At 61.6% G+C, this 48,181-nt stretch carries 46 protein-coding genes, 3 tRNA genes and 1 pseudogene; 36 read left to right on the top strand and 14 right to left on the bottom strand.

Annotated features, from left to right (window positions below; translation table 11 throughout):
* From ACY3GB_RS08585 to xseA, 3 genes are all read right to left on the bottom strand, one after another.
* Positions 1-431 (bottom strand): hypothetical protein (locus ACY3GB_RS08585; protein ID WP_463088371.1); only part of this gene is annotated, 431 nt, incomplete at its 3' end.
* Positions 432-494: 63 nt separating this feature from the next.
* The gene (locus ACY3GB_RS08580) at positions 495-671 is read right to left on the bottom strand and encodes a hypothetical protein (protein ID WP_463088370.1); all 177 of its coding nucleotides are present in this window, start codon (positions 669-671) and stop codon (positions 495-497) included.
* Positions 672-1,273: 602 nt separating this feature from the next.
* A complete protein-coding gene (xseA, locus tag ACY3GB_RS08575; RefSeq protein ID WP_463090927.1) occupies positions 1,274-2,575 on the bottom strand; it encodes an exodeoxyribonuclease VII large subunit in 1,302 nt (433 codons plus the stop codon).
* A gap of 507 nt (positions 2,576-3,082) precedes the next feature.
* On the opposite strand from xseA, the pseudogene ACY3GB_RS08570 reads away from it, so the two are divergent.
* The 5 genes and pseudogenes from ACY3GB_RS08570 to ACY3GB_RS08550 all read left to right on the top strand — a co-directional run.
* Positions 3,083-3,436 (top strand): annotated as a pseudogene (locus tag ACY3GB_RS08570) (macro domain-containing protein); the annotation flags it as partial.
* A gap of 125 nt (positions 3,437-3,561) precedes the next feature.
* Positions 3,562-5,580, top strand: coding sequence for a hypothetical protein (locus ACY3GB_RS08565; RefSeq protein ID WP_463088369.1), 2,019 nt, complete (start codon positions 3,562-3,564; stop codon positions 5,578-5,580).
* Positions 5,570-7,777, top strand: coding sequence for a hypothetical protein (locus ACY3GB_RS08560; protein ID WP_463088368.1), 2,208 nt, complete (start codon positions 5,570-5,572; stop codon positions 7,775-7,777). The genes ACY3GB_RS08565 and ACY3GB_RS08560 overlap by 11 nt, the downstream gene beginning before the upstream one ends.
* Positions 7,774-8,295 (top strand): hypothetical protein, encoded by a 522-nt coding sequence (locus ACY3GB_RS08555; RefSeq protein WP_463088367.1) that lies wholly within the window; start codon positions 7,774-7,776, stop codon positions 8,293-8,295. The genes ACY3GB_RS08560 and ACY3GB_RS08555 overlap by 4 nt, the downstream gene beginning before the upstream one ends.
* Positions 8,292-9,779 (top strand): tyrosine-type recombinase/integrase, encoded by a 1,488-nt coding sequence (locus ACY3GB_RS08550; RefSeq protein WP_463088366.1) that lies wholly within the window; start codon positions 8,292-8,294, stop codon positions 9,777-9,779. Before ACY3GB_RS08555 ends, ACY3GB_RS08550 begins: the two co-directional genes overlap by 4 nt.
* Positions 9,780-9,810: 31 nt before the next feature.
* On the opposite strand, the gene ACY3GB_RS08545 is transcribed toward ACY3GB_RS08550, so the two are convergent.
* Positions 9,811-10,749 carry a WYL domain-containing protein gene (locus tag ACY3GB_RS08545; protein WP_463088365.1) on the bottom strand — a complete coding sequence of 313 codons (939 nt, stop codon included), beginning with the start codon at positions 10,747-10,749 and terminating at the stop codon, positions 9,811-9,813.
* Positions 10,750-10,959: 210 nt separating this feature from the next.
* Between ACY3GB_RS08545 and ACY3GB_RS08540 the strand changes: the two genes are divergently transcribed.
* The 3 genes from ACY3GB_RS08540 to ACY3GB_RS08530 all read left to right on the top strand — a co-directional run bounded on the left by ACY3GB_RS08540 (position 10,960) and on the right by ACY3GB_RS08530 (position 14,609).
* The gene (locus ACY3GB_RS08540) at positions 10,960-12,216 is read left to right on the top strand and encodes a nucleotidyltransferase domain-containing protein (protein WP_463088364.1); all 1,257 of its coding nucleotides are present in this window, start codon (positions 10,960-10,962) and stop codon (positions 12,214-12,216) included.
* 760 nt (positions 12,217-12,976) lie between these two features.
* The gene (locus ACY3GB_RS08535; protein WP_463088363.1) at positions 12,977-13,840 is read left to right on the top strand and encodes an SMODS domain-containing nucleotidyltransferase; all 864 of its coding nucleotides are present in this window, start codon (positions 12,977-12,979) and stop codon (positions 13,838-13,840) included.
* Between the two features lie 4 nt (positions 13,841-13,844).
* A complete protein-coding gene (locus tag ACY3GB_RS08530) occupies positions 13,845-14,609 on the top strand; it encodes a hypothetical protein (RefSeq protein ID WP_463088362.1) in 765 nt (254 codons plus the stop codon).
* A gap of 32 nt (positions 14,610-14,641) precedes the next feature.
* Here ACY3GB_RS08530 and ACY3GB_RS08525 read toward each other — a convergent pair whose 3' ends face one another.
* Positions 14,642-14,908 (bottom strand): antitoxin PaaA2 family protein, encoded by a 267-nt coding sequence (locus ACY3GB_RS08525; protein ID WP_463088361.1) that lies wholly within the window; start codon positions 14,906-14,908, stop codon positions 14,642-14,644.
* Positions 14,909-15,022: 114 nt separating this feature from the next.
* Here ACY3GB_RS08525 and ACY3GB_RS08520 point away from each other — a divergent pair, with 114 nt between their 5' ends.
* Positions 15,023-15,208 (top strand): hypothetical protein, encoded by a 186-nt coding sequence (locus ACY3GB_RS08520; protein WP_463088360.1) that lies wholly within the window; start codon positions 15,023-15,025, stop codon positions 15,206-15,208.
* Here the strand turns inward: ACY3GB_RS08520 and ACY3GB_RS08515 are convergent.
* Positions 15,205-16,074, bottom strand: a complete 870-nt coding sequence (locus ACY3GB_RS08515; RefSeq protein ID WP_221668154.1) for an ion transporter — start codon at positions 16,072-16,074, stop codon at positions 15,205-15,207. The genes ACY3GB_RS08520 and ACY3GB_RS08515 overlap by 4 nt on opposite strands.
* Positions 16,075-16,316: 242 nt before the next feature.
* Here ACY3GB_RS08515 and cysK point away from each other — a divergent pair, with 242 nt between their 5' ends.
* The 5 genes from cysK to ACY3GB_RS08490 all read left to right on the top strand — a co-directional run bounded on the left by cysK (position 16,317) and on the right by ACY3GB_RS08490 (position 19,905).
* Complete coding sequence (gene cysK, locus ACY3GB_RS08510; RefSeq protein WP_346194713.1) at positions 16,317-17,249, top strand: cysteine synthase A; 933 nt, start codon at positions 16,317-16,319, stop codon at positions 17,247-17,249.
* A gap of 90 nt (positions 17,250-17,339) precedes the next feature.
* Complete coding sequence (locus ACY3GB_RS08505; RefSeq protein WP_463088359.1) at positions 17,340-17,813, top strand: hypothetical protein; 474 nt, start codon at positions 17,340-17,342, stop codon at positions 17,811-17,813.
* Positions 17,813-18,220 carry a YchJ family protein gene (locus ACY3GB_RS08500; protein ID WP_463088358.1) on the top strand — a complete coding sequence of 136 codons (408 nt, stop codon included), beginning with the start codon at positions 17,813-17,815 and terminating at the stop codon, positions 18,218-18,220. The genes ACY3GB_RS08505 and ACY3GB_RS08500 overlap by 1 nt, the downstream gene beginning before the upstream one ends.
* A gap of 94 nt (positions 18,221-18,314) precedes the next feature.
* The gene (locus tag ACY3GB_RS08495; RefSeq protein WP_463088357.1) at positions 18,315-19,346 is read left to right on the top strand and encodes a histone deacetylase family protein; all 1,032 of its coding nucleotides are present in this window, start codon (positions 18,315-18,317) and stop codon (positions 19,344-19,346) included.
* 271 nt (positions 19,347-19,617) lie between these two features.
* Positions 19,618-19,905, top strand: coding sequence for a hypothetical protein (locus ACY3GB_RS08490; protein WP_463088356.1), 288 nt, complete (start codon positions 19,618-19,620; stop codon positions 19,903-19,905).
* Between the two features lie 62 nt (positions 19,906-19,967).
* Here ACY3GB_RS08490 and ACY3GB_RS08485 read toward each other — a convergent pair whose 3' ends face one another.
* Together ACY3GB_RS08485 and dcd are read right to left on the bottom strand one after the other, a co-directional pair.
* On the bottom strand, positions 19,968-20,444 hold the full coding sequence (locus ACY3GB_RS08485) for a glutathione peroxidase (RefSeq protein ID WP_463088355.1): 477 nt from the start codon (positions 20,442-20,444) through the stop codon (positions 19,968-19,970).
* Between the two features lie 272 nt (positions 20,445-20,716).
* Positions 20,717-21,289 carry a dCTP deaminase gene (dcd, locus tag ACY3GB_RS08480; RefSeq protein WP_463088354.1) on the bottom strand — a complete coding sequence of 191 codons (573 nt, stop codon included), beginning with the start codon at positions 21,287-21,289 and terminating at the stop codon, positions 20,717-20,719.
* 224 nt (positions 21,290-21,513) lie between these two features.
* On the opposite strand from dcd, the gene ACY3GB_RS08475 reads away from it, so the two are divergent.
* The 4 genes from ACY3GB_RS08475 (at position 21,514) to ACY3GB_RS08460 (ending at position 25,117) form a co-directional block, all read left to right on the top strand.
* Complete coding sequence (locus tag ACY3GB_RS08475) at positions 21,514-21,744, top strand: FeoA family protein (protein ID WP_463088353.1); 231 nt, start codon at positions 21,514-21,516, stop codon at positions 21,742-21,744.
* Positions 21,741-23,510 carry a ferrous iron transport protein B gene (gene feoB / locus ACY3GB_RS08470; RefSeq protein ID WP_463088352.1) on the top strand — a complete coding sequence of 590 codons (1,770 nt, stop codon included), beginning with the start codon at positions 21,741-21,743 and terminating at the stop codon, positions 23,508-23,510. The genes ACY3GB_RS08475 and feoB overlap by 4 nt, the downstream gene beginning before the upstream one ends.
* A 47-nt stretch (positions 23,511-23,557) precedes the next feature.
* Positions 23,558-24,025, top strand: coding sequence for a bacterioferritin (gene bfr, locus ACY3GB_RS08465; protein ID WP_046158145.1), 468 nt, complete (start codon positions 23,558-23,560; stop codon positions 24,023-24,025).
* Between the two features lie 141 nt (positions 24,026-24,166).
* On the top strand, positions 24,167-25,117 hold the full coding sequence (locus ACY3GB_RS08460; protein WP_463088351.1) for a dihydroorotate oxidase: 951 nt from the start codon (positions 24,167-24,169) through the stop codon (positions 25,115-25,117).
* Positions 25,118-25,127: 10 nt separating this feature from the next.
* On the opposite strand, the gene ACY3GB_RS08455 is transcribed toward ACY3GB_RS08460, so the two are convergent.
* The 3 genes from ACY3GB_RS08455 to ACY3GB_RS08445 form a co-directional block, all read right to left on the bottom strand.
* Positions 25,128-25,907, bottom strand: coding sequence for a DODA-type extradiol aromatic ring-opening family dioxygenase (locus ACY3GB_RS08455; protein WP_463088350.1), 780 nt, complete (start codon positions 25,905-25,907; stop codon positions 25,128-25,130).
* A gap of 396 nt (positions 25,908-26,303) precedes the next feature.
* Positions 26,304-27,749, bottom strand: a complete 1,446-nt coding sequence (locus ACY3GB_RS08450; protein ID WP_463088349.1) for a catalase — start codon at positions 27,747-27,749, stop codon at positions 26,304-26,306.
* A 270-nt stretch (positions 27,750-28,019) separates the two neighbouring features.
* Entirely contained in the window at positions 28,020-29,015 is a 996-nt protein-coding gene (locus ACY3GB_RS08445) for a recombination-associated protein RdgC (RefSeq protein WP_463088348.1), read from the bottom strand.
* A gap of 96 nt (positions 29,016-29,111) precedes the next feature.
* Here ACY3GB_RS08445 and ACY3GB_RS08440 point away from each other — a divergent pair.
* The 3 genes from ACY3GB_RS08440 to ACY3GB_RS08430 all read left to right on the top strand — a co-directional run bounded on the left by ACY3GB_RS08440 (position 29,112) and on the right by ACY3GB_RS08430 (position 29,480).
* Positions 29,112-29,188: transfer RNA gene (locus tag ACY3GB_RS08440), tRNA-Pro, on the top strand.
* A 77-nt stretch (positions 29,189-29,265) separates the two neighbouring features.
* A tRNA-Pro gene (locus ACY3GB_RS08435) sits at positions 29,266-29,342 on the top strand.
* Between the two features lie 62 nt (positions 29,343-29,404).
* Positions 29,405-29,480 (top strand) — tRNA-Thr (locus ACY3GB_RS08430).
* Positions 29,481-29,602: 122 nt separating this feature from the next.
* Here ACY3GB_RS08430 and ACY3GB_RS08425 read toward each other — a convergent pair.
* A protein-coding gene (locus ACY3GB_RS08425; RefSeq protein WP_463088347.1) for an IS3 family transposase occupies positions 29,603-30,738 on the bottom strand; the annotation gives its coding sequence in 2 pieces (ribosomal slippage) (positions 29,603-30,486 and positions 30,486-30,738; 1,137 coding nt in all).
* A gap of 284 nt (positions 30,739-31,022) precedes the next feature.
* Here ACY3GB_RS08425 and ACY3GB_RS08420 point away from each other — a divergent pair.
* The 3 genes from ACY3GB_RS08420 to ACY3GB_RS08410 all read left to right on the top strand — a co-directional run bounded on the left by ACY3GB_RS08420 (position 31,023) and on the right by ACY3GB_RS08410 (position 33,934).
* A complete protein-coding gene (locus ACY3GB_RS08420; protein ID WP_463088346.1) occupies positions 31,023-31,760 on the top strand; it encodes a hypothetical protein in 738 nt (245 codons plus the stop codon).
* A gap of 66 nt (positions 31,761-31,826) precedes the next feature.
* Entirely contained in the window at positions 31,827-32,144 is a 318-nt protein-coding gene (locus ACY3GB_RS08415; protein WP_463088345.1) for a hypothetical protein, read from the top strand.
* A gap of 590 nt (positions 32,145-32,734) precedes the next feature.
* Positions 32,735-33,934, top strand: coding sequence for a cyanate transporter (locus ACY3GB_RS08410; RefSeq protein ID WP_463088344.1), 1,200 nt, complete (start codon positions 32,735-32,737; stop codon positions 33,932-33,934).
* Positions 33,935-33,941: 7 nt separating this feature from the next.
* On the opposite strand, the gene ACY3GB_RS08405 is transcribed toward ACY3GB_RS08410, so the two are convergent.
* Both ACY3GB_RS08405 and ACY3GB_RS08400 read right to left on the bottom strand, forming a co-directional pair.
* Entirely contained in the window at positions 33,942-34,865 is a 924-nt protein-coding gene (locus ACY3GB_RS08405; RefSeq protein WP_463088343.1) for a LysR family transcriptional regulator, read from the bottom strand.
* Positions 34,866-35,421: 556 nt separating this feature from the next.
* The gene (locus tag ACY3GB_RS08400) at positions 35,422-36,216 is read right to left on the bottom strand and encodes an SPOR domain-containing protein (protein WP_463088342.1); all 795 of its coding nucleotides are present in this window, start codon (positions 36,214-36,216) and stop codon (positions 35,422-35,424) included.
* A 132-nt stretch (positions 36,217-36,348) separates the two neighbouring features.
* On the opposite strand from ACY3GB_RS08400, the gene ndk reads away from it, so the two are divergent.
* The 12 genes from ndk to hflK all read left to right on the top strand — a co-directional run.
* Complete coding sequence (gene ndk, locus ACY3GB_RS08395) at positions 36,349-36,774, top strand: nucleoside-diphosphate kinase (RefSeq protein ID WP_011137089.1); 426 nt, start codon at positions 36,349-36,351, stop codon at positions 36,772-36,774.
* Between the two features lie 66 nt (positions 36,775-36,840).
* On the top strand, positions 36,841-37,935 hold the full coding sequence (rlmN, locus tag ACY3GB_RS08390) for a dual-specificity RNA methyltransferase RlmN (RefSeq protein WP_463088341.1): 1,095 nt from the start codon (positions 36,841-36,843) through the stop codon (positions 37,933-37,935).
* Between the two features lie 32 nt (positions 37,936-37,967).
* Complete coding sequence (gene pilW, locus ACY3GB_RS08385; RefSeq protein ID WP_463088340.1) at positions 37,968-38,681, top strand: type IV pilus biogenesis/stability protein PilW; 714 nt, start codon at positions 37,968-37,970, stop codon at positions 38,679-38,681.
* Between the two features lie 2 nt (positions 38,682-38,683).
* Positions 38,684-39,622, top strand: coding sequence for a helix-turn-helix domain-containing protein (locus tag ACY3GB_RS08380; RefSeq protein WP_463088339.1), 939 nt, complete (start codon positions 38,684-38,686; stop codon positions 39,620-39,622).
* A 13-nt stretch (positions 39,623-39,635) separates the two neighbouring features.
* Positions 39,636-40,919 carry a flavodoxin-dependent (E)-4-hydroxy-3-methylbut-2-enyl-diphosphate synthase gene (gene ispG, locus ACY3GB_RS08375; RefSeq protein ID WP_463088338.1) on the top strand — a complete coding sequence of 428 codons (1,284 nt, stop codon included), beginning with the start codon at positions 39,636-39,638 and terminating at the stop codon, positions 40,917-40,919.
* Positions 40,920-40,954: 35 nt separating this feature from the next.
* Positions 40,955-42,226, top strand: coding sequence for a histidine--tRNA ligase (gene hisS / locus ACY3GB_RS08370; protein WP_070979509.1), 1,272 nt, complete (start codon positions 40,955-40,957; stop codon positions 42,224-42,226).
* 17 nt (positions 42,227-42,243) lie between these two features.
* Positions 42,244-42,873, top strand: coding sequence for a YfgM family protein (locus tag ACY3GB_RS08365; RefSeq protein ID WP_463088337.1), 630 nt, complete (start codon positions 42,244-42,246; stop codon positions 42,871-42,873).
* 4 nt (positions 42,874-42,877) lie between these two features.
* On the top strand, positions 42,878-44,017 hold the full coding sequence (gene bamB / locus ACY3GB_RS08360; RefSeq protein ID WP_463088336.1) for an outer membrane protein assembly factor BamB: 1,140 nt from the start codon (positions 42,878-42,880) through the stop codon (positions 44,015-44,017).
* 10 nt (positions 44,018-44,027) lie between these two features.
* Positions 44,028-45,437: a ribosome biogenesis GTPase Der gene (gene der / locus ACY3GB_RS08355; RefSeq protein ID WP_046158348.1), complete on the top strand. Its 1,410-nt coding sequence runs from the start codon at positions 44,028-44,030 to the stop codon at positions 45,435-45,437.
* Between the two features lie 91 nt (positions 45,438-45,528).
* Positions 45,529-45,789: an RNA chaperone Hfq gene (gene hfq, locus ACY3GB_RS08350; RefSeq protein WP_011137080.1), complete on the top strand. Its 261-nt coding sequence runs from the start codon at positions 45,529-45,531 to the stop codon at positions 45,787-45,789.
* A gap of 99 nt (positions 45,790-45,888) precedes the next feature.
* Positions 45,889-47,019, top strand: a complete 1,131-nt coding sequence (gene hflX, locus ACY3GB_RS08345; protein ID WP_463088335.1) for a ribosome rescue GTPase HflX — start codon at positions 45,889-45,891, stop codon at positions 47,017-47,019.
* A partial coding sequence (gene hflK, locus ACY3GB_RS08340; RefSeq protein WP_463088334.1) for an FtsH protease activity modulator HflK occupies positions 47,006-48,181 on the top strand: 1,176 nt, incomplete at its 3' end. The genes hflX and hflK, both read left to right, overlap by 14 nt.

The raw sequence follows: 48,181 nt of genomic DNA, 5'->3' as shown, positions 1-48,181 counted from the left end.
GGCCGGGGCGGGATTCGGGCCTGGGCGATGGCTGCATCCGGCAGGCGGTCGATGGATACCACCTGCGGGCAGCGCGCGCAGGCGTCGCGGCCATGCTGGCTCCACCACATGCAGCGGGGCCGTATCGCGCAGTAGGCCAGCCGGTCCACCACTTCGTCCGCCGCGGCCACCACGCGCTCGGCCAGCGTGCAGCGCGAGGCGGCATTGTCGTGATGGGCGCAATGGGTCTGGGCGCAAGGGCCGGCGGTGCGGAACACTTCCTCCGGCGCGATGTCGTCCAGTCGGGAACGGTCGATCCCGGCGGCCGGCAGCATCTGCTTCAGATAGATCACGCGGCGCTGATGCGCGCTGCCGCCGACGATGCCGAACACCATATTGCCATCGCCTTCGAAGGTGGAGCTGGGGCAGAGCCGGGTTTGGTCGTTGTTCATATTGGTTCGCGAAGCGCCTGAATGAATGTTCGCCCGCCGCTTGGGCGGAATGGAAGGCCGCTTTTATTGCTTGGCCGATGGCTGGACGATTTTTCCCGTCATGCGCGGCGGATTTTCCTGAGTGCCGCCGCTGATCATTTCTATTTCCTCGGCGTTCAAGCGCACTATTCTGGTAAGTTCCAGGCTTTGCTGGATTTGGTTTTCAAATTCGGCGGCGTTATTGATTTGTTTCGGTTTCATGTTTAATGCCTCGTGTTGATGGATTTCATGCGGTTATGGATACGCATCGTTTCAATTTGCCAGTATGTTTTGCGTCATTTTTATATGGCCAATAATAACCATTCAGTTGCGGACATTCATTAAAATCAATGCGATGCATGGTTGAATATCTTGGTTGCGGCGCATGATCGCAAAGTAAAATGACGTCGTCAATATGGGGGAATTAATCTGGATCAGCAAATGCGTGATTTGATAAGAATATGGCGCGCAAAAATAAAATAACCGGCAAGTATTTTAAGTTGCGCCTGAATAAATAATCGGCAAATTATTTCTGTGGAAATAAATCGTTCTGAAAGTGTGGGGCGGGAGAGGAAATGCAGAAAGACGCCGGCGGCGTCTTTCTCGAGATGGGATTTTCAGCAGCAGGAGCCGGCGTGGCGCCAGAGGCGTGGCCTGGCGCGGTTGGTGACGCGTCCGGCTCCGCGCCGCGAGGTTTTCGCCGGCAGGAATGTTCAGATCCGCCAAGCCAATCTCGCAGAGAACCCGAGCCAAGGCGCGCCGCCGCAGGCCGCACCCGTCGCACGGGAGGCGCGGCGCTGGATCAGGGGCTTGCTTGGCGGGTCTTAAAACGGCAGCTGGGCTTGCGCGCCTTCGGAATGCTCGATGCGGGCCTCGGTGCTGCCTTCGGCCAGCCGCAGCGTCACCTTTTCGTGGTTGAGCAGCTCGGCCGGGTTCTTGACCGCGCGGCCATCCTGTTTCTGCACGATGGCGTAGCCGCGCGCCAGCACGGCGTCGGGATTGAGCGCGGTCAGCGTGGCAGCCAGCTGCGCGAGCCGCTGGGCGCGGCGTTCCAGCAGCCGGTCGCGCGCGCGGAGCAGCGCGGCCTGCCGCTGCTGCAGCGCTTGCCTGCCCGCGTCCAGATCCGACTGGTGGCGGGAGAGGCGGGTGCCGGCAAGTTGCAGCCGCCAGCGGCCCTGCTCGAAGGCGGCGTGCACGCGTTGCTTCAGCGTTTGCGACAGCGCGCTCAACCGTTCGCACTGGGTTTGCAATTTGGCGCCGGGGTGGGTCAGGCGGCGGCCGAGGAAATCCAGCTGCTGGGCCTTGTCGGTCAGCAGCCGGCCCAGCGCCCGCTCCAGCGCGCGGCGGGTCTGCTCCAGCTGAATGGCCAGGTGTTCGCGGTTGGGCGACACCAGTTCCGCCGCGGCGGTGGGCGTCGGGGCGCGGCGGTCGGCGACGAAGTCGCAGATGGTGAAGTCGGTTTCGTGGCCGACGCCGCTGACGGTGGGAATCGGGCAGGCGGCGACGGCGCGGGCGACGATTTCCTCGTTGAACGACCACAAGTCCTCGATGCTGCCGCCGCCGCGGCAGACGATCAGCACGTCCACCTCGCGGCGTTCTCCGGCCTGGCGGATGGCGTCGGCGATCTGTCGGGCCGAGCTCTCTCCCTGCACCTGGGCCGGGTAGAGGATCAGCGGAATGCCCGGCATGCGGCGGCGCAGCGTGCTGACCACGTCGCGCAGCGCGGCGGCGGCGGGGGAGGTGACGATGCCGATGGCCGCCGGGTGGGAGGGCAGCTCGCGCTTGCGGGCGTTGTCGAACAGGCCCTCGGCCTGCAGCCGCGCCTTCAGCCGCTCGAAAGCCTCGTACAGCCTGCCGAGGCCGGCGGCGCGCATCTCGCCGACGTTGATCTGGAATTCGCCCCTGGCCTCGTACAGCGTCACCTGGCCGCGCAGTTCCACCTGCATGCCTTCTTGCGGCCGGAACGGCAGCATGGACAGCTTGTGGCGGAACATCACGCAGCGCAGCTGGGCGCCTCCGTCCTTCAGCGAGAAGTAGGCGTGGCCGGAGGCGGCCAGCGTCAGGTTGGAAATTTCCCCGCCTATCCACACGGGCGGAATGCCCGCTTCCAGCAGGTCCCGCGCCATGCGGTTGAGGGAGGAGACGCTGATCACGTCCTGGCTCTGATCAGGGAAATGGTATCTTGTCAAGTGATCCACAATGCTTCACTGGAGTAAATATTCAAGGGACGCGGGCGGCCTCCCACCTGCGTAGCGTTTGATATCTGATTCAAAATGCAATCAAATCAATATCTTACAAAAATCAATCCCCGGCGTGAAAAACCTGTGGAAGCCGCGCTTGGCAAGGGTTTAGCCCAACTGTGCACCGGCTTATCAACAAAGTTATCCACAGTTGGCCGCAAAGCTCGGCGCAGCCTTGCTGCCTGCCCGGCGCAGCGATCGGGCTTGCCAATGGCATGTTGCGTCAGCGCCGCAGCCAGAGTAAACGCTTGCTATTTGCCGACGGCGATTTGTCTCTGTTGTGTCGAATGAATGACAATCGCGTGAATTGAAACCCGCCATCGCGGCAGCGGTCATGATACCACCCGGCGGCTTCAGGCGGCCGGAGATCGGGCGCGGGGCGAAGGAGGAGAGATGGAAGACTTGCTGCGATGCGTTCAGGGCGACATCACCGGCATGGCGGTGGACGCCATCGTCAACGCCGCCAACAACAGCCTGCTGGGCGGCGGCGGAGTGGACGGCGCCATCCATCGGGCGGCGGGTCCGGGCCTGCTGGCAGCCTGCCGCCTGCTGGGCGGCTGCCCGACCGGCGAGGCGCGGCTGACCGATGGCTATCTGCTGCCCGCCCGCTACGTGATCCACACGGTGGGGCCGGTATGGCAGGGAGGGGGCGAGGGCGAGCCGGAGCTGCTGGCGGCCTGCTACCGCAACAGCCTGGCGCTGGCCGCGCGCTATGGCGTGGCCAGTATCGCGTTTCCGGCGATCACGGTCGTTTTCTGGAATATCATTTTATCAAAATAAGTACTAGTCCCTGGTTAACCGGTTGTCTATACATGGTATTTTTCGGCATGAAGGCATGTTGTCTGACGAAGTGATACTGACAAGAGGTCGTCATGGTAACTATCGAATCTAAAGATGGTTGCATCAAAGCACGGGTTCGACACGAAAACGGGCGAAGCTATGGCGTCGATATCTCTAAGCTCGCGCGGTGCGATCCTTCTGGTCACCTACTCACTTGTCTGGTGCAGATTGTCAACACGCTGAAGCCGTACAGCCAGATCATGATGTTCCGGGACGCTAACGCCGTTCTGGGTGGTGCGCTGACCGCCTGGGATGAGTATCTGCCGCAAGGCGCAGGGGCTTGGCAGGGGCTGGTTTCCAGGTTGTATGAATACCATTTTACCCGGACGGACACTAGGATGAGCCTCAAATCCGCGGCAGTCGTCTGGAATTCGTTTGCACATTGCCTCGAGAGAATGCGGGACCATTGTGGCTACATTCCGCAAAACGTGGTCATCCCCCATGTGCCAACGCGACTGGAAGCGTTCGAGGCGACCAGCTACGAGCATCTCTTGCTCGGCCAGGATACGGCGCCACAAGAGGTATCATTTGTAGATAAGTTGTTGCTACCGCTCGATCTGTCGCGGACCGATGCCGCCTATCTGGAAGAGGTCCGGGATGGATTGATCTGCCGTAGCAAGCTGCTGGAACGGTGTCTGGTCGCTTGGTGGGAGCAAATCAAGGCACACTACGTGTATGGGCAAGCCTTGCTTCATACCGTCGACTGGCCCGCACTACGCCAATCGCTGATCGCACACGCGAATGATCGCGGTGTAAAGCGGCGAACGAATGGCGCGACAATGGAGACATTGGCGAACCAATTGGCCGTGATCGTGCATGAGCATGATGGCCTGCATTCGGACAAAGTACGAGCATCGTCGCCGTTTCTCCAGACCTATGCGGGCTACTTATATTTACCTGCCGACGCACCACCAGCATTCAATGGTGTCCCCCGTTCCCTACGTGTGGACTGGATGCTGGGTAGGCTGTCGTCTATCGATTACACAGCACTCGCTACACTGTTAATCCTGCGCAATCCGAACTTCACGCCCTTTGCCATGCTGAATGCCCGGATTGAGGATCGGGATGGCAAGCGCTACCTTGAACTGGATGATCGGGGATTACGCTTTCGCGTGGATAAACCGAGGGCCAGGGCAATGAAGGAGGCGATGCTCGACGAGGCCAGTGCTGAGATCGTGAGTACGCTATACGAAATGGGTGCCGCGGCACGGCAGCGTCTACAGGATGTTCAATCCCCCGCAGCGAATTACCTGCTGCTGGTACGTAGTGCCAACGGTGCCTACGCCACGGTGTGTCCGAACCATGTCGAGGACAAATTGCGGGGAAGTGGATCGTTGCTCTACAAAGCCTTTCCTGAACTGATGGAGGCGCTGCCGCCTGGCACGATCACGCTGAGCAGGGTTCGCACGACGCAGGGCGTCATCGAGTGGTTCCGGACCGGCTCCGTTGTGGCCATGCGCAAACGGCTCGGCAACTCGACCACGGTCGTGTTGCAGCACTATCTGCCGCCATGCCTGCTTGCCGCCTGGAATACCCGACTCATCCGCCGCTTCCAGAACCTCTGGATCACCGTGGCAGCAGCGGCAGATGACTTCCTACTCGAGATTACCGATTTCAACACGCGTGGCGAGTTGGACGCTTTTGTCGCCGATATGCTACGTCTGCATACCAAGGGTTCCTCCCCTCTGGCTGATGCGCTGCAGGAGCGTTTCGGCGACCGTTCGCCGTCACGGTCAGGCAGCGCCGGCGATATGGCTGATCAGTTGGCCATTAGCGTGTCTAAAAATGCGCTGCTAGCGCTATATCTGTACCAAGAGGCAGCCATCGCGGAAGGGTTGTCGCCCAGGCTCATGGATTTTGTAGATGAAACCACAGGTATCTGCCCAAGACAGTTTATCAATCTTGCCGAACTGCTACGGCATGAAATCCCTGAGCATTGCGACGGTTCTTTACGGCAAGCGCATGCGCAGGCACTGGCCGAACTGGCGGGTCACCCCGTCAAAGCGAAGTGGGGTGCCTTGATTGCTCAGGGGAGGTGCCATGTCGACTAGCCGCCGGCAGGCCTGGCACGGTGAGACCCGGAGTGTTGATTTACGGGTTATTCTTGAGCATGGGCAGCGTTGCGTCGATCTCTACGCTGGCGACTGGACAGCGCCGTGGCTGCTGTCCGATTTCTCGGCAAACCAATGGCAGATCAGAAGCAAGGATACCCGGCGCGTGGGTGCAAGCTGGAAAGGCCATATCGTGCTGGACTGGGAGGTGCCATTGGCCGACGGGCTGCATCTCACCGACTCGCCGCATCGCACCATGTGCATGCTGGCCAAGAAGGTCATTTTCCTGATGCGGTTCTTGCCGCCCTGCGGCGTTTCCTCCAGTATTACCCATCGCCACCTGTTCTTGCATGCCAAAGTTATTTTGCAGTGGATGTATCTGCACACTGAACGCTTCCAGCCCGACCAATGCCTGTTTCAGCGCATTGATCAGCAAGCGGTCGAAGACTATCTGCGCGAGTTGAGGCAGGGCGGCGTCTCCTGGGTGCTGCAGGCCCCCCACCGCACCTTGATCTGGCTGTACAAGGAAGCGTTGGGACGAAGGCCGCCGGCGGATATGGAGAGACAGTATTTTCTGGTGCCACGGCCGGATGGCGAGGCCATCATCCAATGGTTGCAGGCGCATCACTATTACGTCCAGGAAAAACAGGACTGGACCGGCGAGACGATACGAGCAGTCGACCGCAAGAAACTGGCGCAAGCCCTGCACGTGGACGTGGAAACGCTCCGTTCCAGCCCGAAATTTGCCGCCTTCATTCGCCAGTTTGAACCGGACTTGCTGACACTGAGTCCACATCTGCTCCTGCCGGCACGCGGCGTCAGGGGGGCGGAAGCCCCCTTGCACACGACACCCACGCTTGATGAGATACGGCGCGCGCCATATGGGGCGATTGCCATGCGCCACCACGTGAACGTCTGGAGCCGGTTACAGGATTTGACGCGGCAGTTCTCCGGTAGCATGAAGCTAGCCAGTGCCTTGGATATTCCTGCCTTGTATCGCATCGCCAATGCCGGAGACAAGGGCCAGCACACGCCCTGGGTGCCGATGGCGACCGCGCTGGCGTATACGCGTGAAGCCCTGCGCTGGGCCGCGCAATATACCGACGTGGTCGTGGCATTCTACCTCGAGGCAATTGGCGTATTTCAGAGCAAGGGATGGTTCAGCTATCAGGCCGACTCAGTCGATTGCGATATAGCCCTGTCGGTAAAGCGGGATCGTTGGGTAGTGGAGCATTGTCCCGCGCCGCTCAGGCCACTTGGTATCTGCGGCTGGACGTGCTGGTTCTCGAAAAACCAGCCGGAACCGTTCCGGAAGCTGCGCGAGCAGCCTGGCCTGAATGACGTGATGCAGGTCATGGTGGGGGCCGCCATCGTGTTGGTGGGCATGACCAAGCCGATTCGCGAGTCGGAGATACTGGGCCTGCGCAAGGACGCTGTGCGCTTCGTGCCAGGCGATGGATACTGGCTAGAGCAGATGCTTGCCAAAACGGTCGTAGCGGACCGCCATGGCCAGACAGCCAAGCCCATCCCGGCCATCACGGCCCGGGTGTTGAGCGCCTTGATCCGATTGTCTGATGGTGTCGACGCGCTGTTGCGCTCTCAGGATCCTTATGCTCGGGAGCGCATTTTCTACCTGCCGTCGTTTGTGCGCGATGCTTCGCTAAAGGCCAAGCTCTATGAACCCACCGATCTGTCGCGGTTGCTGAATCGGTTTTGCGATTATGTCGCGCTCAGCCCGGACGAATATGGGCGGCGCTGGTACGTGCGTGTGCACGAGCTGCGCAAGTCTTTCCTGATTACCTTCTTCTGGTGCTTCCGCTATGCCTCGTTGGATGCGGCACGGTGGATCGCTGGGCACACTAACGGCGCCGACCTGTATGCCTATATTGAAGCAAACTTTCCCGGCGACGAGTTACCCCATTTGGAAGCTGAATACGCGGCAATGCAGCTATGGCACTTTCAGGCCGAGGGATATGGTGAAGCGACGAATACCGTAGAACTGTACCAAGCCGTCTGCACCCACTTTGCAGTTAGGGAAATCAGTCTTATCCCGACACGAGAACTAAACGACTGGCTGGAACTGGCTTTCCTGCAAGGCATCTATCGCATCGAGCCGTACTCGATCACCGGGGCCGAAGACATGGCGGTACAGATTGCATTCCGAATCGGCCGGCGTAGCGAGGGGGAGTCGTCATGACGAGGCATCGGGGACGGGACACGGGCAGCACCCCTGGCATCGAAGGCCGCCTCAGGCTGCTGACCAAATGGGCCAAGTCACCAGGCAAGGCACCGGGCTTTGTGAAGGCAGCGTGTGCCAACCAGGCGGCACTGGCCGCGCTGCAGCGCCCAGACCTGGGCATCCTGCCGATCAGCCTCAATACGCTCAAAGCGCACGCCGCGCGTACGCCATGGGGAGGCAGCGACGGCTGGACCGCCATGGAGGCACTGCGCCGTGCCATACAGCTGCGGCCAGGTGAAAGAGGGGTTTCACCAGCTCCCCGGCCTGGTAACAAGGATGCGCTGCAGTGCCAGGTGGGTGAACTGGAACGGCAGCTGGATCAGGTGCATCGCAGCCGTGCCCTGCTGATGCGCGCGTATATGGATCTGCTGGGTCTGGCCCAGCAGGCCAGCCGTGACGATGCCGAGCTGGTGCGCAAGATACAGCGCCATCAGGTCGCCTTTGTCGAGCTAGGTATCCGGCCGGTCGCGTCATGAAGCCTGGCGCAAAGCTGTTCAGTCTGCTGCGAGATGTGGTGCTGCCAGGCTACACCGTCATCGACCCCGTACTGGGCATCGCGCAGGTGTGCGAACAAGTGCTGCCCGCCGTGTTCATCCTGAGCTGGCCGGACGGGACTCCGTGTCTCTATGCGGAGATGTTCCTGCTCGATAAGTCGTACCGACTGACCACGCGACGCAATGATGGTGGCTCGCTCAAGGTCGCCGCCGCTGATCTCAGCCACCTGCTGCGCTTTTGCTGGCAATACGAGCACAACTTATGGGAACTCGGGGACAACGAACTGCGCGAGATGATAGCCTGGTTGCAGCAGCCAAGGTCCATCAACAATCCAACTGCACCGCAGCGAAACCGCAATACGATCAACCGGGTCATCGCTCAGACGATCGAATTCCTGCTTTGGCTGCAACGCACGATCATGCCTGAACGGCAGATCGTCGGGACGCGCGAGCAGCGGCCACAGATCACCTGTGTGGAAACGACGGGCCGACGGCATGGTCAACCGTGGGCGGGACGACTGGCGTTTGCGTTTCGTTTGACCGCCGACTCGCCGGACCCAAAGGGTCCCATCTCGCGCGGGCTGCGTCAGCAGCTGTGGGAAGGGGTAGCCAGGATGGCAGAAGGGGCGACAGAAAATGCCCGCTATATGGCGCGATTTCCATCACGTGCTGAATGGCTTGCCGAACGCGACTATCTGCGTGCAAGGCGCGAACTCATGCTGTCCCTGTTGGATGCAACTGGCTGTCGGCCAGGGGAGCTGGCTCGGCTGTCGCTGGCCAAGAATCTGGCCTGTGTGGCAACCGGAAAAATTATCCTAACCACGCTGAAGCGGCGGCGGGCGGAGGATCCGGAACGGGTCATCCCGCTGGCACGTGTCGTGTGTGTGCGGTTGGAACTGTTCATCCACAAGTACCGCGCCGACCTGATGACTGCTCTGCAGCAACGCGACCGGGATGTTGTGCCGAACGACGCCGTATTTATCACTTGCCGCACGGGGGCTCCCATGCTGGAGTCAACCCTGACCAAGGACTTCCAGCGTATTACTTGGTGCGCTGGCATTACGCAGCGCACTTGCATGAGCATGTTCCGGCATCGTTTCATCACGAACATGGTGGCGCTCCATCTGGACGCCTTCGTGCGGGAGAGCCCGGGAAAGGACCGCCAGTACCTGATCGAAGCGGACTACCGGTCCATTCTGAAGCGGGTGGCGGTGTTTACCGGGCACGGCTCGGTGGATAGCTTATTTGTCTACATCGACTGGGCATGGGAAGAGCTGGGCACCTTCGACCGAGTGGCCGAAGCCCATGCGCTGACCTGCGCGATCGATGAGTCCTTGCAGCGCTTGGGCACCTTGGCCAGCGAGCTGGAGAGAGAGCCGCCGTTGACGGTGGCGGCTATCAAAGCCGTCAGCGCCGAACTGGATACAATTCGTGTGCGCGTCCGCGATGCGGGCAAGCGGACCTAGCAGACAACAACCATAGGTAGCAATTTCATTACTACATGGCTGTGATTGGCGTGATTTTAGCATCGCGCCTAGGATCCTTATATCCAGGAGCTAAATAGGCGCTGCTTGCGCCATAGAGCGATAGCGGATCCCTTAGCCATAGCGCAAATTCAATGCCTTCCAAGCTATGGTCGGGCGAGCAGTCGATCATCCAGCGACGCAGCATGTATCCCGCGTTGGCTGCACGCACCTTTACTCGCAGAACGCCGTCGGGCATCCAGTAGTCCATCATCACAACCTCTTGTCGTGGGTAGCAGGGATGGGGGACGAGCTCCAGCTCGATAATACGGTTCCACTGAACGTCTTGGTCAACCTTTTCTTCGTCCAATATTGGGCTGTTCTCTAGAAGGACGGGATTTTCCATCCGAGTAAGGACGAAGTCGCGAAATCCATTGCGTCGACGGTCGTAAGCTCGCACGTGCCAGCGACTACCATTGTTCACAAGTGCGATAGGTACGATCTCCCGCTCAGTACGCCCGCTTTCAATCGACGTATATGTCGTGCGCAAGGCCTTTCCTCGGTGAATGGCTCGCGTAATGGGGGCGAGCGTTGACATCTGGGGTGTGGTTAGGGCAATCGGAAATTCACATCGCACCATGGGTCCTAGTTCTTCGCCAATACCTTCGCCGAACCCGCTAGAGAGGGCCGTCAGCACTCGTTGCGGTACGTGGTCAAACAGCGGAACGAATTCATCTGTTGGGCGGTATGTCTTGTCTGAATTGTCTAGCTCGAGATTACTCGATGCTATATCGCGATATTGTGCGATATCCCGAGTAGCAGCTGCAGGACCTGTACCGAATCGGTCCGCAATGTCAGTTCGTCGAAGTTCGCCGAGAAAGTAGAGTCTGAAATCGATATACGCAAGCCGTTCACGCTGGGCTTGAGGTAACGCTGCGAGGGCTTGGTCTCGAGCAGTGTTTAAGGTATTCATGCGTCAATTATACTCGAAATCGCAGCGACATGGATAAAAATCAATCTCTTTACATGATCAAAATGATCATGTAAAATGATATTTATCGCGGATAAACTCTGCTGGGACGCACCCTGTCGGTGCCGACTCGTGAGGGAGGGTGGCCAGATCCGGCGAGAGATAAAGGCCTCGGCTAGATGGGTCGAGACGCCCACTTTGTAAGGAACTGCAATGATCCGCGAACCAGTTAAACTTCTCCCTCCGCGCAGGGCCTCCGCACAATCGGCGGCGCGCTTCTTTCATCTAGTCGATGCAATTGCGCAGGCGCACGAGCCCACTGCGTCACAGTTGGCGGCACTTGAGCGTTCCTATAACAGCACGGGTGACTTTCTTTCTGAATGCCCTGAATTTAGTGGGCAGCTGGTCCAAATCCATTCTCATGGTTCGCGCCGACTTGGGACGATTGTTCGGCCACGAGACGGCTCCCGCGAAGGTTTCGACATTGACCTGATCGCACGATTTGCCCCGAGTGCGCAGCGTAAGTACGAAGGTGACCGGGGGCCCGCACTTCTACTTGACCATCTGCATGGTGCTCTCTCTCGTTATGCCGCCGCGCATGGCTTGCGGTTACATCGTTGGGAGCGATGTGCCACCCTCGAATACGCGGGGGGCATGTGTGCTGACATTGCTCCGGTCATCGACGCACCGTTGCTCTCCGGTCCGCATGCGGAGACGCATGGTCTGATCCCCGACCGTGAACTGCGGCTTTTCAATTCGACGAATCCTCGCGGGTACGCAAAACACTTTGATCTTGCCGCAATGATTTCTCCGAACTTCCTTCTCTCGGAGATTTCCACTGAGGTCTTTGATTCGGCAAAACGTGCAGACGTCGTTCCACTACCCGATGCACAGGAAGTCTTCGGCAGACTGCTGTGTCGGCTGGTCCAGCTTCTGAAACTACACAGAAATGTTGCCTTTGGAAGCGTAAAAGACCAGGACCTAGCTCCGACATCGGTCTTTCTAACGACTCTGGCTGCAATAGCCTATACAGTTGAGGCGCCCTTGCCACACTCCAGCCCGCTAGAACTGCTTTTCGACATCGTTGAACGCATGCCATCGCTCTTCGTACGCCGAAGATTGCCAAGTGGATCCGAGGAGTGGGAGTTGCCCAATCCGTCAGCCCCGACTGACAATCTTGCTGCTGGTATGAATAATCCGTCGCGACAAGTTGCGTTCATCGAGTGGCACCGTCGTTTATTGATGGATCTCAAACGCATCCTTGATGCGATAGAAAGCCACCAAGGGATGGACGTGCTGCTCAAGGCCGTTCAAACCGCGTTCGGATCTAGAGGGTTTGCTGCTGTCCAGCAAATGGAGATGGGCCGTCAAGAAAGTAGCCGACAGGCCGGGCGAGCCATCTTGCTCGCTTCGTCGACAGCTATGCCTATCAGCGTTTCAGCCCGCCCGCACACGTTTTTCGGGGGCTAATACCATGCGCACGCATCCGTTCGTTTCGATTCCAACTCTGGCCGAACGGGCGCTGGAGCTTCGTAACCTCCAACTTGGGGACGCAAGCCTGAGGTTTCTATCGGGGCGTGGGTTGCACTACAGGTTTTATTTAATACCAAGTGAGTATGGCCGGACGTACGAGTGTGAGTTGCGCATAAAACCTGGTGCAATCGCACCGGAAATGTATGTGTTGAAACCGGATTTGATTGCATTGGCGGGTGACGCGCTGATACCCCACATTTATCCGGGGAAGGGGCCTGGCATTCACCTGTGCCTCTGGCACCCAAAGAAGCGAGAGTGGTCGCCACAAATGCGATTAGCTGAAACGTATCTTGCCTGGAGCACGCAATGGCTGTGGTACTTTGAGGACTGGCTTGCAACTGGCATATGGAATGGAGGCGGGGATCACCCTGCAGCAAGAAAGAACCGCTGGGATTCGCGAGCAAGGGAGGTAAACGTTGATGGATGACTTCGAACGGGTTGACCAGTCGTGTTCACAAGATAGCTGCATAGAGCGGAGTAGAGACGAAGTCCTCCCCACCCTCGTGTTCGACTGGCTACATGGCACGCTTCGGATACGAAACGAAGACCTTGCGCAACACGCAACAGAGAAATTGGTGGCTGAAGCTCAACAAATACTGAGAACGGAGGGACTATAAAACTCCGCATCTAATCGCAATTCATCCTTCTTTGTAGCGTGGCATTCTAAATTTTCTCGATATGAGTATGGAAAATCTATATGGCTTACACCGTAGACGCCTCTTTCAACTCGTTCTATGAAAACATTAACTTGAGTGGTGATCACAGGCAAACGGCGAATGCACGTCGTGATAACATTGTGGCGGTACTGTCTAAGACGTTCGAGATAGTTGAATCTTTTTCTACTGGATCGATCCCAAAGTTCACGGGGCTCAAGGCACAGGCTGATTTAGATGTCATGGTGGTCTTGCACTATAGCAAGCACATTAAAGGTAGGACGCCAACGCAGGTTCTTCAAGACGTGCGTAATGTGTTGGCTGAATGGCGGACGGGTGCGCGTAAGAATGGGCAGGCTGTGACGTTGTACTACAAGACATGGCCCAATGTGGACATTGTCCCTGTGAGTCGGTTCATCAATAATGACAACACGGTTTCTCACTACGAAGTACCTGATAGCAATACGGACACATGGATTGCTTCACGGCCAAAGTTGCATGCTAGCAATATTGAATCGAAATCTTCTTCTTGTGGATATAATTTCAGGCGAATCATCAAAATGATCAAGCACTGGAATAAGATTCATAGTGATTATCTTCAGAGCTACCATCTCGAAGTTTTGGCGTTGAACATTTTCAACGAAAATATGGATGATACGCCGTGGGAAGTTTTCCAGTTTTTCGAAAAAGCCCGACCGCTGCTTGAAACTCCATTGTGGCATGAGCTTGGCTTTGTTGATGATTACCTGACGTATTCGGATCGTCGGGAGGTACTAAAACGCTTTGATACAGCTATTGAAAAGAGTCGACTTGCGTGGAGCAAGACTTATAACGGTAAGAGTGACCATGTGGGTGCCATAAATATCTGGAGACAGATTTTTGGCGATAAATTTCCTTCCTACGGCTGAGTCTATGTCCCGTTCTGACCCAATTCGCACCGATTATTTCACTGCTGTACAGGCAGCAGATAAGTTGTCAGACGTTCTTTTTTATATCAACGTACTACTGTCGTGTGCAACTTTATTGTTAGATCAGAAGAAACAACCTGAACTGTACAATTTTGTTTTGCTAGGCTTCAGCCTGTCGGTTATCGCCATGTTTATGATCGGTTTAGTTTTACGCTTGTATCTGGTGCCTCGTGCAGAGGATAAGCGGCGGCAAGATTTTTTCGGTCGTGTGTACAATGTCAATCTGCTGCATAAAGCAACCGATGGATACTACAACAACGAGGCTAAGGAGCCAATTCAGCGTATTGCAGCTCAGACCTTGGAGAACAGTCATTTCAGCAAAGAAATTTTGTTCCGTATGATTCGTTTGGAGCGCTGGCAGATTGGCTTGTATTTGTTAGTTTGGTTAACTCTGTTGTACTACCGTAGAACAGATTTGGGTTGGATTGTAGTTACTTCACAAGTGGTATTCAGCGAGCAAATTGTCTCGAAGTGGGCCCGTCTCGAGTGGCTACGCTGGCGGTGTGAGAAGACCTTCGACAATCTATACAGGATCATGCAGTTAAAGCAGCCGCAGGCGCAATGTGATGCTCAGGTTATGGAGCAGATGCTGGCTTATGAGGCGAGTAAGTCTAATGCGGGAATTATCATTTCATCAAAATACTTCGATGATATGAATGAGGAGCTTTCTATTGAGTGGGACAGGATTCGCGCTAATATCGGGCTGTGATAAAAATGGTTGCAGGGGAGTGCGACATGCGATCACTGTGAGTGGCTGTCTTGTAGCTTAATTGAGGGGCAATCAGCCTCCTTTTTGTCTGAATTGACGGGCTGGCAAGTCGAGTGTTTTTCGCCGGGTATTGAGCGTTGAAGCAGTGTGGCACGCTTGAAGGCAAAGTCGCGCTCAGCCTGCTCATGAGGAATGCTGGGGCGCGGATCATCCAGCGCAGCCTGAACGGCTTGGCGAACGTACTCGTCATAAGTAATCGCAGAGTTGGGAGTGATGGAGTTGGGTTTACGCTTGGGCATGGGGTCTTCTCCTGACGTTTCCCTTTGAGTGTATTCCAAATGATCTACTCCTGAAAAAATCTAGTGATGAAAAGTAGAGATTTCTGGAATGGCATAGGCATCGATAAAATTGACATGTCGGTGATATTGTTCTTGAAAAGCTGCGGCGTTTACGGCTATCCGCTGGAGGCCGCCTGCGCTTTGGCGGTCGGGGAGCTGAGGGCCTGGCTGTCCGGCCGGCCCCATGGTCTGCGCGAGGTTCGGCTGGTGGCTTTCGACGCCCGCGCGCTGGAGGCCTACCGGCGGGCGCTCCAAGCCTAGCTGACCTCGCCCTTGGCCGGGCGCGGCAGCTGGCCGCCGCAGTGCTTGCAGTGGCGGGCGTCCCAGTCGTGCCCCTCGCTGAAGCAATGCGGGCACAGCCGGGTGGCGGAGCGGTTTTCGGAAGGCTCGGGCGGGGCGCTGCGGGCGATCTCGGCGCTGACGATGCCGGTGGGCACCGCGATGATGCCGTAGCCGGTGATCATCACCAGGCTGGCCAGCGCCTGTCCCAGCGGCGTTTTCGGCGTGATGTCGCCGAAGCCGACGGTGGTCAGCGTGACGATGGCCCAGTAGATGCTGATCGGAATGCTGGTGAAACCGTGCTCGGGGCCTTCTATCACATACATCAGCGTGCCCAGCACGATCACCAGCAGCACCACGGTCACCAGGAACACGGTGATCTTGCGCTGGCTGGCCATCAGCGCCTTGCGCAGCTGCGCCGCCTCGCCCAGGTGCCGGCTGAGCTTGAGGATGCGGAACATCCTGAGCAGGCGCAGGATGCGCACGTCGGCGAGGAAGCGGCTTTCCGGGATGAACAGGCCGAGGTAGAGCGGCAGGATGGACAGCAGGTCGATCACGCCGAAGAAGCTCTTCACATAGCGCATCGGCTTGTGCACGCAGATCAGCCGCAGCGCGTATTCGATGGTGAACAGCAGGGTGAACAGCCAGTCCAGCACGGTCAGCAGCGTGCCGTAGCGCTGGCGTATCGACGACACGCTTTCCAGCATCACGCAGGCGACGGAGAGCAGGATGGCGGCGATCAGCGCCATGTCGAAAATGCGTCCGGCGCGGGTGTCGGCCTCGTAGATGACGATGTACAGCTTGCGCCGCCAGCCGGACAGCGGGATCAGGGTTTCCTGGGTGGGCATATGAACCTTGCCTGTGTTTGCATTGACTATAACAAAGCGGTTTGAGTCCGCCGGCGTTTCCTTCGCAGCGGCGCCGGGCCTGTTTCCAGGCCGGCCGCGGGCGGATGCGCGGCGGGTTAGAGAGGGTAGCCGGAGTTTGGTTTGCTGGATATAAGCAAACAATATTAGGTCGCCCGCATCGGATTGATTATGATTCTGTGGAATATCGGCATCGTCATTTTAGCAGGATGAGGAATAAGATCATGCGCATCGCCAATACCATCACCGACCTGATCGGCAACACCCCGCTGGTCAAGCTCAATCGCGTCACCGAGGGCGTCGGCGCCACCGTCGTCGCCAAGCTGGAATTCTTCAACCCGGCGCACAGCGTCAAGGACCGCATCGCGGTAGCGATGCTGGACGCGGCGGAGGCGGCCGGCAAGATCGGCCCCAACACCGTCATCATCGAGCCCACCTCGGGCAACACCGGCATCGGCCTGGCGATGGTGTGCGCGGCGCGCGGCTACAAGCTGGCGATCACCATGCCGGAGTCGATGAGCAAGGAACGCCGCCAGTTGCTGAAAGCCTACGGCGCCGAGCTGATCCTGACCCCGGGCCCCGACGGCATGGGCGGCGCCATCGCCAAGGCGAAGGCGCTGGTCGACGAATTCCCAGACACCTATTTCATGCCGCAGCAGTTCGAAAACCCGGCCAATCCGGAAATCCACCGCCACACCACCGCGGAAGAAGTATGGAACGACACCGACGGCAAGGTGGACATCTTCGTGGCCGGCGTGGGCACCGGCGGCACCATCACCGGGGTCGGCGAAGTGCTGAAGGCGCGCAAGCCCGGCGTGCAGATCGTCGCGGTGGAGCCGGACGCGTCTCCGGTGCTGTCCGGCGGCCCCAAGGGCCCGCACCCGATCCAGGGCATCGGCGCCGGTTTCGTGCCGGGCATCCTCAACACCGGCATCTACGACGAAATCATCCGCGTCAAGAACGAGGACGCGCTGCAAGTGGCGCGCGAAGTGGCCACCAAGGAAGGCATCCTGGTCGGCATCTCGTCCGGCGCGGCGGTGTGGTCAGCGCTGCAGCTGGCCAAACGGCCGGAAAACGCCGGCAAGCTGATCGTGGTGGTGATCCCGTCCTTCGGCGAGCGCTACCTGTCCACCGTGCTGTTCGAGCACCTGGGCTGAGCGGCCGCGGCGCGGCCAGCCGCGCGCGCAATCGATCGCAATAGGTTTGCCGTTGACGGCGCGCGGGCAGGCCGGGCTACAATGGCCGCCATGAAAAGACAGCTCATCGCTTTCTCCCTGCTCGGCTCGCTGACTGCTTGCAGCGCGCTGCAGCAGCTGGGCGCGCCGGTCCATTCCGGCTCCGGCGCCTCGTCCCGGCCGGCGCAATCGGCCCAGCCGCGCGCGTCCGGCAAGGTGGACCAATTGCTGGCCGAAGCCAACCGGCTGGCCGACAAGGTCAAGTCGGGCGAACTGACCCGCACCGCGGCGGCCGACCAGCTGGGCGCCGCCCGGCTGCGCATCGCCGGCGGCAATCCGGTGGACAACGACAACTTCGCCGTCTACCGCCAGCTGACGGTGGAGCGCGACGCCGGCCGCATCGACTCCGACGCCTTCCGCGCCAAGCTGGAGGCGCATCTGCGCGAATGGATGCGGCGCTGGCCCAAGTACTCGCCCAAGCCCGCCGATCCGGCGTTCTCCAATTTCCTGCTCAAGCTGTACGGCCTGCCGCCGCTGGGTTACTGATGAAGCCGAAGAAAAACGCGAACGCCGCCTGCCCCTGCGGCGGCGGCGAACTGGCGGCCTGCTGCGGCCGTTACCTTGGCCCGGACGCGCCGCCGGCCCCGACCGCGCAGGCCTTGATGCGCTCGCGCTACAGCGCCTACGCGTTGGGGCTGGAGGCCTACCTGCTGGCCACCTGGCATCCGTCCACCCGGCTGGAGGCGCTGCATCTGGACGAGGACGCCGGCGTGGTGAAGTGGATAGGCCTGGAAGTGAAGCGCTGCCAAGCCGGCCTGGAGGCCGACGCAGAGGGCGTGGTGGAGTTCGTCGCCCGCTGCAAGGTGGGCGGCAAGGCCGAGCGCATGCATGAGACCAGCCATTTCCTGCGCGAAGACGGCCGCTGGTATTACGTGTCCGGCCTGGTGGCCTGAGCGGCGCTTGTCCTGGCGCAAGTTCGCGCCTATCAGTGTTTGACCGCGCGGCGCCATGGCGAGAGCATAAGGCATTCCTTTGCGGGAAAACGCCATGCTTACCGTCTATTCCGATTCCCACCGCCTGCAGCACGGCCAGTCCGAGCTGATCGACGGCACCCTCAAACCCTGTTTTGAAACCCCGGCCCGCGCCGACATGGTGCTGGCCGCCGTCCGCGAGCGCGAGCTGGGCGACATCATCCATCCGCGCCAGCACGGCCTGGATCCCATCCTGCGGGTGCACGACGCGGACTACGCGCGTTTCCTGGAAACCGCCTGGCAGCGCTGGAGCGACATGGGGCGCGACCATGACGCGCTGCCCAAGATGTGGCAGGTCCGCCGCCTGAGGGAAGCCATCCCCGACCACGTGGAAGGCCAGCTCTGCTATTACTCGATGGATTGCGGCACGCCGATCACCGCCGGCACCTGGGCGGCGGCGACCGCCGCGGCCGATACCGCGCTGACCGGAGCCGACCGGCTGATCGGCGGCGAGCGCGCGGTGTTCGCGCTGACCCGGCCGCCCGGCCACCATGCGGCTTTCGACTACTGCGGCGGCTATTGCTTCCTCAACAACGCCGCCATCGCCGCCCAGTCGCTGCGCGACCGCGGCATGCGCAAGGTGGCGGTGCTGGACGTCGACTACCATCACGGCAACGGCACCCAGGATATCTTCTACCGGCGCGCCGACGTGCTGTTCCTGTCTATACACGGCGATCCGCGCACCGAGTACCCGTTTTTCCTCGGCTTCGCCGACGAAAAGGGCGAAGGCGAGGGGCTGGGCTACAACTTCAACTTCCCGCTGCCCGCCGGCTCCTGCGTCAGCACCTGGTTCGTCGCGCTGGACTGCGCGCTGGACCAGATCGCCCGCTTCGGCGCCGAGGCGCTGGTGGTGTCGCTGGGCGTGGACACCTATCGCGGCGATCCGATCTCGCGCTTCCAGCTCGACTCTCCCGATTTCGTCACCCTGGGCGCGCGGCTGGCGGGACTGAAACTGCCGACGCTGTTCTGCCTGGAGGGCGGCTACGCGGTGGGGCCGATCGGGACCAATGTGGTCAATGTGATGTCCGGTTTCGAGGCGCGCGGCTGAGTTTTTTGCCGGAGTTTGGCCTATGCTCAAAGAGTCTTTCGCCGCGACGACGGCGGGCGCCGCCGGCGCTCGAGTCGAGGGTTCGGGACGCCTGGACGGCCTGTTGTTGCGCGCGGCCAGGACGTGCCGGCGGCGGTGCGACGGCGGGGAGGCTAGACCCCGGCGGATGAAACGACCGGGCCCGGCTGGCGGCCGGCGGGCGCGGAGCAGCACAGGCCGCAGGGGTCGGGCAGGACCCGGCGAAGATGAACGGGAGAGCAGGGAGGACAGAATGGGACTGGCCTTGAAAACCTTGTTGGCGGAGCTGGAAGCCCAGCGCGCGGCTTGCCCGGAAGGGGCGGCCGAGATGGAGCTGACGGTGGTGCGCAGGCTGGAGGTGCCGCTGGACATCACCGCGTGCCGCGAATTGAGGGTGCTGGCCCATGTGTTCAACGGCGATCAGTCCAAATTGGCCGCGGCGGTGTTGCGCGCGGCGCTGATGGACATCCAGGAGCATCTGGACGACGATCTGGATCTGCTGGCGGAGATCGCCAAACGCCACATCGATTCATGCGCATAGGCGGGTAGACCCGCAGCGCCGCCATGCAGGCGGCAATGGAGCCGGGCAGCGCCCGGCTCTTTTCATTGCAGCAGCGCTTCGATCCTCGCGGCCAGTTTTTCCGGCCGGGTGAACGGGGAGAAGCGCGCCACCACGCGTCCTTGGCGGTCCACCAGAAACTTGCTGAAGTTCCAGCGCACCGGCCGGCCCAGCAGGCCGCGCTTCTGCCGTTTCAGGTATTGCCACAGCGGATGGGCGCGGGTGCCGTTGACCTCGATCTTGTCGGCCATCGCGAAGTCGACGCCGTAGTTCTTCTGGCAGAAGGCGCCGATCTCGGCGGCGGCGCCAGGTTCCTGCTGGCCGAACTGGTTGCAGGGAAAGCCTATCACCGTCAGTCCCTGTTCGCCGAAGCGGCGGTGCAGCGTCTCCAGGCCGGCGTACTGGGAGGTGAAGCCGCAGCGGCTGGCGGTGTTGACCAGCAGCAGCACGCGGCCGCGGTAATCGGCCATCGCCTGTTCGCCGCCGTCCAGGCGTCGGAAGCTGAAGTCGTAGATGTTCATGGATGACGAGGGGGAGAACAAACGACGATGATGGCTTCGGCGCGGCGCGCTGGCAAGCAGGCGGAACATAAAAAGGGGGCGCAGCGGCAAGGGGGAACCGCGACGCCCCAAGAAGAAACAGCTTGCTGTGCAAAGGGTCGGCACAACCGGGATGTCAGCTAACCCTTTGTTTAGCCTAGAACAGATGCCGAAAATTGCGAGCGGCTTTTGCGCGATGCGCAAACAAAAAGGATGGCCGGGGCCATCCTTTTTTCCTGCGTGTTTCTTCAGGCTCAGGGGCGCGGCAGCGTGACGCCCACCTGGCCCTGGTACTTGCCGGCGCGATCCTTGTAGGACACGTCGCAGACTTCGTCCGATTCGAAGAACAGCACCTGGGCCACGCCCTCGTTGGCGTAGATCTTGGCCGGCAGCGGCGTGGTGTTGGAGAATTCCAGCGTAACATAGCCTTCCCATTCCGGCTCGAACGGAGTGACGTTGACGATGATGCCGCAGCGGGCGTAGGTGGATTTGCCCAGGCAGACGGTCAGCACGCTGCGCGGGATGCGGAAGTATTCCACCGTGCGCGCCAGCGCGAAGCTGTTGGGCGGAATGATGCAGTAGCCCTTGCCCGACACTTCGACGAAGGAGTTGGGGTCGAAGCTCTTCGGGTCGACGATGGTGCTGTTGATGTTGGTGAACACCTTGAATTCGTCGGCGCAGCGGATATCGTAGCCGTAGCTGGAGGTGCCGTAGGAGATCAGCTTCTGGCCGTCGGCGGCCATTTTCACCTGGTTGGCTTCGAACGGCTCGATCATGCGCTGTTCATCCGCCATCCGGCGTATCCACTTGTCCGATTTGATGCTCATGGTCGTAGGCCCGTTAGTGTCGATTGTGCGATGCTCGCGATTTTACCCGCTTCGCGCCATGTCGGGTGGCTGAAATCCGCAGGGCGGAAGCGCCGGGCGTTGCGCGGCGGAGCGGCGGGCTTGATCGAGGTCAAGCGCCGGACGGATTGCGGCAATATGCCGCATGCCGGCGGGAGCAGCTTCGATATACTAATGCAAACTATTCGCATTATCTGGGAATTCCTATGCAGTCATTGGATGGCTTTCCGGCCGGCGCCTGCGGCGTCGTGGACCGGCTGGACCTGAACGACGAGGCGCTCCGCCGGGTGGCGGCCTTCGGCCTGGCGCCGGGCTGCCGCTTTCGCCTGCGCCGCGCCGCGCCCTGGGGCGGCCCGCTGCTGCTGGAGGTAGGCGCCACCCGCTTTCTGCTGCGCCGCAGCCTGGCCCGCCACATTCAGGTGAGGGCGGCGGCATGAAGCGTTTCGCGCTGATAGGCTTGCCCAATACCGGCAAGTCCACCTTGTTCAACCGCCTGACCGGCATGTCGCAGCGGGTCGGCAACTGGCCGGGGCTGACCGTGGAGCTGATCAGCTCGCGCCTGCTGTTGGGCGGCAAGATGGTGGAGCTGATCGACCTGCCCGGCGTCAACGACCTCACCGGCTATACCGACGATGAGGCGGTGGTGCGCGACGTGCTGTTGTCCACGCCGTTCGACGGCGCGGTGCTGGTGCTCAACGCCAGCCAGCTGGACCGCCAGCTGCCGCTGGCGCTGCAGGTGATCGCCAGCGGCCTGCCCTGCCTGGTGGCGCTGAACATGGCCGACGAGGCCAGGCTGCTGGGCGTGTCCATCGATGTGGACGCGCTGTCCGAGCGGCTGGGCGCGCCGGTGGAGCTGGTGTCGGCCAAGCGGATGGAAGGCTGGCCCAGGCTGAACCAGGCGCTGAACCGGCTGGCCGCGCAGTCCGGCCCGGCGGTGCGCGCGCAGCTGGAGAAGGTGCCGGAATCGCAGCAGGCCATCGACCTGGCCCGCCGCGCGCTGGACGGCTGCTGGCGGCTGCCGCCGGTGCTGCCGACGCTGCTCTCCGAGAGGGTGGACCGCTGGCTGCTGCATCCGTGGCTGGGCCTGCCGCTGTTCTTCGCCTTCATGGCGCTGCTGTTCAATCTCACCTACCAGATCGGCACGCCGTTGCAGGATGCGGTGGGCGGGCTGCTCGACTGGGTGAAGGACGGCGCGCTGGCGCCGGCGGTGTCCTCCTTGCCCGCCATCCTGCAAAGCCTGCTGCTGGACGGCGTGTGGCAGGGCGTGGCCACGGTGCTGACCTTCGCGCCGATTCTGTTCGTGTTCTTCGTGCTGATGGCGATGGTGGAAGACAGCGGCTATCTGGCGCGCGCCGCCTTCCTCACTGACGCGATGATGGCCAAGCTGGGGCTGGACGGCCGCGGCTTCGTGATGCAGCTGATGGGCTTCGGCTGCAATGTGCCGGCCATCATGGGCACCCGGGTGATGCGCGAGCGCAGCCAGCGGCTGTTGACCATGCTGGTGATTCCGTTTTCGCTGTGCTCGGCGCGGCTGCAGGTGGTGGTGTTCTTCGCCGGCATCCTGTTCAGCAAGAGCCAGGCGCCGTGGGTGGTGTCAGGCCTCTACCTGATGACTTTCGTCGCCGCCATCGTCACCGCCTGGGTGTTCAAGCGCCGCTACCGCGGCGACGAGGCCTTTCTGCTGGAAGTGCCGCCATACCGGCTGCCGGGCGCCCGCCACATGCTGACGCGGGCGGCGGGCGAGGTGAGCGCCTTTCTGCGGCTGGCGTCCACCTTCATCCTGGCCGGCGTGGTGATGGTCTGGCTGCTGACCCACATCCCGGCCGGCGGCGACAAGACCCTGGCCTACGCGCTGGGCGAGGCGCTGTCGCCGGTGCTGAGCCCGATAGGCATACGCGCCGAACTGGCGGTGGCGCTGCTGTTCGGCTTCATCGCCAAGGAAATCCTGCTGGGCAGCCTGGCGGTGATCTACGGCGTGTCCGAAGCCGGCCTGGGCGGCGTGCTGGTCCAGCATCTGGATTGGGCGTCGGCGATGAGCTTCCTGATTTTCACGCTGGTGTACGTGCCCTGCCTGTCCACGGTGGCGGCGATGCACCGCGAGTCAAAGAGCTGGCGCTTCGCCGCGATGTCGGTCGCCTGGTCGGTGCTGCTGGCCTGGACGCTGTCCTTCGTTTTCTACCAGGGCGTGCATCTGTTGCGGTGAACGCCTAGAATGTCGCTTTGCATGAGCCGGAAAGACAGGACAAGAACATGAAGGGCGATCCCAAGACCATAGCGCTGCTCAACGACCTCCTGGCCGAAGAGCTGTCCGCCGCAGACCAGTACTTCATCCATGCCGAGATGTACAAGGACATGGGGCTGAACAAGCTGTTCGAGCGCATCGACCACGAGCGCGAGGACGAGCTGGAACACGCGCGCACGCTGATCGCCCGCACCCTGTTCCTGCAGGGCCGCCCCGACGTGGCCCGCCGCGTGCCGATCAAGGTGGGCGAGGATGTGCCGGCGATGCTGAAGGCCGACCTGGAAGTGGAATACCGCGTCGGCGCGCTGTTGAAGGAAGTGATCGCCCACAGCGAAAGCGTGCGCGACTACGTGACCCGCGACGGGCTGATGGTGCTGCTGGAGGAAACCGAGAACGATCACGCCCACTGGCTGGAGCAGCAACTGAAGCTGATCGAGCTGATGGGCGTGGAAAACTACCAGCAGGCGCAGATGTAACGCTTGCCGCCATCGCCAGCATGCCCGGCCGCAAGCCGGGCATTTTCTTTGGCATATGCTGCCGCCTTGACCCCGCTCAGCATCGCCGCCGGCGTTTCCCCGCACAATCAAGGACATTCCATTTTCAGCCGAAAGCTTCAAATGTCCGACGACCATGCGATCGATCTGTCCGTCACCTGGCTGGGCCAGACCATGCCGGGCTGCCTGTACAACGCCTCCGGCGTCTGGTGCCGCGAGGCGGATGAACTGGAGGCGGTGCTCGCCTCCGCCGCGGCCGCGGTGATCAGCAAGAGCGCCACGCTGGCGCCGCGCGACGGCAATCCCGAGCCGCGCTACTGCCGCACGGCGATGGGCAGCATCAACTCCATGGGCCTGCCCAACCGCGGCTTCGACTACTACCTGGATTACGCGCGCCGCTATCGCTACGGCAGCGGCAAACCGCTGTTCCTGTCCTTGTCCGGCCTGTCGCTGGACGACAATTGCGAAATGCTGAGGCGTCTGGCGGAGGAGGGATTGCCGGCGGTGCCGGAGGTCAATCTGTCCTGCCCCAATGTGCCCGGCAAGCCGCAGCTGGGCTACGACTTCGCCGCGACGGCCGAGGCGCTGGATGCTTTCGACGCCGCCTATTCCGGCTTGTACGGCGTCAAGCTGCCGCCTTACTTCGACCCCGCCCATTTCGCCGCGATGGCGGAGATATTGAATCGCCATCGGCGGCTGGCCTTCGTCACCTGCATCAACTCGATAGGCAACGGCCTGGTGGTGGACATCGACAGCGAGGCGGTGGTCATCAAGCCCAAGGACGGCCTCGGCGGGCTGGGCGGCGATTACGTGCTGCCGACCGCGCTGGCCAATGTGCGGGAGTTTTACCGGCTGCTGCCCGGCAAGGACGTGGTCGGCTGCGGCGGGGTGAAGAGCGGGCGCGAGGCCTTCATGCACATCCTGGCCGGCGCGCGCGCGGTGCAGGTGGGCACCTGCCTGCACCACGAGGGGCCGGGCGCCTTCGCCCGCATCGCCGGCGAGCTGGCCGCGCTGATGCGGGTCAAGGGTTATCGCAGCCTGGACGCGTTCCGCGGCAGGCTGCGCGCCTTGTAGGCGGTTTGCCTCAATCGAAGCGCCAGCACGCCATCGACAGCGACCCCATCCGCCAGTCGTCGTGCAGCTTGACCGGAACCGCGTCGTCGTCCGACGCGCCCAGCGCCACCAATAGCGGCTGGAAGTGCTCGTCGCTGGGATGGTTCTCGCTCGGGTAGGGCGCGCGCTGTTGCCAGCGGACGATGTCGTCACGGCGGTTTTCCAGCAGCGCCTGGTCCATCCAGCCGGCGAAGCCCGCCGCCCACGGCGCGGGCTCGCTGCCTTCCGGGCTGAGCTCCCACAAATTATGTGTGTAGCTGCCGCTGCCCATCACCAGCACGTTTTCGTCGCGCAGCGGCTTGAGCGCCTGGCCCAGCGCGTAATGCTCGGCGGCGCCGGCCTTGTGGTGCAGCGAGATCATCACCAGCGGGATGTCGGCCTGGGGAAACATCAGCAGCAGCGGCGTCCACATGCCATGGTCCAGCGGCCGCTCGGCGGTGGCGGCCACCGGCAGGCCGGCAGCATCCAACAGGCCGATCACGCGCTCGGCCAGCGCCGCGTCGGTGGCGGCCGGGTAGCGCAGCGTGCGCAGCGCCGGCGGAAAGCCGCCGAAGTCGTACATCGTGTCGGGCCGGGGCTGCAGATTGACGGTGAGGGCGCGCGTCTCCCAGTGGGCGGATACGATGACGATGGCGCGGGGGCGCGGCCAGTCGCGGCCCAGCTGCTCCAGGAAGTGGCGGGTGGGACTGTCTTCTATCGGCAGCGTCGGCGCGCCGTGGGAGATGAACAGCGAGGGTTGTCGGGTGGTCATGATCTGTTGCCTGCAATGAGGGTATGGCAACAGCTTACGCCGGCATGGCGGTTAAAAAAACGTCGGTTTTCTCACTTAATTGTTTACTTTGGTTCAATAAATATCGGCTCAACGCGCGGCCGACGCCGCCGCGGGGCGCGGCGCGGGCGCTACGCCGTGTTGCAGCCACAGCAGGCAGCCGGCGCAGAAGATGGCTAGGCCCAGCCAACGCCGCCAGCGGCGGCGCGGCGCAGGGGCAGGTTTGTTGGCCCTGTGGCGGGAAGGGAAGGGGCTGACGGTTTGCATGGTGGCTCTCACGTGCATGGCTTTCCATAATAATGATAATGATTATCATTTAAATCAAGGGGGAAGAAAAAGCCGGCGGAGCTTTCGCCCGGCCGGCCATTCAGCTCAGTGTCAGATCTTCAGGCCCAGCGCCTTGGCCACGCCGGCGCCGTAGGCGGGATCTGCCTTGGCGCAGTTGGCGATGTGGCGGCGCTTGATCGCCTCGTCGACGCCGCCCATCGCGCGGGCGGTATTGTCGAACAGCACTTGTTGCTGGGCCGGCGTCATCAGCCGGAACAGCGCGCCGGGCTGGCTGTAGTAGTCGTCATCGTCCGCGCGGAAGTCGTAGTGGTAGGCGTTGCCTTGCAGCGCCAGCGGCGGCTCGTCGAACGCCGGCTGCTGTTGCCACTTGCCCTGGCTGTTCGGCTCGTAGCCGATGGTGGCGCCGGCGTTGCTGTCCACCCGCATCGCGCCGTCGCGGTGATAGCTGTTGTGGAAGGGGCAGCGCGGCGCGTTGACCGGGATCAGGTGGTGATTGACACCCAGCCGGTAGCGCTCGGCGTCGCCGTAGGCGAACAAGCGGCCCTGCAGCATGCGGTCGGGCGAGAAGCTGATGCCCGGCACCACGTTGGCCGGGTTGAACGCGGCCTGCTCCACGTCGGCGAAGTAGTTCTGCGGATTGCGGTTCAGCTCCAGCACGCCCACTTCGATCAGCGGGTAGTCCTTGTGCGACCACACCTTGGTCAGGTCGAAGGGGTTGAAGGGACAAGCGTCGGCCTGGGCTTCGGTCATCACTTGGATATACATGGTCCAGCGCGGGAAATCGCCGCGGTCTATGCTCTCCAGCAGGTCGCGCTGCGCGCTCTCGCGATCCTGGCCTACCAGCTTTTCCGCCTCGGCGTCGCTCAGGTTCCGGATGCCCTGCTGGGTGTGGAAGTGGAACTTGACCCAGTGGCGCTCGCCCTTGGCGCTGATCAGGCTGAAGGTGTGGCTGCCGAAGCCGTGCATGTGGCGGTAGCTGGCCGGAATGCCGCGGTCGCTCATCACGATGGTGACCTGGTGCAGCGCTTCGGGCAGCAGCGTCCAGAAATCCCAGTTGGCGTTGGCGTCGCGCATATTGGTGTACGGATTGCGTTTCACCGCGCGGTTGAGGTCGGGGAATTTCAGCGGGTCGCGCAGGAAGAATACCGGCGTGTTGTTGCCCACCAGGTCCCAGTTGCCCTCCTCGGTGTAGAACTTGACGGCGAAGCCGCGGATGTCGCGCTCGGCGTCGGCCGCGCCGCGCTCGCCGGCGACGGTGGAGAAGCGCAGGAACAGATCAGTCTTCTTGCCGACCTGGGAGAACAGCGCGGCGCGGGTGTAGCGGCTGATGTCGTGGGTGACGGTGAAGGTGCCGAAGGCGCCGGAGCCTTTGGCGTGCATCCGCCGTTCCGGAATCACTTCGCGGTCGAAATGGGCCAGCTTCTCCAGATACCAGACATCTTGCAGCAGCATCGGGCCGCGAGGACCGGCGGTCTGCACGTTCTGGTTGTCGACGACCGGGGCGCCGGCGGCGGTGGTGAGGTTGTGCTTGCTCATCCTGCTTTCTCCTTGAGTGGGGCGAATCGACGGAAGGGAACTCATTGCAGCCAGGCGAAGCCGGACCACATTTCCAGCAAGGTGTGATGCCAGTTTTGTTTCATGACTCTCTCCCGATAGTTGACGCTCGCAGTATCCGCAAGTTTGATAGTTTTGTTAAATCAATTATTTTAAGTTGATAGTTAGTTTTTCTTAATGACGGCGAACGGGCCGCGCGCGCGGGCGCAAAAAACCCGGCGGGGCCGGGTTGTTCGCGGGTGGAATGAGGGATCAGTCCCAGGGCACGTCGACGGCGCTGCCCGCGTCGGATGGGGCCGACTGCGGGGCTGGCGCCTGCGTCGGCGTTGCGGCGGCCGGCTGCGCCTGGCTGTCTTCCAGGCCGCCCAGCGCCTCCACCAGCGCTTCCACCAGTTCGCCCAGCTCTTCGCTCATCAGGATGAAAGTGGCTTCGAACAGGCTTTCGCGGTCGTCGCCGGCCTGGCTGGCCTCGTCCTGCAGCATGTCCAGGAACTGGATGCGCTTCAGTTGCAGGGTGTCAGTCAGCTGGAAGCGGATTTTCTCGTTCCAGATCAGGCCCAGCTTGGTGGCCTGCTTGCCGGTGGCGATGTGCTGGCGGATCTCGTCGCTGGTCAGATCGATGCGGCTGCAGCGCACCACCGCGCCGTTTTCGCTGCCGTCCTTCAGTTCGCAGTCGGCGTCCAGCTCGAAGCCGCCCGGGGCTTCGCCGGCGGCCAGCCAGTCGGTCATCGCGGTGTGCGGCGCGATCCGGGTGCGCGGCAGCGCGGCGGGAAAGGGCGGCAGCGCCTCGCGCAGCTTGGAGACCAGCGCCTCGGCCTTGCTGGACGAGCCGGAGTCCACCATCAGCCAGCCGCGGGCGATGTCCAGGTAGGCGCTGGTGCGGCCGCTGCGCACGAAGGCGCGCGGCAGCAGGTCGTCGGTGATTTGCTCTTTCAGCGCGAGCTTTTCCTTGCGGCCGACCTTGCGCAGCTCCTTGTCTTCGATCTCCTGCACCTTCATGTCGACGAAGTCGCGGATCACCGAAGCCGGCAAAACCTTGTCTTCGCGGCGCATGGAAACCATCAGGCTGCCGCGGGCGGCGTAGACCGGCGCTTCCAGGTGCCCGGCGGGCGGAACCCAGCCTTCGCTGAACCAATCCAGGCCCATGCAGGGTTGAAACGGACGTTTTTCCAATGCCTGCAACAGCTTATCGGCGTCCACCAGGCTTTCGCCGCTCAAACGATAAAAAGATAGTTGCCTAAACCACATATTTGTTCCATAATGCGCGTCCTCTGAAGCCGCTGATTGTACCGCAGCAAGCGATGCAGCAGCAGTTTTTCAGACAAGCAGTTTGTAAGCGGTCGTCGGAGTGTAGCTTAGCCTGGTAGAGCGCTACGTTCGGGACGTAGAGGCCGGAGGTTCGAATCCTCTCACTCCGACCAGTTAACAAATCGCTTGTCAGAAAATGAAGTCTGAGGTAAAGTAGCTTCCCTCGACGCAAGTCGAAAAGCAGCAAAATCGGAGTGTAGCTTAGCCTGGTAGAGCGCTACGTTCGGGACGTAGAGGCCGGAGGTTCGAATCCTCTCACTCCGACCAGAATTCAAAAAAGCCTTGATTTTCAAATTCAGAGAATCAGGGCTTTTTTTACAGATTGGTTCGCCGGTATAGCTCAGTTGGTAGAGCAGCGCATTCGTAATGCGAAGGTCGGGGGTTCGACTCCTCTTACCGGCACCATAAAGATCAAGGGGGTTAGCCGGCTATGTCGTCTAGCCCCTTTTCTATTTGTGCCATATTTGTGTCACGACTGTTCAGAATGATATCTGGACTGTCCCGGGTGCAGTAGACAAACTCCCGCCTCACGCCGAGGCCCGCTCAAAGGCCTCGGGACTGATGCCGCCCAGGTGACTGTGGCGGCGGGTTCGATTGTAAAAAGCTTCGATGTAATCGAATACATCTGACTTGGCCAAGTCGCGGGTTTTGTAAATCCGTTTGCGGATACGCTCCTTCTTCAGACTGCTGAAGAAGGACTCTGCTACGGCGTTATCCCAGCAATTGCCACGTCGACTCATGCTGGTTTCAAGGTTGTGGGAGAGACAGAATCGGCGCCAATCATCACTGCCATATTGCGAGCCCTGATCTGAATGGACCAGCACGCGACCAGTAGGCTTGCGCCGCCACAGCGCCATCAGCAGGGCATTCAACGCCAATTCGCGGTTCAATGTGGGTTTCATCGACCAGCCCACCACCTTGCGTGAGAACAAGTCGATCACCACCGCCAAGTAAAGCCAGCCCTGCCAGGTGCGGATGTAGGTAATGTCCGTTACCCAGGCTTGGTCAGGTTGTGATGTCGTGAATTCGCGGTTCAGATGGTTGGGGGCCAACAAGGAAGGGCGACCAGCAATAGGCCGTGGTGCCTTATAACCGCGCTGAGCCTTGATACTGTGTTGCCGCATGATTCGGGCAACACGGTGTTTGCCGCATGCCTCACCGATCTCGCGCAGGTCACCCAGAACTCGACGCGACCCATACACCCCACCACTAGCTCGCCAGGAGTCGCGAATCAACGCCAGCAATCTGGCATCTTCCTTGGCGTGGTCGGACTCGGGGCGGTGTAGCCATTGATAGAAGCCGGCACGCGCAACTTGCAACAAACGGCACATGGTCGTCAGCGGCCAGGTATGTCGATGCTCGTTCATGAAGCGGTACCTTACTCGGACTCCCTGGCAAAGTACCGCGCGGCTTTTTTTAGAATATCTCGCTCTTCTTCTGTGCGACGCAGTTGCGCCTTCAGGCGAAGGATTTCGCTCTTGGCTTCGATCAGTTCAGCAGCTTGCTTCTCAGAGTTGTCCGGGGTGACAGCTTTCACCCACTTGTACAGGCTATGGCTAGAAACCCCAAGCCGAGCGGAAACCTCGGCCACGGAGTCGCCACGCTCGGTGACTTGTTTGACGGCTTCCTCTTTGAATTCTGGGGTGAAACGCGGTGTGTTCATGGACATCCTCCTATGCTCAAATCATAAGGCAGGAATGCCTACAGGAGCCGAGGCAGTTCAGCATCCGGAACAATCTGTCGCACTATGGAGGGTGCCCGGGAATGAGGCGCTATAACTAATATTTTCGTTTTAAACTCATTTTTGAAATTTTGTATTGAGTGAGGGGATTGTTAATCGATTTAAATTGCTAGTTCGCGTTGGATAGTTGCAGTGCAAAATGATTTTGAATTATTATGACAATGGATTTATTGTGTTGAATAATAATTTATGCATGGAGAACTGTGATGAGAATAGACCTTCCATTAAGCGCTTTAGGAGGAACGCCAATTGACGATGGAGCTGCAAAACAAACTTCAGCTCCGCCTGCTAGTCAGAATGTTGCTTCTCAATCGCAAGTTATCGCTGCTAAAGCAAATGTGGCTATTACGCCATCGACAATTGTCACGCTGAGTGGACAAAAAGTTGCAGAGCAGCATACTTATGCAGAGCTAAAAGCGACCGCATCTCCCAATTCTGCACCATCGCAAGTATTTGGGTGTGTTGGTGGTGGTGCATATGGTATTGTGGCCGGCGTGTGCAATGATGGATCAGGGAATAAAATTGCATATGCTGGCGTTGGCACGCCAGGAGCAGGAGGCATGGCCGGTACGGTTGTGAATGGGACAGCTGCAGACCATTTAGCTGGTTTCTCTGGAACAGCAATTGCACCAAATGGAACCGGTATAGGTTATGCGCCGGGAACGCCCGGAACGGTATCGACAGTAGTCGGAACCCCTGGTGCAAGCGTGACATATGGTGTGCCGCTGGCCTCCAGTAGTGAGACCGGTAAGCCGTATGAGTTTAGTACCGAGCCTAAGGTTACAACTAATCCATATGAATGTACCAAGTCTGAATATGAAGGGCCATTTGGTATTGGGTCTGGTAATGTATTTGGTAGTGACGCTGGTAATGATATCGAGTTGAACGGTGCATTTAGTGGTGGTGCCAGTAACCGACATGAACTTGAAGAAGAGATGGCATAAAATTAGGTTCTGATTGGATAACCTTGCACACTTTAGTGTGCAAGGCTTACTGCAAGGTAATTTTAAATGTGGATGCAGAATGTTGTGCCGGCTTTGTTGATGATCCCTTTTTTTTATTACATATATTGGGAGATGGGGCGCCGTGACAGGATTGCGCGTGATATGGCAAGGAAATGGTTAGAGGCGAATCACCCTGGTTGTGTGATTAAGTCTATGAAATCTTCTAAAGCACATATGCCAATTGTTGTCGTGCTAAGTGTCTATACGCCAAAGAATGAAGATTTTGAAATCAAGCTGAGAGTGGGGACAGTTTTTGGAGGGATATTTTCTGACAAGGTTGAGGTCGTATATGTCAGGAAAGTTAAAAAAAGTGAATCTCAGTAGGTGGGGAATATAGCTTTTGATTTAAAGTTGTAGGATTAAGGGTATTCACAGTCATGTGGAAGTGAATGGTAAGTGATAAGGCGTTCTAGAAATGTTCAATAGGTTGCCGTTAAATTTTAAAGCCGCGAAAGCGGCTTTTTTTATTGGGAGTGGCGCTGTTGCACAAATCCTTCTCCACCGCAGCTTGATCTGGGGTTCGACTCCTCTTACCGGTGCCGTAAAGATCAGGGGCTTAGTCGCGAGACTAAGCCATTTTCTTTTCTGGATATTCCCTTCTCTAATAATTTCATCTATTTCTGCTTCGATAGGCTATGGCCGGATTTTTAATCTTCGGATGTGCGAACTTGAAGCCTGCAGTCAACTTGCGTCTTCTTGATGATGGAAGTTTTAAACGGCGGGCGCGAAATCGGAGTGCGGGCTGAAGCTGATGGCGCGGTGTTTCGGGATGTTCTGCGATCGCTGATCGCAGCGGGCGGATGGTTTTGGATTGTTTTCGAAAAAACCGATAGTCGATTCGAAACTTTGAATTGCATTTCATTGCTTGCGGCTATTCAATGCTTGAGTCATCTCGAAATGCACGGAGTTAGAACATGAACCAACCTTCCCGCGCGCCCTTGATCCTGGCGCTGGTGCTGGTCGGCCTGAACCTCAGGCCGTCGATGGCCGCCATCGGACCGTTGCTGACCTCGATCCGCAACAGCATTCCCCTGAGCTACACATTGGTTTCGCTGCTGACCATGCTGCCGGTGCTGGCGATGGGCTTCGCGATGTTCCGCGGCGCGCGGCTGGCGGCGCGCTGGGGCGAGCACCGCGCCATCGCGGTTTCCCTGCTGGTGATCGGCCTGGCCAGCCTGGCCAGGCTGTACGCGTCGACGGCGCTCGACCTGATCCTGAGCGCGGTGGTGGCCGGGGCGGGCATCGCCGTGATCCAGTCGGTGATGCCGGGCATCATCAAGAGCCGCTTTCCGGACGCGGTGGCGCTGCTGATGGGGGTGTACGTCACCGCCATCATGGGCGGCGCCGCGCTGTCCGCTTCGGCGTCGCCTTTCATCGGCGGCTGGCTGGGCGACTGGCAACACGCGCTGGCCGCCTGGTCGGCGCTGGCGGCGGTGGCGCTGGCCGCCTGGTATGCGATCCGCGGCGAGATCGTGTCGTTCTCCGCCGCCGAGCAGGGCGCGGCGGCGCCGGCGGAGTCGTTCTCCAGCCGGCCTCGGGCCTGGCTGCTGGGCATCTTCTTCGGCCTGGGCACCGCGTCTTATACCTGCGTGCTGGCCTGGCTGCCGCCGTTCTACGTGGAGCAGGGCTGGCAGGATACGCACGCTGGCTTGCTGCTGGCCTATCTGACCAGCATGGAGGTGGTGTCCGGCCTGGTGACGCCGGCGCTGGCCAGCCGCAGCCTGGACCGCCGCCCGGTGCTGTTGCTGGTGCTGGCTTCGGTGATCGCCGGCTTCTGCGGCCTGATCCTGGCGCCGACCGCCTACCCCATCGTCTGGGCCGGTCTGCTGGGCTTTGGCATCGGCGGGCTATTCCCGATGAGCCTGATCGTGGCGATGGATCACATGGACGCGCCGCGCCGCGCCGGCCAGTTGACGGCCTTCGTGCAAGGGGTCGGCTATCTGATCGCCGCGCTGTCGCCGCTGATCGCCGGCTACATCAAGGATGTGTCGTCCAGCTTCACCCAGGCCTGGCTGCTGCTGGCGCTGGTGTCGGCAGGCATGGTGGCGATGGTGGCGCGGTTCCGTCCCGCCGAATATCCAAGGCACTTCGCCATCCCGGCCGGACAGCGCTGAGTCTGGGTTAAATGTTGGCGCAGGCGCGGATCAGTTGCTGGCGCAGCCAGATGTTGGCCTGGCTGTTGGCCAGCGCCGCGCTCCACACCATGTCCAGCGTGAAGTCGGGCATGCCGTCGGGCACCGGACGCGCGCCGATATTGGGCTGCTGGCGCTTCACCCGCTCGTGTATCCGCCGCGGCAGCATCAGCAGCAGATCGGTGCCGGGCAGCAGCTCGATGGCCGAATAGTAGCTGTTGGCCCGCGCCGCGATGGTGCGGTGGCGGCCCTGGGAGCGCAGCCAGCCGTCCACCATATTGCTGTCGGAGACCCAGGGGGTTGGAAACACGTGCCGCCTCTCCAGCATGTCGTCCAGCGGCAGGGGGAGCGGGTCGTCCTCTCCGTCCTGCACCGCCAGCAGATGGTCGCGGAACAGTGTCTGGGTGGCCAGGCCGGGGTAGGTGCGATAGAAGCCGGGGCCGAAGAAGATGGCCAGATCGATCTGGCCGCCGACGATGTCCGCGTAGGGCAGGTCTTTTTCTGGTTTCTTGATGTTGATCGAGACCCGGTAGCCGGCTTCCAGGATGTTCTTCATCAGCTCCGGCATCACCAGTATCTCGAAGTATTCCGGCGCGTAGATGGTGAAGGAGGATGTGTCCGCATTGGGATTGAAGGCGGTGTCCTCCTGAACGCATTCCGCCATCTGGTTCAGGATGTTCTGGATGCGGGGCGACAGCGCCTCCGCGCGCTGGGTCGGGCTCATGCCGAGCCGGGAGTTGATGAACAGTTCGTCGTTGAAGCAGTCGCGCAGCCGTTTCAGGCAGTAGCTGATGGTCGACTGGCTGACGCTGAGCTGTTCCGCCACTTCGGTAACGCTTCTGTGCTTGTGGAGCAGCTGGAAAATGACCAGATCCTGAAAGTCGAGCTTGCGGACTCGGTTGTTGAGCAGCATGGCTTGTTGATCCCGGATGGATTCCGTAGGCGGGTTCGCTAACGGGAATCATTTGTTTTTCTAAGCGGAGCGGGCCGTATGTTGATGGCCGGCTGCGGCGTCGGTGCGTAGATGGCTGCAAAGCTGAGCGAGCAAAGAATTTAAATGATAAATGAATATCACTTTGCGCGTATATTATGACAAATATCATGCCGACTGTGCCATCATTCTGTTTCGGCAAAGGGACATTCCGTTGCGGAGAGGTCGCCATAAAAACGGATGCGCGGACAGGCATGGCGGCCATGCAGAGCAGGGTGCGCATTTTTTTCAAAAAAGGCTTGCCAGGCTCAATTCGGCAAGGTATATTTCTCCTCTCTCGAAACGCAACGCGGTTTGAGAAGTGTTGGCAGTTAGCTCAGTTGGTAGAGCATCGGATTTTGATTCCGAGGGTCACAGGTTCGAGCCCTGTACTGCCTGCCAGAATGCGTGAAAAGCCCCAGGCGGATGCCTGGGGCTTTTTGCATTTCCGCGGCCTGCGAGAAAAGCCCGCCGGGCGCGGGCTTGGCCTTTGGGTGGCTTATTGTCCCCCGGCTGCGAGTAGCGGCGAATAGCCGAGCTCGCGCAGTTTTCTCATCGCTTCGTCGGCCTCGGCGCGGTTTTTGAACGGACCCAGTTGCACCCTGGTGACGGTGTGGGCGGCGATGCCGTGTTTTTGCAGGTCTCGCACCAGTTTCTGCGCGTTGCTCATGCTGGAGAACAGGCCTAGCTGGACTTGATAGCCAACCGAGCTGCCCGCCGGCTCCGCCTTGGCCGGGCTGGGCGCGGCCGCCGCCGGTGAGGGGGTGGTCTCTGCCGGGGCCGGCGCGGCGCGTTGCGCCGGCGGCTTGGCCTGCGCTTCCTTGGACGGGGGCGTGGCTTGTTTTTCCGTCTGAGGCTGCGGCGCGGCCTGTCGCTGGGCGTGGTTCGCCGGCGGCGCGGCGTGGCGCGGCGCTTGCTGGTTGGCGATGGCGGGAGTCTTGCTCAGGTCCGGGGTTGCCGGAATGGCCTCGGCGGGCGAGGCGGGCGCGCGGTTGACGGTTTCGGCCGCCGGGGCGCTGCTTTGCGCGGCCGGCGCGCTGGCGGGCTTGATCTGGACGGTGATGGCGCCGGCGTCGGGCGACGAGGCCGGCTTGATGATTTTGCCGGAGCTGGGGCTTTGCGCCTCGCTGCTCATTTCCACCTTGGGCTTGGTCAGCGCGTCCATCAGCGGAATGGCGGCCAGCGCGACGGCGACCAGGCCGCCGGCGATCCAGAGCCGTTTTTTCAGCTTGCCGTTGAGATTGGATTCGTCTTCGCCGTCGTACGGCTGCTGCTGTTGGTTTTGTTCGCGCATGGTGCCTGATCGGAATATGCAGCACGTGATTGAAAACGCTGCTAAAATAGCGGGTTCGTCAGAATTGGGTAACCCGAGTGGCGTAATAATACTCAAGTTTAGCCACTTGTCTTGTCGTTAGGGAGAATTTATATGGCAATCGAACGCACCTTGTCCATCGTTAAGCCGGACGCTGTAGCCAAAAACGTGATCGGCAAAATCTACGACCGCTTCGAGTCCGCGGGCCTGAAGATCGTCGCAGCCAAGATGAAGCAACTGTCCCGCGCCGAAGCCGAAGGCTTCTACGCCGTGCACAAAGAGCGTCCTTTCTTCAAGGACCTGGTTGACTTCATGGTTTCCGGCCCGGTGATGATCCAGGCGCTGGAAGGCGAGAACGCCGTGCTGAAGAACCGCGAACTGATGGGCGCCACCGATCCGAAGAAAGCTGAAGCCGGCACCATCCGCGCCGACTTCGCCGAATCGATCGACGCCAACGCCGTTCACGGCTCCGACAGCGTGGAAAACGCTGCCATCGAAGTGGCTTACTTCTTCGCCGCTTCCGAAATCAGCTCCCGCTGATTCAAAAGTAGTTGAATGACCGGAGGTCGCCGCTGCCGGCGGCCTCTTTTGCCTGCTGAGGATTGCATGAAAACCAACCTGCTCGACTTCAATCTGGACCAGCTCACCCGGCATTTCGCCGAGATGGGCGAGAAGCCGTTCCGCGCCAAGCAAGTGATGCGCTGGATGCACCAGATGGCCGAAGACGATTTCGACGCGATGACCGACCTCGCCAAGAGCCTGCGCGCCAAGCTGCACGAGCGCGCCGAGGTGGGCGTGCCGTCGCTGATGACCGGGCAGGAGTCCAGTGATGGCACCCGCAAGTGGCTGCTCGACGTCGGCACCGGCAACGGTGTGGAAACCGTGTTCATTCCGGAAGACGACCGCGGCACCTTGTGCGTGTCATCCCAGGTGGGTTGCGCGCTGGAGTGCACGTTCTGCTCCACCGGCCGCCAGGGATTCAACCGCAACCTGTCCACCGCCGAGATCATCGGCCAGCTGTGGTGGGCCAATAAGGCGATGGGCGTGACGCCCAAGAACGAGCGCGTGGTGTCCAATGTGGTGATGATGGGCATGGGCGAGCCGCTGGCCAACTTCGACAACGTGGTCAGCGCGATGCAGATCATGCTGGACGACCACGGCTACGGCCTGTCCCGCCGCCGCGTGACGCTGTCCACCTCCGGCCTGGTGCCGCAGATGGACCGGCTGCGCGAAGAGTGCCCGGTGGCGCTGGCGGTATCGCTGCACGCGTCCAACGACGCGATCCGCGACGTGATCGTGCCGATCAACAAAAAATACCCGCTTGCCGAACTGATGGCCGCCTGTAGCCGCTACCTGGAAAAGGCCCCGCGCGATTTCATCACCTTTGAATATGTGATGCTTGACGGGGTCAACGATAGGCCGGAACATGCTCGCCAGCTGCTGGAGCTGGTGCGGGACGTGCCTTGCAAGTTCAATCTGATCCCGTTCAACCCGTTCCCGAACTCGGGTTATGATCGCTCCAGCAACAACGCGATTCGCATTTTCCGTGAAATTCTGCAAGAACAAGGTTACGTGGTGACCGTGCGCAAGACCCGCGGCGACGACATCGACGCGGCCTGCGGCCAGCTGGCCGGCCAGGTGCAGGACAAGACGCGGCGCCAGGCCAAGTGGACGCAGATCATAGAGGACAGGAAATCATGACGTCATGGCGGGGGAGATGGGCTGGATGGCTGTTGGCATTTGGCGTAGTCGCTCCCGCCGCGGCGGATGGCAATCCGCCGGAAGTGGCGAAGATCCGCAGCCAGCTGGCGGTGGAGTACGCCAGGATAGGCAATCTCAAGTCCGCGCTGGACAACGCCAACCAGGCGGTGGCGGCGGACGCGGCCTATGTCACCGGCTATCTGAGCCGGGCTTACGTGCTGGGCCTGCTGCAGATGGACGACCGGGCGGAGCAGGATTACCTGCAGGCGCTGCGGCTGGAGCCCGGCAATCCGCAGGCCAACAACAATTACGGCTTGTTCCTGTGCGAGCACGGCCGGGAGCAGGACTCGCTGGCCCTGTTCCAGAAGGCGCTGGCCAATCCGTTGTATGATTCGCCACAATCGGCTTATTTGAATCTGGGCCGCTGCAGCGCCAAGCTGGGGCGGACGGATCAGGCCAACGATTATTTGCTGGGCGCTTTGCGCGTCGCGCCCAACTACGGGCCGGCGTTGAGCGAACTGGCCGAAATGCATCTGGGCCTGGGCAACGCCAAGCTGGCGGCGTTCTATTTCGAACGGCTGCGCGGCGGCGGCGGGATGGACGGCCTGGGCGCCGCCGAGCTGTGGCTGGGCGCCAGGATCGCCCGCAAAACCGGTAACGCGGCGCAGGAGCGCGCATGCGAGAATGAACTAAAGAACCGGTTTCCGGACTCTAGGGAAACACAACTGCTGTTGAGTGGAAGCTGAGGATGGAAGAAAAAATCGAACATCATGACTCGCCGAGGCCCAGCGGCATCGGCGCAACCTTGAAGGCCGCCCGGGAAGCGGCCGGCCTTGGCTTGGGAGAAGTGGCGGACAGGCTGAAACTGTCGCTCAGGCAGCTGGAAGCGATAGAGCGCGACGATTTCGACTCGCTGCCCGGCGCCACCTTCGTCCGCGGCTTCGTCCGTAATTACGCCCGCTTCCTGGAAGTGGATTCCGAACCGTTGATGAAGGCGCTGGAGCAGCATTTCCCGTCGGCGGTGAACGACGTGGCCAATCTGGTCAAGGGCACCACCGCGCGCGAGCAGGCCCCGGAACCGGCGGAGCCGGTGGCAGAGGCCACGGAAGCCGGCGCCGGCAAGTGGGTGGTCCTGTTGTTGCTGGGCGTGGCCGTGGCGGGCGGCGCTTACTGGTACGCCAACCGCGACGGCTCGCCGGAGAAGCCGGCGGAGCGCGCCGCCAACGAACTGGCCCCGATGCTGACCGAGCAGTCGTCGGCCCCGGCGGCCAAGGCGGCGGCTTCCGAATCGGCTAAAGCCGCCGTTCAGGCCGCGAAGCCGGCCTCGGCGCCGGCAGCCGCCGCGGCGAAGCCGGTAGCCTCCGCCGCCCAGGCCGCCGCGAAACCGGCGGCGAGCGCGCCGGCCAAGGTGGCCAAGACGCAAGCGGCCAGCGCGCTGCAGTCTCAAGGCTCGGACAAGGTCAGCGTCAACGTCAAGGACGCTGCCTGGGTGTCGGTGCAGGACGCCGACGGCCGCAGGCTGATTTACAAGGTGATGCAGCCGGGCGATCCGGCCGAGGTGGTCGGCACCGCGCCGTTCAAGGTGGTGATAGGCAACGCCAGCCAGGTGGAGCTGAGCTACAACGGCAAGCCGGTGGACCTGGCCGACAAGATCAAGGGCACTACCGCCAAGATTCAACTCAAGTGATGCAGGGTAGCGAATGGATAGCGTGAACATCGCGCGCCGTCCCACCCGCCAGGTGCGGGTGGGACATGTTTTGGTGGGTTCGGGCGCGCCGGTGATGGTGCAGTCGATGACCAACACCGACACCGCCGACGCGGCGGGCACGGCCGAGCAGGTATACCAGCTGGCGCAGGCCGGCTCCGAAGTGGTGCGCATCACGGTCAACTCGCCGGAAGCGGCGGCCCGCGTGGCGGAAATCCGCCAGCGGCTGGACGATCTGGGCTGCGACGTGCCGCTGGTCGGCGATTTCCACTTCAACGGCGACCGCCTGCTGAAGGAATTCCCGGACTGCGCGAAGGCGCTGGCCAAGTACCGGATCAATCCGGGCAACGTCGGCAAGGGCGCCAAGGGCGACGACAAGTTCGCCTTCATGATCCGCACCGCGATGGAGCACGACAAGGCCGTCCGCATCGGCGTCAACTGGGGCAGCCTGGACCAGGCGCTGCTGGCGCGGATGATGGACGCCAACAACCGCGCGGCCGACCCGCTGCCGCTGCCCAAGCTGATGCAGGAGGCGCTGATCGTGTCGGCGCTGGAGTCGGCGGAGAAAGCGGTGGAAATCGGCCTGTCGCCGGACAACATCATCCTGTCGTGCAAGGTCAGCAATGTGCAGGACCTGATCAGCGTCTACCGCGAACTCGGCGGCCGCTGCGACTACCCGCTGCACCTGGGCCTGACCGAGGCCGGCATGGGCAGCAAGGGCATCGTCGCCTCCAGCGCCGCGCTGGCGGTCTTGCTGCAGGAAGGCATAGGCGACACCATCCGCATCTCGCTGACCCCGCAGCCGGGCGAGGCCCGCACCAAGGAAGTGGTGGTCGCTCAGGAGCTGCTGCAGACCATGGGCCTGCGCAGCTTCACGCCGCTGGTCACCGCCTGTCCGGGCTGCGGCCGCACCACCAGCACCTTCTTCCAGGAACTGGCCGACCACATCCAGAACTATCTGCGCGAGCAGATGCCGGTATGGCGGCTGCAGTACCCAGGCGTCGAGGACATGAAGGTGGCGGTGATGGGCTGCGTGGTCAACGGACCGGGCGAATCCAAGCTGGCCGACATCGGCATCTCGCTGCCCGGCACCGGCGAAGTGCCGGTGGCGCCGGTCTACGTCGACGGCCAGAAAGATGTGACGTTGAAGGGCGACAACATTCCCGCGGAGTTCACCGCCATCGTCGACGAGTACGTGAAGACCCGCTACGGGGAGGGCGGCGCCAAGCGCCGCGAGGATGGCAATCGCATCATTCCGATCCGTTCGGTGAGCGTCTGACGAAACCAGAATCCAGCTGATACAAGAAGATAGCAATGGCTCAGAAATACCAAGCGGTCAAGGGCATGAACGATGTGCTGCCGGCCGAATCCTACCAATGGGAATACTTTGAAGAGGCGCTGCGCAAGCTGCTGGCCGACTACGGCTACCAGAACATCCGCACCCCCATCGTCGAAGGCACGCCGCTGTTCGTGCGCTCCATCGGCGAAGTGACCGACATCGTCGAGAAGGAAATGTACACCTTCGTCGACAGCCTCAACGGCGACAGCCTGACGCTGCGTCCGGAAGGCACCGCCGGCACGCTGCGCGCGGTGGTCGAGCACAACCTGCTCTACAACGCCACGCCCAAGCTGTGGTACATGGGCCCGATGTATCGCCACGAGCGTCCGCAGAAGGGCCGCTACCGCCAGTTCCACCAGGTGGGCGTGGAAGCGCTGGGCCTGGCCGGTCCGGATATCGACGCCGAGATCATCGCGATGACCGCCGACCTGTGGCGCCGCCTGGGCATCAGCCAGTACGTGCGGCTGGAGATCAACTCGCTGGGCAACGCCGAAGAGCGCGCCGCCCATCGCGAGGCCCTGATCGCCTACCTGGAGCGCCACGTCGACATCCTGGACGAGGACGGCAAGCGCCGGATGCACACCAACCCGCTGCGCGTGCTGGACACCAAGAACCCGGCCTTGCAGGAAATGGCCAACGCCGCGCCCAAGCTGTCCGACTACCTGGGCGAGGAGTCGCGCGCCCATTACGAGGGCTGGAAGGCGATGATCGCCGCGCTGGGCATCGAGTACATCGAGAATCCGCGCCTGGTGCGCGGCCTCGACTATTACAACCGCTCGGTGTTCGAGTGGGTGACCTCCGAGCTGGGCGCCCAGGGCACCATCTGCGCCGGCGGCCGCTACGACGGCCTGATCGAGCAGCTGGGCGGCAAGGCCGCCTCCGGCATCGGCTTCGGCATGGGCATGGAGCGCGTGCTGCTGTTGCTGCAGGACAAGGGCCTGCTGCCGGCACAGCGCAGCGTCGACGTTTTCCTGGTCAACCAGGGCGAGGGCGCCGGCCTGTACTCGATGAAGCTCGCGCAGAGCCTGCGCGCCGCCGGTTACTCGGTGGTGCAGCATCTGGGCGACGCCAGCTTCAAGTCGCAAATGAAAAAGGCCGACGCCAGCGGCGCGCAGTTCGCGCTGATCGTCGGTGAAAACGAAATCCAGGCCGGTCAGGTGGTGGTGAAGGCGCTGCGCGCCGAAGCCGCCCAGCAGACCGTGGCGGCCGATGCGGTTCTGGCCACCCTCGCCACTCTGAAAGCTTGATAGGAAGGGGGAACGCGATGGCGTTCGACTTGCAGGAACAGGAACAGATCGATTCTCTGAAGGCATTCTGGCAGCAGTGGGGCAAGCTGATCGGCGGCGCGGTGCTGGCCGTCAGCCTGGGCTACCTAGGCTACAAGGCTTACGGCATGTACGAACGCGGCCAGTCTGAGAAGGCCGCCACCGCCTACGAGGCCGTCGACAACGCGGTGGCCGCCAAAGACATCGCCAAACTGAAATCGGCCGCGCAGCAACTGCAGGGCGAATACGCCGGCACCCTCTACGCCAGCCGCGCCGCGCTGGTGCTGGCCAAGGCCGCGTTCGACAAGAACGATCCGGCGCTGGCCGCCAGCCAGCTGGAGTGGGTATTGAAGAACGGCAAGGACGGGGAGCTGCAGGCGATCGCCCGCCTGCGCCTGGCTTCGCTGCTGCTGGACCAGAAAAAGTTCGACGGCGCGATCGGAGAGCTGAACCAGGCCCATCCGGCCGCTTTCGACGCCGAGTTCCTGGAGCTGAAGGGCGACGTGCTCGTCGCCAAGGGCGACAACAGCGGCGCCCGCGATGCCTACAAGGCCGCGCTGGCGAAGATGCTGGGCGACAGCCCGAGCCGCCAGCTGGCGCAGACCAAGCTCGACGCGTTGGGAGGCTGACCGCATGCGCCGCCAACTGTTGCTTACCGCCTTGATGTCCTCGCTGCTGCTGGCCGGCTGCGCCAGCTGGTTCGAGGGCTCCACCCAGTTCCAGCCGACGCCGCTGGCGGCGATCAAGCCGCTGCAGGCGCTGGACGTCAAATGGACGCTGCAGCAGGCCGCGCCGGCCGCCAGCTTCCTGCCGGTGTACGCCAACGGCAATGTGGTGACCGCCGACGTGGAAGGCCGCATCCGCAGCGTGGACGCGCTGTCCGGCCGCGCGCAGTCCGACGTGTCGCTCAAGCGCGCGTTGGCCAGCGGCGTGGCCGTCGCCGGCGACACCGTGCTGGTCGGCACGCAGGACGCCAAGCTGTTGGCCGTCAACCGCACCAGCGGCAAGATCCTATGGGAACAGCCGCTGACCAGCCTGATGCTGGAAGCGCCGCAGATCGCCGGCGACATCGCCGTGGTCCGCACCAACGACGCCCGCCTGACCGGCTTCAGCCTGGCCGACGGCAAGCAGCAATGGTCGGTGGTGAACGTGCTGCCGCAACTGACCGTGCGCAACAACGGCTCGATGCAGTCGGTGGGCAAGGAAGCGGTGATGGTGGGGCAGGCCGGCGGCCGCGTCGACATCGTCAATCCGCTCACCGGCAACACCATCTGGCAGGGCGCGGTGGCGACGCCGCGCGGCGCCACCGAGCTGGAGCGCGTCACCGACCTCACCAGCCGGCCGGTTTTCGACGGCGGCCAGGTGTGCGCCGTGGCCTACCAAGGCCGCGTGGCGTGCTTCGACGCCCGTTCGGGCAGCCTGCAGTGGGCGCGCGAGGTGTCGTCCAGCCGCGGCGTGGCTGTGGATGCCCGCAATGTCTACGTGACGGCGGAAGACGGCTCGATCTGGGCGTATGATCGCCAGAGCGGGCGCAATGTATGGAAAAACGACGACCTCAAATACCGTGGCGTCTCCGGTCCCGCGATGATCGGACGTTTCGTGCTGGTGGTGGACGGCGAGGGCTATGCCCATCTGCTGTCCAACGAGAGCGGAGGCATCGTCGGACGCAACAAGATCGGCACCACCGGGCCGGTCAATCAACCGGTGTCGCTCGGCTCTTCCGTCCTGATCCAGGGACAGGACGGCCGCTTGGCGATGCTGAATCTGGGATAAGCAGTTTTAGATGAAACCTACCGTAGCGCTGGTCGGCCGCCCCAATGTGGGCAAGTCGACCCTTTTCAACCGGCTGACTCGCAGCCGCGACGCGCTGGTCGCCGACCAGCCGGGCCTGACGCGTGACCGACACTACGGCCAAGGCCGGGTCGGCGAGAAGCCGTACCTGGTGGTCGACACCGGCGGCTTCGAGCCGGTGGTGGACGAAGGCATCCTGTTCGAGATGGCCAAGCAGACACTGCAGGCCGTCGACGAGGCGGACGCCGTGGTGTTCTTGGTGGACGGCCGCTCCGGCCTGACGCCGCAGGACAAGATCATCGCCAACCGCCTGCGCCAGCTTGACCGCCCGGTCTTCCTGGCCGTCAACAAGGCGGAGGGCATGAAGCACGCGATCGCCGGCGCCGAGTTCCACGAACTGGCGCTGGGCGAACCGCTGGTGATCTCCGCCGCCCACGGCGACGGCGTGCGCGAACTGATGGAGCTGGTGCTGGAAGGCTTCCCCGACGAGGTGGAAGAAGAAGACAGCCGTCATCCGAAGTTCGCCGTGATCGGCCGCCCCAACGTCGGCAAGTCCACGCTGGTGAACGCCATCCTCGGCGAAGAGCGGGTGATCGCCTTCGACCAGGCCGGGACCACGCGCGACAGCATCTATATTGATTTTGAGCGCGAAGGCCATACCTATACCATCATCGACACCGCAGGCGTGCGCCGCCGAGCCAAGGTCAACGAGATGCTGGAGAAGTTTTCCGTCATCAAGACCATGAAGGCGATCGAGGACGCCAACGTCGCGGTGCTGGTGCTCGACGCGCAGCTGGACATCTCCGAGCAGGACGCCACCATCGCCGGCTTCGCGCTGGAAGCGGGCCGCGCCTTGGTGGTGGCGGTGAACAAGTGGGACAATCTGGACGGCGAACAGAAGGAAAACGTGCGCCGCGAGATCGCCCGCAAGCTGAATTTCCTGGATTTCGCAAAGTTTCATTACATCTCGGCCATCGAAGGCCGCGGTGTGGCAGACTTGTTCAAGTCCATCGACGAAGCCTACCGCGCGGCCATGGCCAAGCTGGCGACGCCCAAGCTCACCCGCGTGCTGCAGGTGGCGCTGGAGCGTCAGCAGCCGCCGCGCTCCGGCCTGATCCGTCCCAAGATGCGCTATGCGCACCAGGGCGGCCAGAACCCGCCGATAATCGTGGTGCACGGCAACGCGCTGGACAGCATTCCGGCCAGTTATACCCGCTATCTCGAGCACACTTTCCGTAAAGTGTTCAAGCTGCAGGGGACGCCGCTGAGAGTGCAGTACAAGTCGTCGGATAATCCGTTCGACAACGATGAAAAGGACAAGCCGCGGGCCAAGGCCAAGCCAATGTCCAAGATGCGGGGCAGGGAAAAGGAAGTTCGCTACGGCAAAAACAGCAAGAAATAGTACGGCGGAATGTTTTCTGCTAAAAATAAGCAGGCCGTCGCGCTGTTCGCTGGACAGTTAATACAACAATCAACGATTCGGAGAAAAACGAATGAGCTCTAAAGGGCAAATGTTACAAGACCCCTTCCTGAATATCCTGCGCAAGGAACACGTGCCGGTTTCCATTTATCTGGTTAACGGCATCAAGCTGCAAGGTCAGGTTGAATCTTTCGACCAATACGTCGTTCTGTTGAAGAACACGGTGACGCAGATGGTTTACAAGCACGCCATCTCCACCGTGGTTCCGGCCCGCCCGGTCAACATCCCGCACGAGCATCCGGCGCAAAAGCAGGAACAGGCGCAGGACGCTTAAGCCGTCTTCGCTTCGCCGATCGGGCCGATTGGCCGCATCCCAGGATGCGGCCATTCGGCCTTTGTCATTTATCGCCGTACTCAATATGGTTAGCAAACAGTGTTTGATCGTCCCGACTTAGGCGACCAGGCCATCCTGGTCAGCCTGGATTTTGGTGATGCCGACTACCAGGAAAGCGTCGCGGAGTGCGCCGAGCTGGTGCGCGGCAGCAAGGTGGAAATCCTGGGCATGGTGCAGGGCAAGCGCCAGCGTCCCGACGCGGCGCTGTTCGCCGGCAAGGGCAAGGTGGAGGAGATCGCCGCTATGGTGCGGGCCACCGGCGCCAACGTGGTGATCTTCAACCACGCGCTGTCGCCGGGCCAGGAGCGCAACCTGGAGCGCGCGCTGCAATGCCGCGTGATCGACCGCAACAGCCTGATCCTGGACATCTTCGCCCAGCGCGCGCGCAGCCACGAAGGCAAGTTGCAGGTGGAACTGGCCCAGCTGTCGCATCTGTCCACCCGCTTGGTGCGCGGCTGGACCCACTTGGAGCGGCAGAAGGGCGGCGTCGGCCTGCGCGGCCCGGGCGAAACCCAGCTGGAAACCGACCGGCGGTTGCTGGGCATTCGGGTCAAGGCGCTGAAGGATAGGCTGGCCCAGGTGCAAAAGCAGCGCAACACCCAGCGCAAGAGCCGCAACCGCGCCGGCGTCGCCTCGGTGTCCATCGTCGGCTACACCAACGCCGGCAAATCCACGCTGTTCAACGCGCTGACCAAGGCCAACATCTACGCCGCCGATCAATTGTTCGCTACGCTGGATACCACCAGCCGCAAGCTGTTCCTCCACCACCAGGCCTCGGTGGTGGTGTCGGACACCGTCGGTTTCATCCGCGATCTGCCGCATACGCTGGTGGCGGCGTTCCGCGCGACGCTGGAGGAGACGGTGCAGGCCAATCTGCTGCTGCACGTGGTGGACTGCGCCAACGATACGCGCGACGCGCAGATAGACGAAGTCAACAAGGTGCTGGCCGAAATCGAGGCCGACGGCATCCCGCAGCTGATCGTGTGGAACAAAAGCGATCTGCGCGAGCTGCCGCCGGAGATCGAGCGGGACGAGGAGGGCGTGATCGTCTCGGTGCGCGTGTCGGCGTTGAAGGGCGAAGGCCTGGAACTCTTGCGCGAGGCGATTGCCGAACGGGTGCAACCTTTCGCAAACAACCATAAAGAACCATACGAGCATGTCGCAGAATGACCCGAACCGTGGCCGCAACGGCCAGAATGGGCCACCGGACCTCGATGAAGTGTTCCGTGATCTGAACCGAAAACTGTCCCGCCTCTTGGGCGGCAAGCCCGATAAGGGCGGCCAGGGCGGCAATCAGGGCGGCCGCCCCGGCGCGTCGTTCACGCCGCCGTCGTACAAGGGCGGCGCCGCCGTCGTGGTCGGCGTGCTGGCCGCCTTGTGGCTGGCCAGCGGCTTCTACATCGTCGACGCCCGCGAGGAGGGCGTGGTGCTGAGGCTGGGCAGCTACAACCGCCTGACCGAGCCCGGCCTGCAATGGCATGCGCCGTACCCGTTCGAGAAGGCCGAGATCGTCAACCTGACCGAGTTGCGCAGCATCGAAGTGGGCTACCGCGGCAGCGCGCAGAACCGCGTGCCGGAAGAATCGCTGATGCTGACCTCGGACCAGAACATCATCGACGTGCAGCTGTCGGTGCAGTACGACATCAAGGACGCGCGCGCCTTCCTGTTCAACAACGCCGCGCGCGAGCGCGACGGCAAGGATCTGGTCAAGCAGGCCGCAGAAACCGCGATCCGCGAGGTGGTAGGCCGCAACAAGGTGGACTTCGTGCTGAACGAAGGCCGCGCCCAGATCGCCGCCGACGCCCGCAAGCTGATCCAGGAGGTGCTGGACCGCTATCGCGCCGGCATCCGCGTCGCCAAGGTCAACATCAACGACGTGCAGCCGCCGCAGGCGGTGCTGGCGGCGTTCGACGACGCCGTGAAGGCCGGCCAGGACAAGGACAAGCTGCGCAACGAGGGCATGGCCTACGCCAACGAGGTGGTGCCCAAGGCCAAGGGCATGGCTTCGCGACTGGTGCAGGAGGCCGAAGGCTACCAGCAGCAGGTGGTGGAGCGCGCCCAGGGCGATGCCGAGCGTTTCAAGCAAGTGTTGCCTGAATACAACAAGGCGCCCAAGGTCATGCGCGACCGGCTGTACCTGGACATGATGCAGCAGATCATGAACAACAGCAGCAAGGTGCTGGTGGACCAGAAGGGCGGCAACAGCCTGCTCTACCTGCCGCTGGACAAGCTCACGCAGATGGCGTCACCGGGCGCCGCCGCTGCGGCGCAACCCTCCGCAACCCCGGTCCCCGAGGCTCCGGCCCAGCCGGCTTCGGGGGGGGGGGGGGGG

The sequence above is a fragment of the Chromobacterium sp. Ag138 genome, assembly GCF_055181315.1.
This window is presented reverse-complemented; position numbering and strand designations above follow the sequence as displayed.

Coding starts and splice junctions, on each gene's coding strand:
- ACY3GB_RS08550 (WP_463088366.1), top strand. CDS start 8,292: ATGAAGCCTGGCGCAAAGCTGTTCAGTCTGCTGCGAGATGTGGTGCTG.
- feoB (WP_463088352.1), top strand. CDS start 21,741: ATGAAGCGTTTCGCGCTGATAGGCTTGCCCAATACCGGCAAGTCCACC.
- ACY3GB_RS08545 (WP_463088365.1), bottom strand. CDS start 10,749: ATGAATACCTTAAACACTGCTCGAGACCAAGCCCTCGCAGCGTTACCT.
- hisS (WP_070979509.1), top strand. CDS start 40,955: ATGGCTCAGAAATACCAAGCGGTCAAGGGCATGAACGATGTGCTGCCG.
- ACY3GB_RS08500 (WP_463088358.1), top strand. CDS start 17,813: ATGAAGCCGAAGAAAAACGCGAACGCCGCCTGCCCCTGCGGCGGCGGC.
- bfr (WP_046158145.1), top strand. CDS start 23,558: ATGAAGGGCGATCCCAAGACCATAGCGCTGCTCAACGACCTCCTGGCC.
- ispG (WP_463088338.1), top strand. CDS start 39,636: ATGGATAGCGTGAACATCGCGCGCCGTCCCACCCGCCAGGTGCGGGTG.
- ACY3GB_RS08515 (WP_221668154.1), bottom strand. CDS start 16,074: ATGCCCACCCAGGAAACCCTGATCCCGCTGTCCGGCTGGCGGCGCAAG.
- ACY3GB_RS08530 (WP_463088362.1), top strand. CDS start 13,845: ATGTCCCGTTCTGACCCAATTCGCACCGATTATTTCACTGCTGTACAG.
- ACY3GB_RS08540 (WP_463088364.1), top strand. CDS start 10,960: ATGATCCGCGAACCAGTTAAACTTCTCCCTCCGCGCAGGGCCTCCGCA.
- ACY3GB_RS08455 (WP_463088350.1), bottom strand. CDS start 25,907: ATGACCACCCGACAACCCTCGCTGTTCATCTCCCACGGCGCGCCGACG.
- ACY3GB_RS08580 (WP_463088370.1), bottom strand. CDS start 671: ATGAAACCGAAACAAATCAATAACGCCGCCGAATTTGAAAACCAAATC.
- ACY3GB_RS08450 (WP_463088349.1), bottom strand. CDS start 27,749: ATGAGCAAGCACAACCTCACCACCGCCGCCGGCGCCCCGGTCGTCGAC.
- ACY3GB_RS08445 (WP_463088348.1), bottom strand. CDS start 29,015: ATGTGGTTTAGGCAACTATCTTTTTATCGTTTGAGCGGCGAAAGCCTG.
- bamB (WP_463088336.1), top strand. CDS start 42,878: ATGCGCCGCCAACTGTTGCTTACCGCCTTGATGTCCTCGCTGCTGCTG.
- ACY3GB_RS08520 (WP_463088360.1), top strand. CDS start 15,023: ATGTCGGTGATATTGTTCTTGAAAAGCTGCGGCGTTTACGGCTATCCG.
- der (WP_046158348.1), top strand. CDS start 44,028: ATGAAACCTACCGTAGCGCTGGTCGGCCGCCCCAATGTGGGCAAGTCG.
- ACY3GB_RS08415 (WP_463088345.1), top strand. CDS start 31,827: ATGTGGATGCAGAATGTTGTGCCGGCTTTGTTGATGATCCCTTTTTTT.
- dcd (WP_463088354.1), bottom strand. CDS start 21,289: ATGAGCATCAAATCGGACAAGTGGATACGCCGGATGGCGGATGAACAG.
- ndk (WP_011137089.1), top strand. CDS start 36,349: ATGGCAATCGAACGCACCTTGTCCATCGTTAAGCCGGACGCTGTAGCC.
- ACY3GB_RS08410 (WP_463088344.1), top strand. CDS start 32,735: ATGAACCAACCTTCCCGCGCGCCCTTGATCCTGGCGCTGGTGCTGGTC.
- ACY3GB_RS08535 (WP_463088363.1), top strand. CDS start 12,977: ATGGCTTACACCGTAGACGCCTCTTTCAACTCGTTCTATGAAAACATT.
- cysK (WP_346194713.1), top strand. CDS start 16,317: ATGCGCATCGCCAATACCATCACCGACCTGATCGGCAACACCCCGCTG.
- ACY3GB_RS08460 (WP_463088351.1), top strand. CDS start 24,167: ATGTCCGACGACCATGCGATCGATCTGTCCGTCACCTGGCTGGGCCAG.
- xseA (WP_463090927.1), bottom strand. CDS start 2,575: ATGGCGCGGGACCTGCTGGAAGCGGGCATTCCGCCCGTGTGGATAGGC.
- ACY3GB_RS08420 (WP_463088346.1), top strand. CDS start 31,023: ATGAGAATAGACCTTCCATTAAGCGCTTTAGGAGGAACGCCAATTGAC.
- ACY3GB_RS08380 (WP_463088339.1), top strand. CDS start 38,684: ATGGAAGAAAAAATCGAACATCATGACTCGCCGAGGCCCAGCGGCATC.
- ACY3GB_RS08490 (WP_463088356.1), top strand. CDS start 19,618: ATGGGACTGGCCTTGAAAACCTTGTTGGCGGAGCTGGAAGCCCAGCGC.
- hfq (WP_011137080.1), top strand. CDS start 45,529: ATGAGCTCTAAAGGGCAAATGTTACAAGACCCCTTCCTGAATATCCTG.
- ACY3GB_RS08565 (WP_463088369.1), top strand. CDS start 3,562: ATGGTAACTATCGAATCTAAAGATGGTTGCATCAAAGCACGGGTTCGA.
- ACY3GB_RS08365 (WP_463088337.1), top strand. CDS start 42,244: ATGGCGTTCGACTTGCAGGAACAGGAACAGATCGATTCTCTGAAGGCA.
- rlmN (WP_463088341.1), top strand. CDS start 36,841: ATGAAAACCAACCTGCTCGACTTCAATCTGGACCAGCTCACCCGGCAT.
- ACY3GB_RS08555 (WP_463088367.1), top strand. CDS start 7,774: ATGACGAGGCATCGGGGACGGGACACGGGCAGCACCCCTGGCATCGAA.
- ACY3GB_RS08495 (WP_463088357.1), top strand. CDS start 18,315: ATGCTTACCGTCTATTCCGATTCCCACCGCCTGCAGCACGGCCAGTCC.
- ACY3GB_RS08405 (WP_463088343.1), bottom strand. CDS start 34,865: ATGCTGCTCAACAACCGAGTCCGCAAGCTCGACTTTCAGGATCTGGTC.
- ACY3GB_RS08505 (WP_463088359.1), top strand. CDS start 17,340: ATGAAAAGACAGCTCATCGCTTTCTCCCTGCTCGGCTCGCTGACTGCT.
- ACY3GB_RS08485 (WP_463088355.1), bottom strand. CDS start 20,444: ATGAACATCTACGACTTCAGCTTCCGACGCCTGGACGGCGGCGAACAG.
- ACY3GB_RS08400 (WP_463088342.1), bottom strand. CDS start 36,216: ATGCGCGAACAAAACCAACAGCAGCAGCCGTACGACGGCGAAGACGAA.
- ACY3GB_RS08525 (WP_463088361.1), bottom strand. CDS start 14,908: ATGCCCAAGCGTAAACCCAACTCCATCACTCCCAACTCTGCGATTACT.
- ACY3GB_RS08560 (WP_463088368.1), top strand. CDS start 5,570: ATGTCGACTAGCCGCCGGCAGGCCTGGCACGGTGAGACCCGGAGTGTT.
- ACY3GB_RS08475 (WP_463088353.1), top strand. CDS start 21,514: ATGCAGTCATTGGATGGCTTTCCGGCCGGCGCCTGCGGCGTCGTGGAC.